Raw genomic sequence first — 57,671 nt, forward strand, 5'->3', positions numbered from 1 at the left:
TCAGGATCGAGATGGCCAAGGCGGCCGGCCAGGGTGGCCGGCCCCTTGAACGCCCATTCCATTGGGACCTGCTGGTCCAGAAGCATGCCGATAAGCAGGGCCAACGGGTTGGTGTTGAGCAGACGGTCGGCGGCCTCGTCGCCGGTGATGGCCAGCGTGCCCGGCGGGTTGCCCTTAGAACGTGCTGGTGGGGAAGTCATGCGCTGAACCTACCGGTCGGCTCGCCGGGTCAGGAGACCGGATCAGGTGCTGCGAGCACCATCGTCCCCGTCGCTATGCCCCACGCCCTGGCCGGGTTCGGGCACCGTGTCAGCTCGTCCAGGATCGGCGATCTCGGTGTCCAGCCCGTGGTGGGCAATGGCCTCGGCGACCACGGCCGGGTCGATGGTGCCCTCACGGGCCAAGGCGTGCAGCACGGCTACCACCACATGACCGGTGTCCACCTCGAAGAAGCGGCGCAGCGCCTCGCGAGTGTCGCTGCGGCCAAAACCGTCGGTACCGAGGGTGTGGTACGGGCGAGGGATCCAACGGGCCACCTGGCCGGGAACCAGCTTCTGGTAGTCCGATACAGCGACCACCGGCCCCTCGCCGTCGGACAGCAGCCGGGTCACCAGCGGAACCTCGGCGGGATCCATCGGGTGGAGCCGGTTGCGGCGCTCAACGGCGAGGGCTTCCTCTCGGAGCCGCTTGTAGGAGGTGGCACTCCAGAGATCCACGGCGACGTCCCACCGTTCGGAGAGTTCGGCGGTGGCGGCCCGGGCCGCTCCCTGTGCTGAACCGGAAAACATCAGCGTCGCCCGAGCGCGAGCCGAGTTCGGACTAGCCCCTATAGAACCGGACCCATCGGGAGCATCCGCCCAGAGGTAGAGCCCTCGGACGACGTCCTCGGCGGTGACATGGTCGGGCCGGGGAGGCATCTCGTAGGCCTCGTTGTAGAGCGTCACGTAGTAGAAGACGTCCTCGTTCCCATGGGGCTCGTCGCTTCCGTACATCCGGGTCAAGCCGTCCTCGATGATGGCGCCCACCTCGTAGGCGAACGCCGGGTCGAAGGCCTGACACGCTGGGACGGTCGCGGCCAGGAGGAGACTGTGGCCGTCCTGGTGCTGGAGGCCTTCGCCGGCCAGCGTGGTCCGTCCAGCCGTGGCCCCCAGGAGGAAGCCTCGAGCCCTTGAATCGGCAGCCGACCAGATTGAGTCACCGACCCGTTGGAAGCCGAACATCGAATAGAAGGTGTAGAAGGGCACCATCGGCACGCCGAGGTTGGCGTAGGTCGTACCGGCGGCGATGAAGCTGGACATCGACCCACATTCGGTGATGCCCTCTTCGATGAGCTGCCCATCGGTGCTCTCGCTGTACGACAACAGCAGCTCGTGGTCGACCGGTTCGTAGAGCTGGCCGAACGGGGCGTAGATGCCGAACTCCCGGAACAGCGAGTCCATGCCGAACGTGCGGGCCTCGTCGGGAACGATGGGCACCACGCGTGGACCGAACGCCTCGTCGCGCATGAGGTCGCGCAACAAATTGGTCATGGCCATCGTGGTCGACACGGCCCGACCCTCGGATCCCTTGGAGAGCCCGGCGAACACCGACGGGTCGGGCATGGTGAGTGGGCGCCGATTACGGATCCGACGCTTGGGGATCGAACCACCGAGTGCCCGACGGCGTTGCACCATGTACTCGTTCTCGGGACTGTCCTCGGCAGGCCGGTAGTAGGGCGCCCGGTCGCCGGCCAGGGCCGACTCGGGGATCTCGTCCTCCAGGTGGAGGCGCTCTCGCAGGGCCAGCAGTTCGTTGGCCGTCATTTTCTTGATCTGGTGGGTGGCGTTGCGGGCTTCGAAGCCCGGGCCGAGCGTCCAGCCCTTGATGGTCTTGGCCAGGATCACCGTGGGGGCGTCGTTCTCCTCGGTGGCATTGCGGTAGGCGGCGTAGACCTTCTGGTAGTCGTGACCGCCCCGAGGTAGGTCGGCCAACTGCTGGTCCGACAGGTGTTCGACCATCGCCCTGAGGCGGGGATCGGGGCCGAAGAAGTGTTCCCGGACGTAGTCCCCGCCCTCGACGGCCAGGCGCTGGTACTCACCGTCGACGGTGGAGTTGAACTTGTTGAGGAGGACCCCGTCGACGTCAGCGTGGATCAGCTCGTCCCATTCCGAACCCCAGATGACCTTGAGGACGTTCCAGCCGGCGCCCCGGAACACACCCTCCAGTTCCTGGATTATCTGGCCGTTGCCCCGGACCGGGCCGTCGAGTCGCTGCAGGTTGCAGTTGACGATCCAGATGAGGTTGCCCAGGCCCGACCGGCCGGCCAGGGAGATGGCGCCCAGGGTTTCGGGTTCGTCGCACTCGCCGTCGCCCAGAAAGCTGAACACCCGGCTCTCCGACGTGTCGTCGATCCGGCGGTTCTGGACGTACTTGTTGAAGCGGGCGTGGTAAATGGAGTTGATCGGTCCGAGCCCCATCGAGACGGTGGGGAACTCCCAGAAGTCGGGCATGAGGCGGGGGTGGGGGTAACTGGACAGGCCGTCGCCGCCGATCTCCATGCGGAACCGGTCCAGATGGCGTTCCTCCAGCCGGCGTTCCAGGAAGGCCCGGGCGTACACGCCGGGAGCGGCGTGGCCCTGGAAGTAGACGTGGTCGCCGGGGCGGCCGTCGTCCTTGCCCCGGAAGAACCAGTTGTAGCCCACCTCGTAGAGGGAGGCCGACGAGGCGAACGTCGAGAGGTGGCCGCCGATCCCGTCAGCGGTCTTGTTGGCGTTGATGACCATGGCAGCGGCGTTCCAACGGATGAAGGCCCTGATGCGTCGTTCGATGTGCTCATCACCCGGGAACCACGGCTGGTCTTCGGTAGCGATGGTGTTGACGTACGGAGTCCATGTAGGTGGCGCATGGCCGACGTTGAGTTCGCCGGCGCGTTCCAGGAGTTTGGCCAGCATGAATCGACCGCGACGTCGGCCCGACTGGTCGACAAGTGAGTCAAAGGAGTCGATCCACTCCCGGGTCTCGCCGGGGTCGCCATCCGGGAGTTGGTTGATGAATCCGTCGATCACGTCGGCAGTCTCCCATGCCGAGTCGGTTCGCTAGGTAATGACGGCTGTGTGGGTAGGGTCGCTGACCGTGCCCAACTCCGACCGACTGTTCGATCCGTCCGCAGCCGATGAGCCGGCCCGGGTGGGAAATAATTCTGCGTCGGTGGACGGCGAGTCGGCCGGCGAGCAGGTGGTCGCCTACACGGATGGTGCGTGCTCGGGAAACCCCGGCCCTGGAGGTTGGGCGTGGGTGGTGCCCGACGGTCCGTACGCCGCCGGGTGCGCCGTTGAGACGACCAATCAACGAATGGAGCTGACGGCCACGTTGGAAGCGGTGCGGGCCTTCGCTGGCCCACTGCTGGTGGTCAGTGACTCGACGTACGTCGTGCACTGCTTCCGGGATGGCTGGTGGGAGAAGTGGCTCCGCAAGGGCTGGGTCAACGCCAAGAAGGAACCAGTAGCCAACCGGGATTTGTGGGAGCCGCTGATTGAGGCGGTCCAGGCACGGGGGAATGTCGAGTTCCGCTGGGTGAAGGGCCACTCGGGTGATCGGTGGAACGACGAAGCCGATCGCCTCGCTGTCGAGGCAGGCACCCGACAGGTGGGTCTGAAGGGCTAGGGACTCGGTTCCGCGGTCTGCCTCACGTGTGGGTCGGCCAGATCAGTCGAGCAGGTTCAGCCACTTCACGAGGGCGGCCCGGGGAGTACCGGGCAGGGCGATGGCCACCACGGCGTCGTCGCCACCGTCCCACGGTCCGTCGACGGTGACCGTGGAGGACGACCCACAGACCTGAAGCACGGTGCGATCATCCGGTCGGTCGTTGACGCGGATGAGGCCCTTTGCTCGGACGACTCCGCTGGGTCGGGCTCGTGTCCAGGTGTCGATCGAGGCGCGGGTGACCGGCCCGGCCAGACGACGGGAAATGGTCACGTGCTCAGGATCGGACACCCTGGTCGGGCCCGATCTGCTGGCCGGAGTCGTCGCGGCGCCGGTTACTGGCCCCCGGCTCGATGACGGGCCATTCCCGGCGACAGATCGAAGAAGAGGCCCGAGGAGCACACCGGTCGGAACTGGCGCCCGAAGCACCGTGGCATCGGTGGCGCTGCTCAGCCATATCTCGGTGGCTTCCAACTCGGTAGCACCGGCTACGTCGGTCCGGCTGATGACCACAAGATCGGCCTCGGATACCTGGGCCAAGATGGTCTCACCGACGTACCGGTCGCTGGCCCGGTCGCGAACGGACAGGGGGTCGACGAGGACGACGGTCCCGTCGGGACTGAACCCGGGGGAGTGCCCCCACTGGGCGACCTTGTGGGGTTGGCCGACGCCGCTCACCTCGACGACCACCCGGTCGATCCGGTTGGCAAAGCCACGCACGATGTCGAGTGTTTCGGCGAATCCATCGGCCATGGTGCAGCAGATGCATCCGTTGGCTAGTCGGAGTACGTCGTCGGTCGCCGAGTCGAGTAGTCGGCCGTCGATGTCAATCTCTCCGAAGTCGTTGACCAGCACGGCGATGCGTTGGCCGTCGGGGTCGGCCAACAGGCGGTTCAGCAGGGTGGTCTTACCAGCCCCTAGGTAGCCCCCGATGACGGTGAGGGGCAGGCGCATGTCCTTGGTGGCCATGATCGTAAGTCTCGCGCCGGTCGGTAGGGAACGGGTCGGTAGGGGTCGGCAGAGCAGGAGCCGAAGGGTCGACTGGCCAGCAATGGGCTGGGCGGAACCGGTTCGGTTAGGCGGTCTGGGGCGAGCCCTCGTGGAGCACGCCACCGCTCATGGTGCCCCAGACTGGAACGTCTCGCAGTTCGCCAGGATCGACTTCGAACGGGTCGGCCTCGAGCACCGCACAGTCGGCGAACTTCTGCGGGGTGATGGATCCGATCTCGTCTTCCATTCGGAGTTGCCAGGCGGCACCCATGGTGATGGCGTGTAGGGCTTCGGCCACGGTGATCCGTTCGTCGACGCCCAGCACCTGCCCTGAAGGGGTGAGTCGGTTGACGGCCGCCCACGCCACGTGCAGGGACCCGAGAGGAGAAACCGGCGAGTCAGAGTGGATGGACAACGGCACGCCAAGGTCAAGGGCCGTGCGGGCGGCGTTCATGCGGGCCGCACGGTCGGGACCGACGGTGATGTCGCGATGCTGGTCACCCCAGAACCACGTGTGGTTGGCGAACACGTTGGCGCACATGCCCAGTGCCCGCATCCGGCGGTACTGGCCGGGGGTGGTGAGCTGGCAGTGCTGGACGGTGTGACGGTGGTCGGGCCTCGGATGGGCGAGCTGAACCTGCTCGAGGCCGTCGAGGAGTACGTCGACTGCCTCATCGCCATTGGCGTGAGTGTGGACCTGGAGTCCCGCTCGGTGGTACGGCGCCAGGCGTTCGGCGAACTGATCGGGGGCTATCAGCCAGATGCCGTTGGGGCCTCCGTGGTGGTAGCCGGGCCACCTGAGGCGGGCGGTACCGCCCTGGATGGAGCCGTCGAGCAGCAACTTCACATTGCCGAACCGGATGCGATCAGTGGACCTGTCTTTCAGGTCGACCATGGCCGCTGCGCAGGCCTCGTCGCCGTCGGGGGCATTGGCGAGGGCGCCGTGGAACATAGCGACTCGCAGCGGGAAGGAGTCGTCGGCCAGGCTGGTCCACTGGCGGACGATTGCCTCGTCGAGCAGGTTGGAGGTGCCGAGGTCGGTGAGGGTGGTGACCCCTACGTTGCGGGCGGCGTTCCCGAAGAGGCGGACCGAGTCGTCGGAACGTTGCCGTCCGAAGAACGAGCGGAAGGCCGGACCGGCCAGTGCCATGGCCGGGAACTCTTGGAGTTCACCGGTCGGCCAACCTGAGCCGTCCTTGGGCACTCCAGCGGCTGCGGTGTCGGGGTTGATGGCCTCGGCTTCCATGAGCGCCGAGTTCACGGTGGCGAGGTGCATGTTGGAGTGGCACACGAAGATCCGACGGGTAGTCGACACGGCGTCGAGGTGACGACGGTCAAGCCGGTCACCGGGCCAGAAGATGGGGTCGAGGCCCCAGCCCAGAAGGGGTTCGTCGGGATCTTCGAGCAGGCGTTCGGCTTCGCGGAGGCGCTCGATCACGGCATCGAAGGTGGTGCAACCGGGCCAGAGGCGGCCGTTTGGTCCCCGTCGAGCCTCGTAGCCCACGTAGGTGAACTGCCAGATGCCGCCGGTGTCACGGTGGCTGTGGGCCTCCACGAAGCCGGGGAGGAGGACCTTGTCGGCCAGGGTGTCATCGATGGTGCCTCCGTAGGTGGCCACCAGTTGGTCCGTGTCGCCCACGGCTAGGAATCGGCTGTCACGTACGGCGACCGCCGAGGCGATGGGACGGGCCGGGTCGAGTGTGTGAACGATTCGGCCCGGAAAGATCGTGGTGCGCGAGGTGCCTCCTCCCGCTTTGGTCTCGGACATGTCGGCAATGGTACTCCGACAGTACGAATCCGTACTGTCGGAACAAATGTTGGGCACGTGGTGACCGTGGGGCATAGGTTCGCGATTACCGACGAGAGGAGGTGGTCCAGATCAGTAGTGATTCTTCCAGTAAACGATGTGGGACTTCGGAGGTGGGCGGCCGCTGAGCGGCGCTGGGCCATTCGGCGAAATCCACGCCGACCCACCCTCGGGACCCGACCGCCGGCACTGGTCCCCGCCGGCACGAACGGTCGCTCCCGTGAATCCCAGATGAAACTGAAGTCAAGAGTTCCGGCGTGGGGGCGTGTCCGACTGGACACGTCCTCCGTCGCGTTCCGGGGGTTCCTCAATCAACCCCCGGGGGTAACGTCGGTGGCATGGATCGACCGTCGGCATTCGCCCATCACCGCTTCATCGGCGACAAACGGACCCAGCAGGTCTACGACCTGGACGAGGTGGCCGACGAGGACGCCATGGCGGTGGTTCTCGACGAGTTGATGGCCAGCGAACGCTTTCTGTGCTTTGGACCGGATTCGCTGGCCGAGGCCCGCAACCGGGGCTACCGACTCCGCAGAGTCTGACCGGCGACTTGTCTCGAGACCCGGTCGGTGCCCTGCGCCGAGACCTAGTGGTCGCCCTAGTCGGCTTCTACAACGGCCATCCGGATGCCGAGCGCTTTCCGATGTTGGCTGAGGTAGGCGGGCACCTCACCGATGCCCTGGAGGGCGGAGGCCTGGCTAGTCCCGACCCGGTCCGGCTTCCAGTGGCGCATCTGCTCGACGAGGTTGACCCTCGGAGCGACGTGCTAGGTGTCGAGTCGGTGCTACGGGCCTTTGCCGCGGCGGCGCCGATCCTGCGCTGGGTCCAGACACCTGCGTACCGGGCGACCCTCTCGCAGCACTACCTCGACAACTACGGCTATGTGCGGGTCATCGGCCGCGGCGGCCTGGTGGAGTCGTCACTGGTGAGCGCTGGCCTCGGCATCTGGGGTGCCGGACTGCACTACCCCCGCCACGAGCATCCGGCCGAGGAGACGTACCACGTGCTCCACGGGGCGGCGAGATTCCAACGAGGAGACGGCCCGTTCGAGACCAAGAGGGTGGGGGAGTCGGTTCACCACCAGCCCTGGGAACGTCACGCTCAGAGGTTTGGCGACGAGACGTGTGTGCTGCTCTGGGCGTGGACGGGCGATGTGACCGTTGACGCCCGCCTCATTCCCGACGAGGACTGAACCCCCGGTCAGGTTGGGTAGTGGGCTCCAATAGATTCGATCAGCGTTGGCCGGTCAAGGACGCGTGGATCGTCCGCTAACCGGGAGTTCACCGGATGGATACCTGCGAAACAGGCCTTCACATCGGACAACTCGCCCTACTGCCCGTCGTCTCCGACCCGCTTTGGACTGCCACACGGCGCCCAGATCGCCTCGCATTCGCCCGGAAATCGTTCATGGCTTATGTGCTTCAATTGGGTGATGGACCGTAGGCGCCCTATCGGCCATGTCCAATCGAACCGGATCGTTTGGGACAACTGGGCTGACGAGTACGTGGCGGCGGGCCGGCGGGCCTGGGGTGATGCTCAGCCCAGATGGGGGATTTACGGCAGCCCAGAGTCTGCGGTTGGATTAGTCGACACCTTCGATGGTGGCGATGTGATCGAGTTGGGGTGCGGAACGGCTTATGTTTCGGCGTGGCTGGCACGACGCGGCGGACAACCGGTCGGGCTCGACAATTCGGAGGCGCAACTAGCGACTGCGGCGAGTTTCCAGAAAGAGTTCGACCTGCGGTTTCCGCTCATTCACGGCGATGCGGAGAGGTTGCCGTTCGCCGACGAGAGCTTCGACTTTGCGATCTCCGAGTACGGAGCGGCCATCTGGTGTGATCCGTACCGGTGGCTCCCCGAGGCGGCGAGAGTGCTGCGCCCCGGAGGCCGCCTGGCGTTTCTAGGAAACTCCGTGTTGATGACACTTTGTGTGTTCGACGACAACGAGCCAGCTAGTGACCGATTGCAGCGCCCGCAATTCGGCATGCACCGGTTTGAGTGGCCAGATGATCCAGGGGTCGAGTTCCACATCTCCCACGGTGACCGCATCCGACTCTTGCGTGATTGCGGGTTCGAAGTCGAAAACCTCATCGAACTTCAACCACCTGTCGAAGCCGAAGAAACTCGCTATCCGTTCGTGCAACTCGACTGGGCAAGGCAATGGCCGGTCGAGGAAGCGTGGATCGTCCGCAAGACGGGCTGACCAAGGTGGCCGGAGCTCGTGCGCCGGCTTCGCTGCACTGGCTGGTCTGAACCTGAGCGAAGACCACCCCGTGGGGATCAGGACGTTGTCTAGGCGGTGGCCAGAGCCCGTTCGAGGTCCGCCACCAGGTCTTCGACGGACTCGATACCCACCGAGATCCGAATCAGGTCGTCCGGTACCTCGAGGGCCGACCCTGCAGCCGAAGCATGGGTCATCACGCCGGGGTGCTCGATGAGCGATTCCACGGCACCGAGCGACTCGGCGAGGGTGAACACTTCGGTGCTGACCGCCACTTTCTCGGCGGCTTCCCGTCCTCCAGCGAGACGAAACGACACCATGCCTCCAAAGCCGTCCATCTGTCGTCCGGCGATCTCATGACCTGGGTGTCCCTCGAGCCCCGGGTAGAGCACGTGGGACACTCGGGGGTGTTGGACTAGAACCTCGACGATGGTCGACGCGTTGGTGCAGTGCCGGTCCATGCGCACAGCCAGGGTCTTCATGCCCCGTAGCACCAGGTAGCAGTCAAATGGCCCAGGGACGGCACCCACCGCGTTCTGAACGAAGCCCAGATGGTCGGCGATCCGGTTGTCTGAGGTGGCGACGAAGCCGCCGACTACGTCGCTGTGGCCCCCGAGGTACTTGGTCGCCGAGTGCACTACGGCGTCAGCACCAAGGGAGATCGGGCGTTGAAGGTAGGGCGTGGCAAAGGTGTTGTCGACCACCACGGTTCCTCCGAGCTCGTGGACAACGTCGGCAACTCGGTCGATGTCGATCACGGTAAGCAGCGGGTTGGTGGGGGTTTCAAGCCATACCATTCGGGTCTCGGGTGTCCAAGAATCCCGAATGGCGTCCGGATTTGTCAGGTCGACCGCAGTGTGTCGGATTCCCGTGGCTCCATGGACCTTCGAGATCAGACGGAACGTTCCGCCGTATGCATCGTCTCCCAGTAAGACCTGATCTCCGGGCTCGAGCATTCGCAACAGGGCGTCCTCGGCGGCCAGCCCACTTGCGAAGGCGAAGCCGTGCGATGCCCCCTCCAAGCTGGCTAGGCACTCTTCATAGGCGTGCCGGGTTGGGTTTCCGGTCCGTGCGTATTCGTAGCCAAACTTTGGTTCTCCCACGGCATCCTGGGCGAACGTGGTCGACAGGGCTATCGGAGTGACTACTCCTCCGGTTCGGGGATCATGTGGCTGCCCAGCGCGGACAGCCCGCGTCTCAAATCCGTAGTCGTCCGGGTTCTCGAATCCCGAAAGCAAGGGGTCACCTCCCATGGCAGGCCCAGTCACTTCAGGTCCTCTCGTCGTGGGGGGACAAGAAGCCCAGGAGGTCGGTTCGCGACACGATCGTTCTGGGTCTCCCACCCTCGAGGACCAGCAGCGCCGGGGCATGCTCAAGCAGTTCGGCGGCCCTGTCGATTGGCTCACCGGCCCCGATGGTTGGTAGGGCGGTCTGCATGACGTCCTCAACCGGCTTGTCCAGAATCTCGTCGGACTGGTAACTCTGGGTCATCAGCCAGAGTTCGGATACCGAACCAATCACTTCGGCGGCCGACAGCGGCATCTCGCCCTTGGCCACTGCGATCTGGGACACCCCGTACTTGCGCATAGTCAGCGCTGCGTCGCGCACAGTGTCTTCCGGACTGACATAGATGAGCTCTGGCAGATCACCGACGCGGGTTTCAAGGAGGTCGGAGATCACCGTGCCGTCCACTCGGTCGAATCCCATGGTGGCCATCCACCCGTCGTCGAACACCTTGGTCAGGTAGCCGCGCCCAGAATCAGGGACCAGTACGACCACCAGATCATCTGCGGTCAACCCGGCAGCCACCTCGAGCGCTGCGGCGACTGCAGTGCCCCCCGACCCGCCGATCAGCAGCCCTTCCTCTCGGGTGACGCGGTGGGCCATGGCGAACGAATCGGCATCGCTCACCGGCACCGTCGCGTCGACCACGTCAGGGTGGTAGGTATCGGGCCAGAAGTCCTCACCCACCCCCTCTACCAGGTACGGGCGTCCCGATCCCCCGGAGTAGACCGAACCTTCAGGGTCGCCGACCACGATGGTCACGTTCGGGTTCTGCTCCTTTAGGTAACGGCCGACGCCGCTGATCGTTCCACCGGTTCCGGCTCCGGCCACGAAGTGTGTAATGCGGCCCTTCGTTTGTTCCCAGATCTCGGGTCCGGTGGTCTCGTAGTGGGCCTGGGGGTTAGCCGGGTTGAAGTACTGGTTTGGCTGGAAGGCACCGGGGGTTTCATTCATGAGCCGCTCGGCTGTCGAGTAGTAGGACTGCGGGTCCTCGGGTGGAACGGCGACGGAGCACACGACAACCTCGGCTCCGTAGGCCCGTAGTAGTGAGACCTTTTCGGTGCTGACCTTGTCGGTCATAACGAACACGCACTTGTAGCCGCGTTGAGCGGCAACGATGGCTAGACCGACCCCGGTGTTGCCTGATGTGGGTTCGATGATTGTCCCACCGGGCGCAAGGAGGCCAGCCTTTTCGGCAGCGTCGATCATTGCAACGGCTGGTCGGTCCTTGCTGCTGCCGCCTGGATTGGTGGTTTCAAGTTTGATGACCACCGGGCAGGCCAGGCCGGCACCCATGCGTGACAGGCGGACCATCGGCGTCTTGCCAATTAGTTCAAGGACGGAATCGGCGATGTCAAGGTCGGTGAGGTCCATAGGAAAATCTGAGTGAATTGGGTGGCGCTTGGTCAGCGGTCGTTGCTTTAGACGGCGCACGCCATGTCGGCGCCACAGCACATCGGGGACTTGATCTTCCCGTGGCCATTGGGACACTTTGAGACCTCAACGGTAGAGCCGTCGTCCTTGTCCAAAATCGCGTCAACTAGGGGTTCATCGCATGCGCCACAAGTGGCGTTTACGGACATTCCGCACGAGCTGCAGGTATAGGTAGCCACAGGGGTCCTTACTCTTTAGACGACGGTCGATACTTGTTCGGTGTCTGCGGGTGAGAATCCCGCTTCTAGGAACAGTACAGCCCTTCACTGGAAGAGCTCATGGTGAACCACGTCATTTCAGTGAGCTTTGGTGCTGACGAATCGGTGGTGGCCACTGGTGTTTGCGGACAGCCGACACGCCATCGGTAGTGCGAGCAGTCTGTCTGCCTGGAACGCTTCTCGTGCGAGGTGATTGATGGGGTCTGGTGCACGGTCGGCAATGGCCGGTCGAATCAGGCTTTCGTTGGGGCTCCGACAGGCTGGTTGTAATCGACTTTGGTGGGCCAGTCGAACAAAGGGTCGGTGGGTGAGAGACCGCCGTGGCTCCGGTCAGGAGACGGAGCGTGCCCGGATGAGGTTCAGCGCACTACCGGCCTTGAACCATTCGATCTGGTCGGCCGAGTAGGTGTGCCGGCAGCTAATCCGGGTCTCGGTGCCGTCAGGAGCGGCGACCACCACGGCTACCGGTACGTTGGGTGCCAGGTCAGCCACCCCGACCACCGATATGCGGTCCTCGGGCCCAATCAGGTCGTAGTCGGCGGGGTCGGCGAAGGTCAGCGGTAGGACGCCCTGCTTCTTCAGGTTCGTTTCGTGGATTCGCGCGAACGAGCGGGCAATGACCACCTTGGCGCCACGGAAGCGGGGCTCCATGGCTGCGTGCTCACGCGACGACCCCTCGCCCATGTTCTCGTCGCCGATGGCCGCCCAGGCCACGCCGGCCTCGTGGTAGCGGCGGGCGATCTCCGGATAGGTCCGGGTTTCACCATCGGTGACGTCCCAGCCGGTGCCCACTTCGCCAGTGAAGGCGTTGACGGCTCCCATGTAGACGTTGCCCGAGATGTTCTCGAGATGGCCCCGGTACTTCAGCCACGGGCCGGCCATCGAGATGTGGTCGGTGGTGCACTTGCCCTGCGCCTTGACCAGAACGGTTAGGTCGGTCAGGTCACCACCGTCCCATGCCGCGAACGGTGTCAGTAGTTGCAGGCGGTCACTCGTCGGTGACACTTCGACCTGGATGTCCGAACCGTCGGCCGGCGGGGCCTGGAAGGTCTCTTCCCCCGGGTCGAAGCCGTCGGCGGGCAGTTCCTCGCCGTCGCCCACCGTGAGGCGGACCTCGTCGCCGGCCTCGTTCAGCAGTGTGTCGTTGGCCGGATCGAAGTCGAGTCGGCCGGCGATGGTCAGGGCGATCACCGTCTCAGGGGAGGTCACGAACGCGTGGGTCGTGGCGTAGCCGTCGTTGCGCTTGGGGAAGTTCCGGTTGTAGCTGGTGACTATGGAGTTGGGGATCCCGTCGTCGAGGTCCTGACGGTCCCACTGGCCGATACAGGGCCCACAAGCGTTGGCCAGCACCTGGGCGCCCAGCGCCTCGAAGTCGGCCAGCAGGCCGTCTCGCTCGATGGTGGCCCGGACCTGCTCGGAGCCAGGGGTGATGAGTAGTGGTGCTTTGGCGGTCAGGCCCTTGGCTACGGCGTCACGGGCGATGCTGGCCGCCCGTGTGATGTCCTCGTAGCTGGAGTTGGTGCACGAACCGATGAGCCCGGCACTGACCTCCAGCGGCCAGCCCTCGCGCTTGGCCTCGGCCCCAAGGTCTGCGACCGGACGGGCCAAGTCGGGGGTGTGGGGGCCGTTGATGTGCGGCGACAGGGTTGACAGGTCGATCTCGATGACCTCGTCGAAGTAGGAGCCGGGGTCGGCCTCAACCTCGTCGTCGGCTCGCAGATGTTGGGCCACGGCGTTGGCGGCGTCGGCCACGGCCTCACGACCCGTCGACTTGAGGTAGCGGCCAATGGCGTCGTCATAGGCGAACATCGAGGTCGTGGCGCCGATCTCTGCTCCCATGTTGCAGATGGTGGCCTTCCCGGTGGCCGACATGCTCCGTGCACCTGATCCGAAGTATTCGACAATGGCACCGGTTCCGCCCTTCACGGTGAGGATGTCGGCGACTTTCAGGATCACGTCTTTCGGGGCTGTCCATCCGTTCAATTCGCCGGTCAACTTCACGCCGATCAACTTGGGCCAACGCACGTTCCACGGGAATCCCGTCATGACGTCGACGGCATCTGCGCCACCTACGCCAACCGCAACCATTCCGAGTCCACCGGCGTTGGGGGTGTGGCTGTCGGTCCCGATCATCATCCCGCCGGGGAAGGCGTACTGCTCGAGGACGACCTGGTGAATGATCCCTGAGCCGGGCTTCCAAAAACCGGCGCCGTAGCGGGCGCAGACCGAAGCCAGGAAGTCGTAGACCTCGCGGTTGCCGTCGAGGGCGGTGGCCAGGTCCAACTTGCCGTCATCGCGAGCTTCGATGAGGTGATCGCAGTGGGTGGTCGTGGGGACCCGGACCTCATCGAGGCCAGCGGTCATGAACTGCAGCCAGGCCATCTGGGCCGTCGCGTCCTGCATGGCAACCCGGTCCGGTCGTAGGTCGACGTAGGAGACGCCGCGCTCGAGGCCGGAGGCCTCCGGATCGTCAAGGTGGTTGACAAGCACCTTCTCAGCCAGGGTGAGAGCACGGCCCAGACGGCGACGGCCGGTGGCTACCCGCTCGTCGAGAGTCGCGTAGACGCCCTGGATCAATTGGATGGGGGTGGATGCTGCGACTGTCATAGGGGTGGATTCCTCTAGGTGGGACGGCGGGGTGCGGTGCGCATCTCGCAGAGGCTGGGCGGTGGATTTCGAAGAATGCAGGTGATCCTGGTCGGATTATTTATCAATGTTCGAAGATTATCTATGTGGTTGGTTGGCTAGGGGAGTCGAGTACCCAAATAAAGCCAGTAGTTGGGTTAAAAGTGAAGTGCGAGCGAAATGACGCTAGTCAGAGCGCCGGCCAGCGACGTCGGCGACGTTGTGAACTGCGGTCACGGTCGCCAAGGGCCCAGGCTCGACGCCATGCCCCCACGTCGGGTCCGGTTAGGCCGGGCGAGGTGCCGGCGTGGGCACGAATGCGGGCCTGGTACCAGTCCGACGTCGCCTCGTCGCCGAGAGCGGCCACTGCGGCCTGCAGGCGGACGGCGAATGCCCGGGCGCTCTCATCGTGGTCGGCCGTCAACGGGTCACCGAACGTGACCGTTGTGCGTGACGGACGGGGCAGGGTTCGTCCCTTACGCAGAATCCGACCGGTGCCCTGCAGGTGGATGGGTACGACAGGTACACCACAGCGGATGGCCAGGTAGGCGGCTCCGCCCCGGAACTCCTGGCCCCACCCGTCGGGGCTTCGACCGCCCTCCGGGTACAGGAGGATCGACCACCCGTCGTCGATCAACCCACGGGCCATGTCGGCCGACTTGCGCCCGACCTTGCTGCGTTCGATGGGCACGGCGCCGATAGCCAACGCTGAGACCGCGCCGGACATCCGGTTGCTGAAGAAGTAGTCGGCGGCCGCTCCGACCACGATGCGGTGGCGCCACGGCTCGGGGATCGACGTCAGCAGCAGCGGCGTGTCAGCGTGACTGTGGTGGTTGGCCACGAAAACCACGGAACCGTCTAGGCAGTCGAGCCGGTCGAGGCCTCGTCGGGCGGGCGACGCCAGAACTGCCATGGCCGGGCGCATCACCGATTCGAGGATGGCGGCTCTGGCCACCCGGGCTGGATACCGACGTGCCCACCCGGTGTCGTAGTCGGCCCCCAAGCCGTGGTCGGGCGACGGTGGCTCGATACCGGTGGGCACGGGCGCTGCACGCCACGGGAAGCCGAGGCCGCCCGCCATCGAGCGAGCCTTCGCCACAGATCGGGCCGCAAAACTCATTGGGCGGTTCCCACGACTCAGGTCACGTCTGCCATCAGGATGGGTGGGTTCTTCATATGGGTGATGGTCGGCTGAGGACCCACCACGTCAGATGCCATCTCCAGGGCGTCCTGCAGTGTCGACGCCGACTGGAAGCCCATGCGGCGGACGGCCGCCGGGTCCCCACCGACGATGATGACCCGCCCGAGGTGCTGCAGGGCATGGCTGCCCCAGTACCACATGTAGAACGGGTGCACACCGTGGTAGGCGTATGAATTGCGGTACAGGTGGATGTACCACTCGTCCTCGGCGAACTGCTTTTCGTACTTGCGCTCGATCTCTATCGGATCGGTGGTATCGGCCAGCACCTGCTCGAAGAAGTCGATGTAGCTCGGGTGGTGGATCGGGTTGAACTCCCAAGGGGTGGGGTGGCTCATGATGAGCACACCACCTTCCCGCACCAGCGGCTTCCCCTTGTAGAGGTTGAAGAAGTACCCGAGCCCGAGACACATGACGAGAATCGGGTTCATGATCGAGTTGACGTTGTACGGACAGATATAGGGAAGGCCCATGGTCAGGATGTCGGTTTGGCCTTCGACGGGTACCAGTTGCTGGCGGTACACGTTGGCTGTGGTGACCTCGTGGACGGCCTCAACCTCACCGGCCTGCACCGAGGTGAGGGCGTAGGGCGCCTGCCACGACGAGAAGACCTTTCGCTTGGTCTTGGTCGGCATGATCTCCAGGCCGGCCTTCATGCCGAGGAACTGCATGCGGTCACGGGCCGACCACTCCCATTCGCGTTTCTGGAGGAGAGCGAGCGGGCCTTCCCGGCCGAACGTGTTGTTGTTGACCGTCGTCTCGATCTGGAAGATCTTCACGCCAGCGTCCCGAACAACTTTGCCCATCCGCCAGTTGGAGGCGTGCAGTTCAGAGTTCTCGCGGTCCATGAACGATTTCGAGTTTTGCATGGTCTTGACGTTGTGGTGGTGGCGCAGGCCGGTGTAGCCCGATAGGCCGGTGGCCGTGCTCTTGTGGCCGCCGTCCATGGCCACCAGGTTGATGTTGACGTAGACGAGAAGGTCGCTTTCGGCGGCCCGCTTGCTGAACTGGACGTCCTCGCCGTGGGGGGTCTCGCCGAGCACCACCATGCCGTCGGGATCCTCGGCATCGTGGTTGTAGAGGCGACCATCGGGGGCGAAGGCGTCGTACACCCGGTCGCCCACCGCGTGGCGCAGCTCGTCTTCGGTCATCCGCCGGTGGATGGCCAGGGCGGCGATGAGGTGTACGTCGTCGACACCGGCCTCGGCGGCCAGGTCCAGTACAGCTTCGATGATCCGCTGGCGGATGTCAGGCCGCCGCATCGGCGGCAGGGGCAGGGAGATGTCGTCGAAGGCAATGGTCAGCTTCATGCCCGCGGTCAGTAGGGCCGGCAACGGGTCCGAATCGCCGATCGGGTTGAGGAGGGCGTGGCGGATGGCGCCGTCCGGGTCGGGGAGGCCCTCCAACGGTTCGGCCGGATAGATGACACGGGAGCGGTCGGACGGCAACCTCTCAAGTCGGAAGCCCTCGCCGTGGTGGAACACGATAGGCGGGCTGTTGCGGTCGACGTCGAGCACGAAACCCGGTCGGGGTGCGAGATGTCCGGTCATGGGAGGTATCCAGTCACAGGAGGCGTTCCTTCTCGTCGCGGAGGTCAAAGGCGATCTTGGTGGCGCCCCGGCGCCCGGCCGAGGCCGCATGCTCAAGGGCGTCGCGGTAGCGGGCAAGGGGATAGGTGGCCGACACGAGCGAACCAAGGCTGGCAGCACCGACAAGGTCGGCGGCCAGGTCGAAGGTGCGGCGCTCGGTACCGTCAGGAAGCGTCTCGGTGCCGTACGTGTAGGCGCCCACAAGGGTGATCTCGCGGTGCCAGAGGGGAGTCAGCTCGAGGGAGACCTCAGCGGGCATGCCGACGAGCACGATGCGACCCCTTGGGCGGACGATGGCCAGCGCGTCGGTGAGGCTGGAAGAGGATCCGACGCAGTCGATGACCACGTCAGCGCCACCGGTGAGTCGATCCACCAACCCTTCGGTAGGGGTCTCGCCGAGCCCGGGTGCGCCGATGGCCCGGCTTCCGGTGATCCGACGGACGGCCCGACGGATCTCATCGGGAGCGACCACTTGGTCTGCGCCCAGGGCGGCGGCCTGTCGACGCTGCTCGGGGTAGCGGGCGGTAGCCACCACGGTGCCGGGCGTCGCGTGCGCCCGGAGGGCGGCCAGGGTGACCAAGCCGAGGGTGCCGGCTCCCAGCACGGCTACCACGCCGCCTTCGGGTACCTCGGCCATCAGTGCGGCATGCACCCCGCAGGCCGTGGGCTCAACCATGACGGCCGCTTCGTCGTCGAGGGTCTCGGGAACGGGATGCAACTGGCTGGGGTGGGCGTTGAATGCCGTGGACCAGCCGCCCCCAGTGTCGTGGCAGGAACCGATCTGGATCCCCGGTCCGAGGTCGCCGAACGAAGTGTGTTCGCAGTTACCGAGGTGCCCCTCCGCGCACGGGGTGCACGTCGGATCGAGGTTTCGGCTGACGCAGCCCAGAACCGGTTCCAGGACGACCCGGGAGCCATTGTCAAGGTCGCCGACCACCTCATGGCCGGGGACGAACGGGAACGACACGAGGGGTTCGAAGTAGCGGGCCGAGCGGCCGTCAACGGTGGCCAGATCTGAGCCGCAGATGCCTGATAGACGAGGGCGGACCCGCACCCAGTCGGGGCCGGGCGTCCGAGAGGTGTCGAGGTCGACGAGCTTGAGGGGTCCGGCGGACGCTCCCCGCCCGGGCGTGATGCTGCCGGCCACGCGGGCAGCCGCGTAGCGGGGCAGGTTCCGGCGGAACTGCAGGGCCTTCATCTGGTAGTGCCCACGGTTCGCATCGGGGCCAGTGGTAAAGGACTGCGGTACATGCCGGGCGACTTCTGGAAGTCCTCGACGAGCCAACCCCGCTTCCGGGCGATGCCGGCCAGACGGGTCTCCGGGTTGACGGCGACTGGGAAGCCAACGGCCTCGAGCATCGGAAGGTCGCTGGCCGAATCCGCATAGGCCACCGACTCGCTTAGGTCCAGACCATGGGCTGCGGAGTAGTCGACGAGGGCCTGGTAGCGAGCCTCGCCAGTCGGTGGCACGGAGGTGAGTTGGCCGTCGTATTTGCCATCCACCACGCCCAACTCGGCACAGACGATGTCGTCGAAGAGCGGGCGGAACGGCTCGACGACGAAGTCCAGGGCACCGGTGATGAGTAGTGTGCGGTGGCCCAGAGCCCGGTGCTCGCGTACCCGACGGATGGCCGCCGGAAATGACTTGGCCAGAATCATCTCGCTGAACTTCTCGGTGGCGTCGATAGTGATCTGATCGACGGGGGCCCCGTCGTACCGGCGGTAGAAGTGACGTAGGAAGTCGCTGCGATCCTTCTTGTCGAGCGACAGCAGGGCAGGCGCCTCGGCTACCAGCCCGGCCACGAAGCGGACCCGGTCGCGACCACGTAGACGTCGGCTACCCAGCCACGCATAGCTGGCAACCACGTTGGACGCGATGAGAGTGTTCTCCAGATCGAAGGCGGCCAGGTGGCGTTCTGGGGCCAGGGCCTGGCGGCGTAGGCGGGCCGATCGGCTCTCGCCGCCCCGGGACGGTGGCTTCATGGGGACCCGGCCGGCCTTGACGACCGATGGGAGGTGGACGTCGGGGACGTAGGCCTCCCAGTCGATGATCCTGGGGTCGAAAGCGAAGGCCGCCTGGTCGGCGTCGTCGAGCGAATCCCAGAGGGCTAGTAGCCGGTCCAGTCCGTATTCGGCCTCGCACTCGGCGTAGGCGCCGTACAGGTCGACGTAGCCCTCAGCCCGCTGGATCAGCTCTCGCTGCTCCTCGAGGCGGGTGCCCACCAGAGCTTGGCGACCCCGTACCGGTAGGACGTCGAACACCTTCTGGGCATGGTCGAGCATCGTGGCGGCCCGTTGCAACTGCTTCTTGACCCGTCCCCGGCCAGGGAACGACCACTCGGGCACCGGGATGGGCTGGCCCATGTCGTCGTAGATGGGGTGTTCGGTGAACCACTCGCGCACCTGGTCGACCAAGGTGCCGTAGCGAAGCGGATTGACCGAACCAGAGGCCACCTGGACGATGTCGGGCCCACCGTCCGCTGCCAGGGGCCCGCGGGCAGCTACCGCGCAGATGGCGGCCACCACGAAGTCGACCGGGATGACGTCGATGGTTCCTTCGGGAACGCCGGGGAACTCCTTCAGGAGGCCACGGGCGTACGAGATGATGACCGGCTCGGCCATTCGGAAGCCACGGATCCAGCCGGGTGATGGGTCGGCAACGGCCGATTCGATGATCGCCGGACGGACCACGCTGACGGGTACGGCGCCTCGGGACTCGGCGGTGGCGATCTCGCCGAGGGCCTTGGTGTAGGCGTAGGCGTCGGGGAAGCCAAGCGACGAGGCACGGGCGACACCGGATTCGGCCATGCGGTCGTCGACCCATCGGGATCGCAGTTGCTCGGTCTTGGCGGCAAGGTTGGGCGTCCCGGCAGCACCGAGTTCGCCGCGAGCCTTGGAGCGGAACTCGGCGAGGCTTTCCGGGGTGCGGCTGGTCGTCTCGGTTTCGCGACGTATGCGACGTGCGGCGTCGACCTCGGTGCGCCAGTCGACGTCGACGAAGAACGGGCTAGCGTCGACCGGCTCCTCAGGGGCGGCACCGCGACGGCTGCCAGCCACATAACAGGTGGACACGGTCACCACGTGTGGGGTCACACCCAGCTCGGACAGTGCCTCGACGACTCGGACTGGTCCCAGCAGGTTGACCTCGATGGCCTGGTCGAGTGGCGAGTCGAAGCTCACCGCAGCGGCCGAATGGATGACGATGTCGCATGCGGCGAGAGCGGCCCGGCCATTGTCGTCCAGGCCGAGTCCGTCGACGGTGACGTCGCCAGCCAATGCCGTGATCCGTCGGGCGGCCATTTCGGCGAAGCCATCGGGACCGAGGGAATCACGCAGTGAGTCAAAGGCGTCGTTGCGAAGAATGTCGCGTTCTACCCGTCGCTCCGCGCCTCGTCGACCTGGCCGGACGATCAGGACGAGTTCGCAGTTGGGGGCCGAACGAAGGAGGCGTTCGACGAGCGCGGTTCCGAGGAAGCCGGTGCTTCCGGTGATGGCGATACGCCGCCCAGCGAGGGATTCGGGGATCACGGGGTCGTTTCTACCAGAAGGTTGGCCTCCTTACCATCTGGTAGAGAAGGGGGCTACGGTTGCGATGTGGCGACCACCGGGGAGCGGGGCAATACCAGAGAGCTGGTGTTGGACGCTGCCCTCGCCTCTTTCGGTACTACCGGCTACGACGGGACCTCGCTGGATGACCTGGCAGCCGGTCTGGGGATCCGAAAGCAGACGATCCTCTACCACTTCGTCTCCAAACGCCGGCTGTTGGACTCGGTGGTCGACCACTGCGCCGGCGAGCTGACCATGGCATTGGAAGGGGTCTTGGTCGAGTCCAGATCCGCCGGGAGAAGCGACTGGGAGCGTGTTGAGGGAATGGTTCGCGAGGTGTTTCGCCTGGCGCTGGACCAGCCGGTCCTGTTGGGCCTGCTGCGTGAGGTCAGTCGCCCCAACTCGCCGGGCGCTGTTCGGGTTCGGACTCACCTAGAGCCCCTGATGGCCAGGGCCCGCCGGTGGATGGAGGACGAGATGGCGGCGGGACGCATGCGACGAACTGACGCCCAGTTGCTCCTCTTGAGTGCGTACTCGACCGTGGTGGGGGTAGCCACCGAGATCGAGGTGTTGCGGGCTGCGGGCGTGGGGCCGACTCTGCGTCCAGTGGTGCAGCGACGTGGCGAACTGCTGCGGTTCCTACGTCGGTCGCTGGATCCCGCCGCCGGTAGCTAGTTGTCCGCTCCCGACGGTTGGTTATCAGCGGCCGGTGTGGCGACGGCGCCGGGTGTGGCGGGTAACGGCCAGGTCGACCAGACGGTCGATGAGCGCCGAGTAAGAGAGGCCGGCGGCCTGCCAGAGCCGCGGATACATCGAGATCGGGGTGAAGCCGGGGATCGTGTTGATCTCGTTACACAGCATCCGGCCGTCGTCGGCAATGAAGAAGTCCACCCGGGCCATGCCGGTGCAACGCAGGGCAAGGTAGGCACGGGCGGCCATCTCTTGGAAGCCAACGACCACCTCTGGAGAGAGGTCCGGGTCGATGAGGAGCTCGGCGGCGTCGCTCTCGTACTTGTCGGCGTAGCTGTAGAAGGTGTCACCCGGTCGGATCTCGCCGGGTCCCGATACCTGCGGGTTCCGGTCCCCTAGGACGGCGAACTCGATTTCCCGGCCGGCAATGGCTTCCTCGACGACCACCCACTCGTCGTAGAGGGCGGCGGTGGCGAGGGCCTCGGCGAGGGAGTCCTCGTCGGTGGCCCGCGACACGCCCACCGAAGAACCCATGTTGGCCGGCTTTACAAATAGCGTCGGTCCAAGGTCAGCCAGCAGGTCGACCAACAGGGCTCGGTGCCCGTCGGAGTTGGCGTCGGTTCCCAGGTTGACCAGTCGGTCGGCGTGGATAGCCCGGTATCGCGCCTGGGCGATGTTGTGGTGGGCCAGGACGTCCTTGGTGGCCAGCTTGTCCATGGCTAGGGCGGAACCGAGCACGCCGGACCCCACGTAGGGCACGTCGGCCAGCTCAAGGAGGCCTTGAAGCGTGCCGTCCTCACCGAGTGGTCCGTGGACGAGGGGAAAGACGACCAGGGACCCGGGCTCGGCATCAGGTCCTGCTTGGGCTGCGAGTTCGGCGAGGCGGGGGAGTGGATCCCAGGCCGTGCCCGTCGGATCGAGGTGGCCGGGGAGGTTGCCAGCTTCCAGGGCATCGGCCGCCTCGTCGGCGTAGGCCCAGCGGCCCTCCCGGTCGATCCCGATAGGGATGAGCTCGTAGCGGTCGGGGTTCGCGGCAGCCAGCACGTGGCGGGCCGAGACGCACGAGACATCGTGCTCGGCACTCCGACCCCCGAACAGGACGACAAGACGACGGCGGCTAGACACCTGAGCATCGTAGGGTCGCGTTCCGTGAGGTATCGGGCACCGTGAGGATGTGGACGTCAGAGGTCGCGAGAGCGACCGGTGGCCAACTGGTCGGTGAGGACGTGTTGGTCGACGGAGCGACCCAGGATTCCCGCATGGCCACGCCGGGATGCCTCTTCGTGCCACTGGTGGCCGAACGCGATGGGCACGAGTTCATCGAGGCGGCCATTGCCGCTGGAGCGGCGGCTCACCTGACAGATCGCAACGAGATCTCACGGGCCACGACGGCGATACGGGTCGTTGACACGTCGGTCGCGCTAAGGGCGCTTGGTGCGGCTGCTCGCCGGTCAGTGGGTGCCGGTGGCGGCCGTGTGGTGGGCATTACTGGGAGTGTGGGAAAGACTTCCACCAAGGACCTGGTCGCAGCGGTGCTGGCCCGTAGCGCCACGACGCACGCCAGTGACCGGTCGTTCAACAACGAGATCGGCGTGCCGCTGACCCTGCTGGGTGCGCCGGTCGACGCCGCGCATGTGGTGGTCGAGATGGGGGCTCGCAGCGAGGGCGACATTGCCGACCTTGCTGGGCTGGCCCGTCCCGACGTCGGGGTACTGACCACCGTGGCGCATGCCCACACCGGGAGCTTCGGTTTCCTGGAGGCCGTTGCCCGTACCAAGGGTGAACTGTTCGACGGATTGCCGCCCGATGGGTGTGCTGTGGTCCACGCCGACGTCCCCGAGGCTCTGGCCCAGGCGGAACGGGCCCGATGCCCGGTCCTGACATTCGGTGACCTGGGCGAGGTAAGGGCCCGGGATGTACGGCTCGATGACGTACTCCGACCGACCTTCCGACTGGAATCTCCGTGGGGGCGGATCGAGGTGAAACTCGACGCCCGGGGTGCCCACATGGTGGCCAATGCGTTGGCGGCTGCCGCGGTCGGCTTGGTGGAGGGAGTCGGGCTGGACGATGTGGCGACCGGTCTGGCCGAAGCTCGGCTCACCCCGTGGCGAATGGAGGTGATGACCGGCTCGTCGGGATGCACCGTGGTAAACGACGCCTACAACGCCAATCCGACCTCGACAATGGCTGCCCTCGATGCGCTTGTCGCCCTCCCGGAGGACGGACGGCGGATAGCTGTGCTCGGCGTGATGGCCGAACTGGGAGACGACGGACCGGCGGCACACGCGGAGGTGGCTGAACACGCTGCCGATCTCGGCGTGGAGCTCCTTGCCGCAGGTACCGATCTCTACGGGGTGGATGGACTAAAAGACACGGACGCTGCGATCGCCGTGCTGGGGGAGCGTGCGCTGGGTCAAGGCGACGCCGTTCTGGTGAAGGGGAGCCGTGTGGCCGGACTTGAAGCGGTGGTCGAAGGCTTGGTGGGCGGGTAGTCGAAGGTCTTCTGCGACGGGCAGACCCGTCAGTCGACGTCGTGGGGGAGTTCGGAGGGTCGCAGCGGCGAGTTGGTCTTGTTCCAGTCGGCCAGGCGTTCGGGGTCGCACGTCGGGCACAGGTACACGACCCGCATCGACTGGATGGACAGCTGGGTTCCACGGGACTTGTCGACAATGGACTGCAACGCGGTCCGGACCTCGGCGCTGCCACACGTCGGGCAGGTGGGTTTCAGGTCCCGGACCCACGAGAGGGCACACGATCCGCAGGTCACGGTGATCGTCTGCTGGCCGGGGTTGCCATCACGATGCCCCGACAGGTCGTCGTCTTCGCCGCAGCCCGGGCAGATCAGGTCGTCCACGCTGTTCACGTTAGGTCCGGCGTCGGGTGCCCCGGTCACGATTGCTGACTCGACCGTAGGGTGAGCCGGTGACCGGTCCCGTCGACCACTACCGCACGCTCGGGGTACCGATTGATGCCGCACCCGAAGTCGTGCGCGACGCCTATCGGGATCTGGCCCGACGACTCCACCCTGATTGGGTGGTCGACCCGACCAAGCGAACCGGGTCAGCCGAACGGATGGCTGAAGTTAACGAGGCTTGGCGGGTGTTGGGCGACGTGGGTCGACGGGCGGCCTATGACCGGTCTCGTCGGCAGGCCCCGGCACCTCGCCGCCCCTCGACGGGACCTCCGGTGGATGACCGTCCTAATGGACGACAGGGCGATTCATTCGACGGGGTCGAGGTATCGACGGCTGCCGGGTGTGCACTGCGGGTCGGGCCGGTGGTGCTGGCCCTCGCGGTGATGCTGGGAATTCTCATCGCCACCGCGGTCCTGGGGCCGGAGGGAGAGGTGCCGTCGAGAATGGAGGCGGGCCGCTGCGTTGAACTGTCCACGACGGTCCAGGTGGTGCCGTGCACCGTCGAGACGCCGGTGATCGTGGCTCGGGGCGTGGCTGGGACCACCTGTCCGATGGTTGGTGCATCGGCGGCAGTGGCCGTGCTACTCCCATCGAGGACCGAACAGGTTTGCGTGGCACCACCGGGGACCCCGGTGCCCTGACCGGTCATCCGACGCCGCCGGTACCCTCTTCGCCCAGCGGACCGTTAGCTCAGTTGGCTAGAGCGCTCGCCTCACACGCGAGAGGTCACTGGTTCGAGTCCAGTACGGTCCACGCTTCGACCTGGGGTTTTGCGGCTGTACGTATCTACACGTAGGGGATGAACTACTAAAGCAGAACCCCTGCTGCTGTTGAGGCAGAGGCTAGGTGGCCAACTCGCTGGCCACCGTTACCTGTGTGCGGTACGACACCGGAGCCCCCTGGTGTAAATACGCGTAGGCGTCTTGCTGGAACGCGGTCCGTGCTTAAGCGGGGTCCCAGGCGGCGTAGACGGCTTCGGGCGCACGCAGGGTTGTCGATACCGGTTCGATTCCGGTGGGGTCGTCGAGGCGGAGGCCGGGAAGTCTCTCGAGGAGCACGTCGAGACCCGTCAGGAGTTCTCGACGGGCCAAATGTGAACCCGGACAGAAGTGCGGACCCGAGCCGAAACTGATGAGGCCAACCGGGTCGCGATCCGGGTCGAACTCGTCCGGATGATCGTGGACTGTGGGATCCCGGTTGGCCGCGGCGATCCCGAACAGCAGCAACGAACCGGCAGGAATCCCGGTGCCCTGCCACTCGGCGTTTCGAGTAGCGATCCTGGGCAGGGCACCCAACGGTGGCTCCCAGCGCAGTAACTCCTCGATGATCGCCGGACGCCGCTGCGGATCGTCGAACGCTGTAACCAGCACGGACTCCCGGGTAAGAAGCACGTAGAGCAGGTTTCCGAGCGCGTGGTAGGTGGTGGCAGCGCCGGCGGCGAAGAACATCCGAATGTGGGCGACGACCTCCTCGTCGTCAAGTCGTCGACCGTCCACCTCATGGTGGAGCATGGCCGAGAGCACGTCATCGGTCGGCTGCCTTCGCCGCTCCCCGATCACCGGGCCGAGATGCTCGTCGAATTCGTCGCGAGCCGTCCGAGCGGCCTCCGGGTCACGCATGAAGCCCAGCAGGTCGAACGACCAGCGTCGGAGGCTCTCGTCACCGGCCGGGGGGAGGCCCAACTTGCGTCGGAGCACCCGGAACGGGAAGACGGCGCAGAACTCGGCCATGAGGTCGGCCCGGCCCCGCCCAATGAAGTCGTCTACGACCTCGTTCGCAACGGCCGCCAGGCCCCCGGCGTCGAAGCGTTCGATAGCACGAGACCGGAATGCCGGCTGCGCCAGTTGCCGATAGAGGTTGTGCTCGTCGCCGTCCATGCTTTCGAAGGTGCGCCCCTGGACCGGTTCGATGACGATCTCGTAGTGGGCACCCGCGGGAAACCGCTCGTTGTCCCGGAAGGCTCCGACCACGTCCTCGCTGCGGGTCAGGAACAGGGCGGACCCGCCGTGGAAGGGAACCTCAACCACCGGGCCCATCTCGCGCACGGTGGCACACGCCCGGTGAAACGACTCGCCGGGCAGCGGGTCGCTCCCAAAGTCGGGCAGTGGGTCCGGGGGCACGGCCCACTATCCCATGGTGTAGATACGCGCACCGGGCCAGGGAGGCGCATGGCCTCCCGTTCGGGGGTTCTGCTTAAGTCGCTTGTCCCAGGGTGTCAGAGACCCCCACCGCCCCTCACCGGTTCAGACATCGGGCCGTTACCTCCAACATTCGTTCGGATAACTCGCCGGTAAGCAAAAGTTTGTTCTCTTCGTATTCGAAGTCGCTCTGAGTGAGTCGCTCTTCGATGCACTCCAGTGCGCTGGCACAAACCGACGGAGACGAGCCCGCGTACTCGCAGTTCGTCAGAAATGCGTCGCGCACTTCCTCGTCATAGTCCCGATTCCCTGAACACCCGATGGCCGTAGATAGTGAGAGCACAACCAATACGGCCAGTGCAGGAAATCGACCGGTAAGACCCATCACGATTTCAGTCTCCCAGAAATCGAAGGGGGTCACCTCTACACCGAGGGCGTCAGAGGCACCCCCGCCCCCCAGGGGAGGGGGTGACAGACTCAGGCTGTGAAGAAGTACGCGGTTGTTCTGACGTTCTTCTTGGTCGTCTCGGGGTGTGGTGGGAGTTCAGACACAACAGCACCAACCTCAACCACTGCGGCGACACCGACCGCGACGATCAGGGTGGCTCCCACCGCGACAGCCGTGTCTACGACGATCAGGGTGGCTCCCACCGCGACAGCCGTGTCCACGACGATCAGCGTGGCTCCCACCGCGACAGCCGTGTCCACGACGACCACCGTCGCCCCCACCATAACTACGGCACCGCCGCCAACGACTGCTGCGACAACTACGACTACACCGCCGCCAGCGACCTCCGTTGCGTCTACGACAACGACGACCGCGAACATCAACTGGATCTCAGAACTGCTTGCCCCTCTTGTGGTCAGTAGTGCCTCCGCACCTATCAACTACGACCGCGACGACTGGGGCTCAGGGTGGTCAGATGACGACAGCGACTGCATAAACACACGCCACGAAGTCCTCATCCTCGAATCACTAACTGAGACAGGTTTCAGTTCTTCAGGATGCTCAGTCGTCAGCGGGCAGTGGTACGCCGCGTTCACTGGCACGTACGTCACCAACCCCAGTTCGTTGGACGTCGACCACTTCGTGCCACTCGCCAATGCCCACGATTCGGGCGGATGGGCTTGGTCGTCAGCGACTAAGAGGTCCTATTACAACGACCTTGTTGATCCGCAGCACCTGATCGCAGTTACTGCCTCGGCCAACCGGTCAAAGGGATCACGCGGCCCGGAGGAGTGGAAGCCCCCTGATTCCAGTTATTGGTGCCAGTACGCCGACTCTTGGGTGGACATCAAGGTGCGTTGGGGTCTCACAGTGACCTCCGCAGAACTGTCCACGCTCCAATCGATGCTCGGTACCTGTGGCGGTCCGCCAACCGGTGTCTACGTCCCACCTGCGGCCCCATCGACCACGACTAGTACCACTACTAGCACCACGACCACGACCACCACGACTACGACGGTTGCGCCAACGACCACAACCTCTGGAGTACCTGACAACCCGGGTAACACGAAGAACTGCTCCGACTTCTCCAGCTACCCGGCGGCGAAGGCATGGTTTGACACCTACTTCCCGTACTACGGCGACGTGGCGCGTCTAGATGGGGACAATGACGGTGAGCCATGCGAGTCCCTGCCCGGAGGCCCATAAACCACCTGCATGTATCTACACCTTGGGGCCCCAGCAGTCGCCCCACTCCCGGGGGAGGGGGCGACAGACTGGGTAGACGAAGAAGAGCCCGACGGCGTTGGTCACTCAGTTGCCGGTCGTGGTGCTGGGAGTTGGTCGAATCAGTCGGTGCTTCCGCCCGGGGCGATGACGACGATGGCACCCGACCCGACGGTTACCTCGGCTGCCGTGCCGATCATCCGATTCGAGAGGCCCAGGCCAACGCCGGGTTCGAGCGTCGCTTCGTTGAGCGACCAGACCAGTCCGGTCGTCGTCACGCCGGTGGCCGCACCGCCGACGGCCATCAGGCTGACCAGGTCATCGGTACTGCCGTCGATCCGGACCTGATCCCAGACCACCCAGGCCCGCGCCTCATCGATCCGAACGTCGACCCGGAGAGCCGACCACCGATCACCGGCCAGAATCAGCAGATTTCCGAGGGCGTGATCGGCCCGCCCGCCCGCGGTGACCACCACCGTCACCGACGTCGCCCCGGCACGCAGCGCCGCCGCCAGGGCCAACTCGAGGTCGCTTTCGTCCTTGTCGACCGGGTGGCGTTCCACGACCCGGGCAATCACTTCGGCGCCGTCGCTGGCCGAATCCATGTCGCCGACGAGCAGGTCGACGGTTAATCCGAGTCGGAGAGCGTTATCGATGCCCTCGTCGGCGGCGATCACCAGATCGGCGTCCGGTAGCGGTGCCAGTCTCCGGGGAAGCGGCCCGCCGGTCACGATCAGTGCGTGTCCACCTGCGGACCCGACAGTGGACGGGTCGATGGTCACCTGCCTACCCCGTTGACCCGCACTGTCCAACGGCCCTCCTGACACGTGAGCGACAGGTCAAGCCCGTAGCAGTCCGAGAGGGCTCGGGCAGTCAGGACGTCAGCCAGCGGCCCAACCGCCACGATCCGGCCGCCCTCCATGAGTAGCCCGTGGGTGAACCCGGGCGGGATCTCCTCAACGTGGTGGGTTACCTGGACCATGGGCGGCATCGCCGGGTCGGTCGCCAGGTCGGCCAGCGTCGACACCAGTTCCTCCCGGCCGCCGAGGTCCAGCCCTGCTGTTGGCTCATCCAACAGCAGGAGATCGGGGTCGACCATCAGGGTCCGGGCCAAGAGCACCCGCTGGCGCTCACCGGACGACAATGTGCCGAACCGGTGGTCGGCCCGGTGACCACAGCCGATCCTCTTCAAAAGGTCGCGGGCCCGGTCGCGATCCTCGTCGTCGTAGTCGTCCCACCAGGGCTCCAACGCACCGTGCCGGGCGGTCATCACCACGTCGGTGGCTGCCAGGTCGGGCCGGAAGGCGTCGGCCAAAGTCGCCGAGGCGTAGCCGATCTGGCGTCGGAGCGACCGCACATCGGTTCGTCCCAGTGTCCGGCCCAGCACGGAAACCGTCCCGGTGGTCGGGTGTAGTTGCAGGGCGGCGATCCGAAGCAGGGTGCTCTTGCCTGACCCGTTGGGCCCCAGGACCACCCAATGCTGGCCGCCCCTGACCTGCCAGTCGATGCTCTCCAGCAGTTGGGTTCCCTCGGTTCGGCGGCTCACGTCGGCTAGTTCGAGTACGGGGTCCGTGGCTGGCTCCAACACGCTGATGACCCTAGGCCGACCCGTTGCGACGGGCGCTGGTCAGAACAGTGAACGGAGCAGGAGGAGCACGGCGAAGGAACCGGACAGGACGTACACCGCTGGGGCCAGCCACCCGTGGTCGAGCAAGGGGCGAAGACGGCTACTGAGTGCCACGCCGACCAGCACCGAGGGGAGCAGGGAGAGCGCCAGGAGGAGGTCCGACGTACCGAACTCACCGGCCAGGGTCAACACGACCAACGAGATGGTCGTCCCTACGAAGAAGAAGGCGTTGAGGGTGGCCCGTAGTTCCGGGCCCGAGGAACCGTCCAGCACCAGGGCGATCGGAGGGCCGCCGACGGCCACCGAGGTGCCCATGAATCCGCTCAGGCCGCCGGCCCCCATGAGCGTCCACGGGGTCTTGGTGGCGTGCACTCCGGAGACCTTTAGACCCACGCCGACCAGCAACAGGGTGCCGAAGAGCAGGCCGATTCCGTCCTCGGACACCGCGGTGAGCGCCCAGGCGCCGAGCAGCACACCAGGAACCCGCCCGATTAGGGCCCACCGGAGGCCCGCCCGATCAATGGCGCCGTGCTCGCGCCAGGCGTAGAGGGCACAGAGCAACGGGTTGGCCAGCAGTACCGGACCGGGCACGAAGTCCGGGGCGATGAGGGCGAGTATGGGCACGGCGAACAGACCGGCACCAAAGCCCAGCACACCCTGAATGGTGCAACCGACGGTGAACACGAGCAGACCGAGTACGAACTCGAGCGTGCTCAACGGAGGCTCCCTCCGTCGCTGTGCCTATCCCCGATCGGACCGCCTGAGGCGTGCCGCTGCCACGTTTCGACCATGGCCGCATACTGCCCACCGAGGGCTATCAACTCGGCATGGGTCCCGTGCTCAACGATCCGTCCGTCATCGACGACAGCCACCCGGTCGGCTCGCATGGCGGTGGCCAGACGGTGGGCGATGAGGATGGCCGTGCGCCCCTCGAGCACCTGATCCAACGCCCGTTCGATGACCGACTCGGACTGCAGATCCAGGTTGGACGTGGCCTCGTCGAGCACCAGCACTCGGGGGCGAGCCAGGAACGCCCGGGCCAGAGCGACCAACTGGCGCTCGCCGGCAGACAGCGAGGCCCCCCTTTCGTGGATGGGGGTGTGGATACCGTCGGGCATCCGATCGAGCAGTGGTCCCAGACCGACTACCCGACACGCTTCGGCCACTTCGTCGTGGGGGGCATCGGGTCGAGCGAACGACACATTGTCGGCGATCGTTCCGTTGAACAGAAACGCTTCCTGGGGGACCACGCCCAGCTGACGCCGCAGCGAAGTGATACCGACGTTCCGAAGGTCGTGCCCGTCGATGGTGATGTGGCCGAACGTCGGGTCGTGGAATCGGGTGACCAGCTTGGCGATGGTCGACTTGCCGGCCCCAGTCGGCCCGACCACGGCCAAGACCTCACCTGGTTCGAGGACCAGATTGATGTCTCGCAGCACCAAGTGGTCGGAGTCGTACCCGAAGGTCACCGCGTCGAAATGGATCCGTCCGTCGATGGGGGGAAGGTCGACGGCGTCAACCAGTTCGACCACGGTTGGCTCGGTGCCGAGGAGGCCACGCAGCTTGAGCACCGCGGCATTGCCCTGCTGGTACTGGTTGTAGAGCTGTACCAGAGTCTGGACCGGAGCAAAGAAGGAGGTGAGGAACAGGAGGAAGGCGGTAAGTTCGCCGATCGTCACCTCGCCCCGGAGCGCCATTCGCCCACCGACGAGAAGGACCACAGCCTGGGCGATGATCCCGATGGACTCGGTGCCGGGTCCGAACAGGGCTTGAGCCCGGCCCATGTAGAGGTTGGCCTCCAGGTGGGCGTCGATGATGCGCTGGTGGCGGGCCACGTCGTGATCGCGACGGCCGAAGGCGGTGATGACCCGGATGCCGGCCAGGCTCTCGGCCAGGTTGGACAGGACGTCGGCGATGCGGTCCCGCACCCGGAGGTAACCGATGTGAGATACCCGTCGGAACCAGAGGGTCAGCACCACGTTGATCGGGACGACGGTGAGCAGACAGACAAGGGCCAGGCCGGGGTGGAGCACCAATAGGTAGGCAGTGATGACGATCAACGTCATGCCCTGGACTACGAAGCTGACCAGGCCCTCCTGGAGCAGGGTGGTGAGGGCCTCGATGTCGCTGGTCATCCGGGTCATCAGCACGCCCGACTTCTCGCCTGTGAAGAAGTCCAGCGACTGGCGCTGGAAATGGCTGAACACCCGGACGCGGAGGTCGTAGACGAGACGCTCGCCCAGTCGACCGGTGAAGCGGGTCCGTAGGAACGATGCGCCGGTGGAAAGCACCACGGCACCCAGGTAGGCCGACGCAACAGCCATCAGAACGCCGATCTCGCCGGCCAAAACGCCCTGGTCGATGCCGATCTGGGTAAGCAACGGACCCACGTGGAGAAGACCGGTCTCGGCGATGACCAGGAGAAGGGCCACGAACAGGCCGCCGGCGTGTGGGATCAGGAAGGTGCGAAGCCCGAACGGTCGCCGATCCCAGCGGGAATGCGAGAACGATACGTCCGGCTCGGGGTGGTCGGGTTCGTGGCGGAGGACGTCCTCGATCCGGGTTCGAAGCTCGTCGGGCACGTCGGCGTAGGGGAGACCGGCCTGGGCGTTGGCTTGGACCGACGAAGGTCCGGCGAAGAAACCGTGGCCGCCCATCAGTCGGCGCTCCGTGTTGCATCGGCGCCGACTCCGTCGGTCTGGGTGAGGATTGCCGCGTAGCGGGGCTCGGTGGCCAGGAGGCTGGCGTGCGTACCGTCGGCCACCACCCGTCCGCCCTCCATGAGGACCACCCGATCCGCGAGGCTGATGGTGGACAGGCGGTGGGCAATCACGATGGTCGTGCGGTCGGCCATGAGATCAACCAGCCCCTGGTGGATGTCTTCCTCGGTCTGGACGTCGATGGCGCTCGTCGCGTCGTCAAGGATCAGTATGCGGGGATCGGTCAGGATGGTGCGGGCAAGCGCGATCCGTTGGCGTTGCCCGCCCGACAGGGTGTAACCCCGCTCGCCGACCACTTCGTCGTAGCCGTCGGACAGACCGACGATGAACTCGTCGGCCCGGGCGATGTGAGCCGCTGCCTCAACGTCCGGGCGGGAGGCATCGGGTCGACCGAAGGCCACGTTGTCGTGGAGTCGCTCGGAGAACAGGAACGACTCGTCGGGCACCTGGCTCACTGTGTGGCGCAGCCCGTCCAGTCGGCGGTCACGGACGTCAATGCCGTCGACGAGCACCGCACCGGAGGTCACGTCGTAGAAGCGGGGGAGGAGTCGGGCCACCGTCGACTTCCCGCAGCCCGTCCTACCGACGATGGCCACCGTCTCGCCGGGCTCAATCACCAGGTCGAAGCCGTCTAGGACCGGGCGGGGGTCTCCCTCGTGTTCCGGGTCGGCCGTGGGATAGGAGAACACCACAGAGCGGAACTCCACCCGACCCAGTTCGGGGGAAGCCGTTGCCGGCTCACGGGCGCCGGGTCGGTCGACGATGGCCGGCTCCTCGTCGAGGATCTCGTAGATCCGCATCGACGAGGCGGCCGCCCGTTGTGCCTGGATGAGGACGAAGCCGAACATTCGGAACGGCATGGCGATCATGGTCACGTATCCGCTGAAGGCCAGGAGTGAGCCGACCCCCACCTGACCGTCGATGGCCAGGTGGCCGCCGTAGAGCAGCACGAGGGCCATGCCGAGGCGGGGGAGGGCTTCAATCATTGGATTGAATCGGGCGCGGGCTTCAATCAGGGCGGTGGCCGACCAGCGGAGACGGTCGGCGGCCCGTGCCAATAGGGCGATCTGGTCGAATTCGGCGGCAAACGACTTGACGACCCGGGTCCCGTTGACGTTCTCGTCGACCACCATGGCCACTTCGGCCATACGACCCTGGGTGACCCACGACAGGGGAAAGACCCGGTCGCGGAGTTTCTGGCCTAGTACGAAGACGAACGGCATGGTGGAGACGGTGACCAACGTGAGTGGTACGTGGATGCTGAGCATGAATCCGAAGGCCATGAGAAAGCTGACTGCCGAGAGGCCGGCCAGCGGACCGAAGGCCAGCAGGAGTTGAATGGAGCGGATGTCGGAGTTGGCTCGGGAGATCACCTCACCAGCCGCCACCCGGTCGTAGAAGGAGAACGAGAGCCGGGTTAGGTGCTGGTAGACGGTGTCCCGCAGGTCGGTTTCGATCCGACATGCCGTGCCAAAGAGGAGGTATCGGTAGGTGAACCGGAGCCCAAACGACGCGGTAGCCATGACGACCAGGAGGATGGCGTGGCGCTCCAGGTCGGCGAAGGCCGCGGAACCGTCGAGGCCGCCTAGTGACCGGTCGACGGCCTGCCGCAGGACCATAGGGACAGAGACCTGGAGGGCGAGGCCCACAAGTCCGGTAACCAGGACAACGGTGAAGGCGGCCCGTCGGGCGACGATCATCGGGAGGAGCCGACGGAACCAGCCCTTAGAGGTGTCGGGATCGATCTGGGGCGTCGCCTTCTTCGCTCCCATCAGGTCAGGCGGTGCCGGCGGCACGGGCAGCACGGATGGCGTCGCCGAACTTACTGAGGTTCTCGATAAGCGGCGTGGGGTCGCCGGCGTTCACGTGTGCTCCGAGCGCCATGAGGCGGTCGGCCACCGCACGGTCGGCGATCTCGAGGATCCGTCGGCCGCTTTCGGTCAGGTGGTGGACAACCCGTCGTCCGTCGTCGGGGTCGTCGTGGCGCTCGACGAGGTCCCGCTCTCCTAGCCCGTCCATCAGTGCGGTGATCGACGGGCGGCTGACCGAGAGCCGGTCGGCCAAGTCGGAGGGCGCGGCGCCGCCCTCGTCAAGGAAGACGAGGACCCGGTACTGGGAGAGGCTGAGCTGGTGTTCGGTCAGGGGAATGGTGATCTGGCGGGCCAGCTTGGCTGCGGCCCGGGCGGCGTCGACCTCCCTGGTGGGATGCCCCTCCTTGGCGGGAGGCGAGTCGTCAGGAGGGTTGGTCATGATGGTTAACGTATCGAACTATTTCTGAGGGCTCGCATCGGCCGTTACCGGTTGACGGGCATCGGTAGCCTTAGACCAGATGTCCACCTCCACGGGTTTGATGGCTATCGCCGCGCTGTTGATCATCAACGCGTTCTTCGTGGCGGCCGAGTTCAGCCTGGTGGCCGTGGACCGGGCCCGAATCGAGGCGGCTGCCACTGACGGCGACCCGGGGGCCCGGCGGGTCCGTGCTCTCCTGCACCGCTTGACTTCGCATCTTTCCGGAGCCCAGTTCGGGATCACCCTGTCAGCGCTGCTACTGGGGTTCGTGGCCGAGCCAACGGTGGCGCGCATCTTGACCGGCGATGACCACCCGACCGGGGCGTCGGTGGTGGTGGCCATTCTCGTGGCGACTTGTCTACACCTCGTGGTGGGCGAACAGGTGCCCAAATACCTGGCCTTGGCTGCGCCCGAGCCCCTCGCTCGCGGCTTGGCTCCCGCGGTGACGGTGATCGGTGTGATTGGTCGCCCGTTGGTGGCGGTGCTCGACGGAGCCGCCAACGCCGTGGTACGTCGCCTGGGAGTGATCCCGCGGACCGACCTCGACCCGTCGCGGACGCTCGACGAAATCGGGGACCTGATTCGAACCTCGGCCGACGAGACGCTGGATCCCGACGACGTGGCCTTGCTGACGCGCTCGGTTCGGCTGGCCGACAAGGTGGCCGCCGAAGTACTTGTGCCGCGACTCGACGTCCACTCGCTGGACGTCTCAGCGGTGGGCGCCGACCTGTTGGCCGAGGCGGAACGAACGGGCTGTTCCAGGTTCCCGGTGATCGACGGCGATCTCGACCATGTGGTGGGCATCGTCCACGTGAAGGCGCTGTTGACCATTGCCCGCGACTCGCGAGATCGGGTGCCGGTCGCCGAACTGATGGCACCGGCGCTGGCTGTCCCAGAGACTCGGGCGCTCGATGGCCTCATGGACGACTTCCGGGCGGCGCGCAGCGCCCTGGCTGTCGTGGTCGACGAGCATGGAGGAACCGCTGGCCTGGTGACCGAGGAAGATGTGGTCGAGGAACTCATCGGTGAGATCGACGATGACCTGCTGGACCTCACCGGAAAGTCGGCGCCACTTCCGCGAACCCAGGTAGACGGCCCCGGCAACATCGTGGTCTCAGGACGGCTGGGCCCCGACGACGTATACGAGGCCACGGGATTCGCCATCCCCGATGGCCCGTACGAAACTTTGGCCGGGTACGTCCTCCATCGGCTGGGGCGGATCCCCGAGCCCACGGCGAGGATCGACCACGAGGGTTGGCGCATCGAGGTCCTGGCTGTCGACGGTCGCCGGATCGAAACGCTCAGAATGGTGGCCCCCGCGCCGTCGCCGCCCGAGACTGAGGCCGAACCGGGGAGTCACCGATGGTGACCGCGCTGGCGTTGTGCAGTGTCCTGCTCCTCGTCGCCGTCAACGCTCTCTTCGTGGCGACGGAGTTCGCGCTGGTGGCTGCTCGACCGACGGTGTTGGCCGACGCGGCAGAGGGCGGATCGCGAGCGGCATCCCGGGCGCTCCGGGCCCGGCGGGACCTCCGTCTGCAGATGTCGGGTGCCCAGTTGGGAATCACGGCCAGCAGCATCGCCCTCGGGGTGCTCGCCGAGCCGGCGATCGGCGGCCTGCTGGAAAATCTGTTCTCAGCGGTCGCGGTCCCCGAGGAAGCGGCCGACACGGCGTCTTGGGTGGCAGCGATCGGCCTGGCAGCCGTGATCCAGATGTTGTTCGGCGAGTTGGTACCCAAGAACCTGGCCATTGCGGCTCCCGAACGCACGCTCCGGTGGACGGTGACCCTGCATGCAGCATTTGTCTCTCTGGCCAAACCTGCGGTAGTGGCCCTCGATCGGATGTCGGCGCTACTCATCCGCCCATTCGGCCTGACGGCCGTCGACGAGGTCCACCGTGCGGTAGGGGCCCCGGAGCTCACGTCAATGCTGGATGCGTCACGGCGCGAGGGCCTCATCGACGGGTTCGAACACGATCTCCTGTCGGGAGCGTTGGACCTAGGGCAGCGGACAGTGGCATCGGTGATGGTGCCCCGGTCCGAAGTAGCGACGGTCGACCGTTGGGCCCCGGTCCACGAGGTAGAACGCGTATTGGCCTCCTCGGGCCACAGTCGGCTGCCGTTAACCGGCCCAGATGGTGGCTTGGTGGGCCTGGTGCACGCCCGATCGGTGCTACGCCTACCGGTCGGAGCGGCCGACGACACCCTGACCACCGAGGAGGTCAGGACGATGGCCGTCCTGTCGCCCGACCAACCGCTGGACGAGGTACTCCATCTTCTGCAGCGAGAACGGATCCGTCTTGCTGCCGTGATCGGCACGGAGGGCTGGATTGGGATCGTGTCCCTGGAGGACGTCTTGGAGGAACTCGTCGGAGACATCCGCGATGAGACCGACGGGTATTCGGCTGGTGAAATCGATCCCAGCACGATGAGCACGTGAGTAGCCACGGTCGGTGGTCACCGGTCCATCAGGCATCGGAAGCCCGCCGGTAGGATTTCGGGGTGCATCGCCGCCTTGGCATGACCGTCGTGCTCGCCGGGCTGGTCACCGCCCTCCTTTCGACCGCTGTTCAGGCCGCGCCCCCCGCGGGCCGATCGGATCCCGCCGGTTCGGGTAGTGCCTCGAAATCGGTGGCTTTCACCAGCGACCCATCCCAGGATCTGGTCATCGACCGAGCCACCGGCCTGCTACCGCTTATCTCGGCAGCATCCGATGTGCTTCCCCTCGCCTTGGACGGCATCGCCGCCGCCGAACGACGACTCCGAGCCATGATCGATCTGCTGGTCAGCGCCCGGCAACGCCACCGTTCGGCGGTCCGGGCGTTCGCGGACGCCAACCGACTGGTCGCCGACAACGTGCGGGATGCGGCTCAGTTGCAGTCGGGTTATGGCGACGTCCTCGCCGGCATCTCCGCCACCGAACGTGCCCGCCTCGAACGCGACGCCAAAGGCCGACGCAACCGCTCGTCAGTGGTTCGTCAGGCGACGTCGTCGGACTGGGTTTGCCCGGTCGAAGGTCGCGTCAAATTTTATGATTCTTGGGGCGAGCGAAGGTCGGGAAACCGTCGCCATGAGGGCGTGGACCTAGTGAGCTTCAGGAACGCCCCGATCCTTGCACCGGTGGATGGTGTGGTCACCCACCGGTGGGACACCATCGGTGGCTGGTCCTTTGACCTGGTGGCCGGGGATGGCGACTACTACTTCGGAACCCACATGTCGGGATTTGGAAAAGTCGGTGAGGTCCGGGCCGGAGAGGTGATCGGATTTATGGGAGACACCGGCAACGCCGAGGGCGTGCACCTGCATTTTGAATACCACCCGGGTGGTCGTGAAAACGCCGTGAATGCCTACCCGATCGTGGATTCCCGCTGCAGCAACCGGACGCCCATGGACACGTCTCTCTACGACTGAGGCCCTACGAACTCAGGCGCCGATGGCGTGGTAACCGCCATCCACGTGGACTATCGACCCGGTAGTCGCCGGGAACCAGTCCGACAGGAGCGCCACGCACGCCCGAGCGACGGGTTCGGTGTCGTTCACGTCCCACCCCAGCGGCGCCCGCTTCTCCCAGGACTCCTCGAACTCGGAGAAACCCGGGATGCTCTTGGCGGCGATGGTGCGGATGGGGCCGGCGGCCACCATGTTCACCCGGACGCCATCGGGTCCGAGCCCCCGCGCCAGGTAGCGCGACGCAGACTCGAGAGCCGCCTTGGCCACGCCCATCCAGTTGTAGGCAGGCCACGCAAACCGGGCGTCGAAGTCCAGCCCAACGATCGAACCCCCGTTGGTCATGAGCGGTGCGACAACCTCAGCCACCGTCTTGAGCGAGTACGCAGAGATCTCCATGGCGACCGCCACGTCCGACCACTGGGCGGCCATGAAGTCCTCCCCAAGGCACACCTCGGGGGCGAATCCGATGGCATGCAGCGCTCCGTCCACCCGGCCCCACCGATCAGCCAGATGCCGCCGGAGGGACTCGGCCTGTTCGGCCGACGTGACGTCGAACTCCAGGACCTCGGCCTCTAAGGGCAACTTACGTGCCGTGCGTTCAGTGAGGCGAAGGCCCCGTCCAGCGCCGGTCAGGATCACCTCGGCGCCCTGCTCCTGGGCCAAACGGGCTACGGAGAAGGCCAGCGAAGCGTCGGTAAGTACGCCGGTGATCAGCAACTTCTTGTCGTCCAGGATGCCCACGTGGAATCCGTCCTTGTCTGTTGGGAAACCGACGCACTCGTCGGGGAACCGATTCGGAGGCTACCGGACGACCCCGGTAGCCTCGCCGGATGGAGATCGGACTGCTCGGAGCAACAGGCCCCGCCGGACAGGCCCTCGCTGCACGGCTGGCCGGAGTGGGACACGACGTGGTGGTCGGGTCACGCTCGAAGTACCGAGCCATGGAGGTACGGGACGCGATCCTCGACAAGTGGCCCGACCGGTCGCTCTCGATCCGATCAGCCGACAACTCGGGTGCCGCGGACGCCGAGGTAGTGGTGATCGCCACCCCATGGGACGCCGCTGCTGCCACCGCCCGGTCGGTGGCCGATCACCTTCACCGCAAGGTGGTGATCTGCATGTCCAACGCCATTGCCCAGGTGGCCGGAGAGTTTCAGCCGCTAGTGCCGCCGCGCGGGTCGGTATCGGCCAGCGTCCAGGCCGAGGTGCCCGATGCCTACGTGGCGGCCGCCTTGCACCATGTGGCAGCAACCGAGCTAGGCAACCTGGACACCGCATTAGCCAGCGACGTACTGGTCTGTTCTGACCACCAGCGGGCTACCGAAACGGCCTCAGAGATCATTGCCAAGATCCCGGGAGCCCGACCGTTGGACGCCGGCGGCCTATCCAACGCCATGGCCATAGAGGCCTTCACCGCCGTACTGTTGCAGCTCAACAGCCGGTACCGGACCCGGGTGGCCGTTCGGCTGACCGGCATCGACGACTGAGACCCTTTCGTGCCCGATCTCACCATCACCCTTCCCGACGGTTCGCAGCGCACTCTGCCCGAAGGTGCCACGGGCGCCGATCTGGCGGCAGACATCGGCCCCGGCCTGGCCAAAGCGGCGGTCATCGTCAGCGTCGACGGCGAGGGCCGTGACCTCGGTCGACCGTTGGCTGATGGTGACGCCGTCTCGGTGGTGACCGCCGACAGTGATGAGGGCCTCCACACGCTGCGTCATTCCACCGCCCACGTGCTGGCCCAGGCCGTCTTGGATCTCTGGCCGGGCGCCACCCACGCGATCGGCCCGCCCATAGAGGATGGCTTCTACTACGACTTCGAACTTCCGGACGGTGCTTCCTTCACCGCGGACGACCTGGCGGCAATTGATGCCCGGATGCGGGAGATCATCGACGCCGACCAACCCTTCGAGCGATTCGAAGCGGGAGCCACCGAGGCACTCGAGCTCTTTGCCGATCACCGCTACAAGCGGGAGATCATCGAGAAGGTCACGGCCGGTGGAGCGGACCCAGAGATGGCCGGCGAAGCATCGAACGACGGATCGGTCTCCTGGTATCGCAACGGAGAGGGTTTCGTTGACCTCTGCACCGGGCCCCACGTGGCGTCCACCGGGCGACTGGGCCACTTCGCGTTGCAGAAGGTGGCCGGCGCCTACTGGCGGGGTGACGAGAAGCAGCCCATGTTGCAGCGCATCTACGGCACTGCTTGGGCTGACAAGAAGGCACTCAAGGGGTACCTGCATCGTCTCGCCGAAGCGGAGAAACGCGACCACCGCCGGCTGGCCGCCGAACTGGACCTGGTGTCCTGGCCGGATTCGCTCGGACCCGGACTGGCTGTGTGGCACCCCAAAGGTGCTCTGGTGCGAAAGATCATCGAGGACTACAGCCGGGCCCGTCACGAGACGGGCGGCTACGACTTCGTCTTCAGTCCCCACATCGCCAAGTCAGTGCTGTGGGAGACCAGTGGGCACCTCGACTTCTACGCCGACGGCATGTACCCGCCCATGGAGCTGGACGGGGCGAGCTACTACCCGAAGCCCATGAACTGTCCATTCCACGTGGCCGTCTACCAGAGCTCCCAACGCAGCTACCGGGACCTTCCCCGCCGGTTTTTCGAGTTGGGAGCCGTGTACCGCTACGAACTTTCGGGGGCCATCCACGGCCTGCTTCGGAGCCGCGGATTCACTCAGGACGACAGCCACATCTTCTGCACGCCCGACCAGATTCCCGACGAGCTGGCCTCGCTGTTGGAGTTCACCCTGAGCGTGCTGCGGGCCTTCGGCTTCGAGGACTTCCAGGCCAAGTTGTCGACCCGCCCCGATGAGAAGTCGGTGGGTGACGACGCCCTGTGGGACATGGCCACCGACGGGCTCCGGCAGGCGTTGGAGTCGGCAGGCCTCGACTACGTGGTCGAAGAGGGTGGCGGTGCGTTCTACGGGCCAAAGATCGACGTGGACGTCACCGACGCCATCGGGCGACCCTGGCAATTATCGACCATCCAGCTGGACTTCAACCTCCCGGAACGTTTCGACCTGGAATACGTGGGCGACGATGGCGGTCGGCACCGTCCGGTGATGATCCACCGTGCGCTGATGGGGTCGATCGAACGGTTCTTCGGCGTGCTGCTGGAGCACTACGCGGGCGCGTTCCCGCTGTGGCTGGCTCCCGAGCAGGTGCGGGTGCTGCCGGTGGCCGATGAGCATCAGGCCTACGCCGAGTCGGTACGCGACCGTCTGGTGGCTGCTGGACGACGGGCCACCGTGGACCCGGCAGATGAGCCGCTGGGCAAGCGAGTACGGGCCGGCAAGGTCGGGAAGATCCCCCACGTGCTCGTGGTGGGTGACGACGACGCGGCCCACGGCACGGTGGGCGACAACGCCCGGGGTGCCGCTGCTCCCGAGCGTGACCTTTCGCTGGACGTGTTCCTGGTCCGGCTGGCCGATGCAGTGGAGTCCGGTGCGCTGGTGGCTTCGGGGCCAGCGGGGGAGACCAAGCCCTGACCGGTCTGGATCGCCTGTGGGCCGGCTGGCGACACGCCTATGTGTCGGGACTGAACGAGGAGTCCGACGCGCCCCTTGATGACGGCGAGGGCCGCACACTGTTCGAGGTGCTGGCCGATGGCGACCATCCCGACGACGAGACCCTGGTGCTGCAACGGGGGCCGACGTGCTTCGCGGTGATGAACGCCTATCCGTACACCAGCGGACACCTGATGGTGCTGCCCCGGCGGGCCGTGGGCGAGTTGGCTGAACTAACCGACGACGAGCACGCCGAACTGTGGGCGACGGTCCGGGATGCGGTGGCGGCCGTGAACTCGGCCCTAGATCCCGGTGGGGTCAACGTGGGCGTGAACCTCGGCCGGGCGGCTGGTGCCGGGATCCCGGGACACCTGCACGTTCACGTGGTGCCTCGCTGGTCTGGCGACACCAACTTCACCACCACGGTGGCCAACGTCCGGGTACTACCCGAGGCGCTGGGCGAGTCTTGGCGACGCCTCCGGGAGGCCTGGCCGGCGTGACCGGAGCCGGATGGGCTCCCGATTATGCACGGGACCTGACCCGATGATTCGTTCGGTACTGCTCGGACCAGCCATGGTCAGCATGGCCCTGATGGCTACGGCTACAGCCTGCGGCGAGACCGCCGAGTCGGGGGTCAAAGGATTCGCCCCCGAGCCGCTGATCTGGGAGACCTGCGGATACACCGAATGCGCCACCCTCATCGTTCCGATGGACCACGCTGTTCCGGAAGGACCGACCATTGAGGTGGCCGTGGCCCTGAAGCGGGCCGTCGCCGAGCCTCGGATCGGGGTGCTGGTGATGAATCCCGGCGGTCCGGGCGGGTCGGGTATCGAGATGCTGGAGTGGATGGGTCCAGCAATAGCCCATACGGACTTTCTGGGACGCTTCGACCTCGTCGGATTCGACCCTCGGGGATCGGGGTCCAGCACGACCGTCTCGTGCGTCGACGACTTCGACGACGAGATCATGGTGCTGGGACCCGAAACTGGTCTTCAGGAGGCAGTGGCTGAAGCCGAGGACCTGGTCGCCGACTGCCTGGAACGCAGCGGAGACCTCGCCCATCATGTGGGGACCAATGCCGTGGCCCGCGACATCGACATGCTGCGCCGGGCCATGGGCGAAGAACAGATCTCGTACCTGGGATATTCCTATGGGACCCGCCTGGGTGCCGTGTACGCCGCCCTGTTCGGAGACCGGGTCCGGGCCATGGTTCTGGATGGGCCGGTGGATCCGGCTGAACGGGCGAGTCGTCCCAGCCGAAACCAGGCCGACGGGTTCGAGGCTTCCTGGTCGGCCTTCGCCGCGGCGTGCGACGCTGAGCCGGACTGCCCACTGGGAGTCGTGGGGGGCGCTGAGCAAGCGTTCGCCGACGCGGTGGCCGCAGTGGCGGCGTCTCCGGTTCCGGCGGGCGATCGACAGGTGACCCATGGCGAGTTCTACCTGGGAGTGGCCGCCGCCCTGTATTCGCCCGAGACCTGGCCGATACTGGGAGAGGGCCTAGCCGAAGTGGTGGTCTCCGGTTCAGCCGTGATCCTCCAGGACCTTGGCGACATACTCCTGGGGCGCCGGGATGATGGCTCGTACGACGGTTCGATGGACGCCATGTTCCTGGTGGACTGTGCGGACGACCCCGAACGGCCGCCGCCCAGCGAGGTTTTCAGCGCCTCGTTGGCGATTGCCGATTCGCTGACCCACTTCGGTCCGGCATTCGCCGGTTCAACCGGCTGTCATCCGCTGCCGGCGGCAGTGGATCCACTTCACGTGGGGCCAGCGGACCTCGTGGTGCCAGCGTTGGTGGTGTACCTCGAAGGGGATCCGGCGACCCCGCCGATATGGGCAGGTGCGCTGATCGCGTCTCTGGGCGACGCCGTGGGGATCTCGTCGGATGCCGAGGGACATGGCGGCTACCTGGCAAACTCGTGGTGTCTGACCGAACCGGTCACCCGGTACCTGGTGGATCTCGAGGTACCCGCCGATGGGTGGTCATGTCGGGAACCAGGACGAGAGCATTGACGGCCCGGGTTCCAGGATCCTGATCGGGTAGTCCGTGGGCCAACCAGTCGGCCAGCCGTCTAGCTGGCCAGATCGCCGGCCTGATCGGACGTCAGGTGGCCGGCGGTATACATCCAGCGGATGGTGTCAGTCAGCGTCTCTACGGTCGTCCGCGCGGGGAAACCGAAGGCCTCGGTCGCACTGGTCTGGTCCACGTTCCGAAGGCCGCCGGCCCTGGCGTTGCCTACCGTGATCCGAGCCGTTTCGCCGGTCAGGGGCATCTGATTGCCGGTGGTCCGGCTGACCAGATCACAGACGATTCCACCCAGAGTGATGGTCCACAGGGGGCTGCCCATGACCCGGACCTTCCGGCCCGTGAGTTTTGCGGCCATGCCCAACATGTCGACCATTGTGTTGATGTGTCCGGCCAGCAAGTGGCGGGCAGGTGCCTCACCACCGGTGAGCGAACCGACACAGACCGCTGCCACGTCACGGACGTCGACGAAGCCGAATCGGATGGTCCGGGGAATAGCCGTGGTTCGCATCCGAATCCAGTCGCGCATGGTGGCCATTGAGTCGCTCAACTCCGGGCTGGGATCCAGCGGTCCGAGGATGCCGCCCGGGCAGACGACGACCACTGGGTGGCCGGCATCCTGATGAGCCACGGCCACGGCGTCGGCGGCGATCTTGGAGGCGGTGTAGGCACCGGACTCGGGCCCTACCGGACTGTCGGGGTTGATGTCGATCAGGGACGCGGCATAGACGCCCATGGACGAGACGTGAACGATCCGCTGGAGGCCCCGGACGACAGCCTCGTCGAGGATGGCGGCTGTCGAGGCGGGGTTGACCGCCCGCATGACGCCGGCCTGACGGGGGTCAAGACTGAACACCGCTCCAGCATGAATCAGGCCGTCAACGTCGACCAGCGAGGCGCGTAGGCGATCGTGGTCGGTCAGGTCGGCCTCGAAGACCTCGGCGGCATCGTGGGCCAGGCCGTGAACGGCAAGTGCCGACCGGGCCTTGTCGGGATTACGGACGACCATCCGGACGTCATGCCCGGCGGCCAATGCCGCGGCCGTGCAGTGCGAACCGACCAGACCCGTCGCTCCCGTGACCGCCACCTTCATGGCATTCCCTCCGATCCACTCGCCGACACTGACCTGTCCCCGGTGACGATCCTAGGTTCGGCCGAACCGCCTGACGGTCTGCCAACATGTTGCGATGAACCGCCTACCGAGGCTTCCCCTCATTGCTGCCCTGAGCCTGCTGATCGCCGCGGCGGCCGGGGTGGTAGCAGTCAGTGCCGTGGTGTTCCTCCTGGTTCTGGCGGGCTTCACCGGAGCCATGGCGCTGTTGGCCGACCGCTACCAGAAGCGCTGACTGCTGGGACACGGAGGACGAATCGGCCCACCCTGCTACTGTCCTGCGGCCATCCAGACCTCGACGTCCGATGGGCGTCAAACCGATCGCAGGGAGCAGTCGATGCCGCACAGCGTCCGGGCCGTGGTGGCCCGATCCAAGGGACAACCGGTCACCATCGAAACCATCGAGGTGCCCGATCCGGGGCCCGGTGAAGTCCTCGTGGCCGTGAAGGCCTGTGGGGTCTGCCACACCGACCTCCACTATCGGGAGGGTGCCATTAACGACGAGTTCCCGTTCCTCCTCGGCCACGAGGCGGCGGGGATCGTCGAGGAGGTGGGCCTCGACGTGACCGAGGTGGCCGTTGGCGACTTCGTGGTACTGAACTGGCGAGCCGTCTGCGGTCAGTGTCGATCCTGTCGCCGGGGACGCCCCTGGTACTGCTTTTCCACCCACAACGCCTCGCAGAAGATGACGTTGGACGGCCAGGAACTCTCACCGGCTCTGGGCATCGGGGCGTTCGCTGAGAAAACACTGGTCGCTGCCGGTCAGGCCACCAAGGTCGACCCGGCGGCGCCCGCCGAGGTGGCGGGACTGATCGGCTGCGGGGTCATGGCGGGGCTCGGTGCTGCCATGAACACCGGCGACGTGGGTCGAGGCGATTCGGTCGCCGTCTTCGGCTGCGGCGGCGTCGGCGACGCGGCGATCGCCGGGGCCCGACTCGCCGGCGCACACACCATCGTGGCCGTCGACCTCGACGACCGGAAGCTCGAGATGGCGAAGGAGTTCGGCGCCACCCACACGGTCAACTCTTCCAACGAGGATCCGGTAGAGGCCATCCGGGCCGTCACCGGCGGCAACGGCGTTGACGTGGCCATCGACGCGGTCGGCCTCCCGATCACCTACCAGCAGGCGTTCAACGCCCGGGACCTGGCCGGCACCGTGGTCCTCGTCGGAGTGCCCAATCCGGAAGCCGCCTTGGAGTTACCGATGATCGATGTCTTCGGTCGAGGTGGGACGTTGAAGTCCTCGTGGTACGGCGACTGCCTGCCCAGCCGGGACTTCCCGATGCTCATCGACCTCTACCTGCAGGGGCGACTCGACCTGGACCGGTTCGTGTCCGAGACGATTGCCCTGGACGAGGTCGAGGAGGCCTTCCACAAAATGGAACGTGGTGAGGTGCTGCGTTCGGTCGTGGTGCTCTGAGACGACGATGGGTCTGCGTATTGATCACGTGGTGACCAGCGGGATCTTCTCACTGGATGGCGAAGACTTCGAGGTCGACAACAACATCTGGTTGATCGGTGACGACCATGAGGTGGTGGTTGTCGACGCCGCCCACGACCACCGACCCATTGCTGAAGCGGTCCGAGGTCGGAGGGTCCGGGGTGTGCTGTGCACCCACGGCCACAACGACCACATCAACGCGGCCGTGGAGTTAGCCGAAGCGACCGATGCCCCGATCTGGTTGCACCCCGACGACGGAATGCTGTGGGACGTCGTCCATCCCGACCGACGCATCGACGACCCGTTGAGAGATGGCCTGACCATTGGAGTGGGTGGCGATGAACTGACGATCCTGCACACGCCCGGTCACTCGCCGGGTGGCTGTTGCATCCATGTGCCCGCCCTCGGCGTGGTGTTCTCCGGAGACACGCTCTTCAATGGGGGCCCCGGAGCCACCGGCAGGTCGTTTTCGGACCAGGGCGTCCTCGTTGAGAGCATCCGTTCGAGGCTGTTCGTGCTGGACCGGGTGACCACCGTCCACACGGGGCACGGTGACTCGACGTCGATCGGGGCCGAAGTCGACCGGTTGGATGCTTCTGACGACTGACCTCAGGGGGTCGCGTCCGGTAAGGGCTAGTTGATGACGGGGACGTTTTCCATCGCCTCGGCAATGGCTGCTTCCGGGAACTCGTAGTCGACGAGTTCTCCAGCGAGGTACTTCTCGTACGCGGCCATGTCCATATGGCCGTGCCCACACAAGGCAGTGAGGATGACCTTCTCTTCGCCGGTTTCCTTGCAGCGAAGAGCTTCTCGGATAGCGGCGGCAATGGCATGGGTGGGCTCGGGCGCGGGAACGATGCCCTCGCTCCGGGCGAACTGCAGCGCTGCCGCGAAGCACTCTGTTTGGTGGATTGCCTCCGCCTCGACGAGGCCGAGGTCGTAGACGTGGGACACCAGGGGTGCCATGCCGTGGTATCGGAGCCCTCCCGCGTGGATCGGGTCCGGGATGAACGTGTGGCCGAGGGTGTGCATCTTGACCAGTGGGGTCAGCTGGCCGGTATCACCGAAGTCGTACCGGTACTCGCCGCGGCTGAGAGACGGGCATGCTGCCGGCTCCACGCATCGGATCACTGGGTCCATCCGGCCAGCGAGCTTCTCGCGGAGGAACGGAAATGAGAGGCCGCCGAAATTGGAGCCACCGCCGGTACACCCGACCAGGAGATCAGGGGTCTCGTCGACCTTGGCCAACTGCAGAAGCGCCTCTTCTCCAATGATGGTCTGGTGGAGCAGCACGTGGTTGAGGACGCTCCCAAGGGCGTAACGGGTCTCCTCGCTCTGTGCGGCCTGCTCGACGGCTTCGGAAATGGCGATACCGAGACTCCCCGGACTGTCGGGGTCGGTTGCCAGGATGGCGCGACCTGCCTCGGTCAGGTTCGAAGGACTGGCGTGGAGTGTCGCGCCCCACAGTTCCATCATCGTCTTGCGATACGGCTTCTGGTCGTAGGACGCCCGAACTTGCCAGACTTCACAGTCCAGCCCGAACTGGGCCGTAGCGAAGGCGAGAGCGGAGCCCCACTGGCCCGCTCCAGTCTCGGTCGTCAGTCGCTTTACGCCTTCCTGGGCGTTGTAGAACGCCTGGGGGACAGCGGTGTTGGGCTTGTGGGAGCCAGCGGGGCTGACGCCTTCGTACTTGAGGAAGATCTTTGCCGGGGTGTCCAGGGCCTTCTCGAGGCGGCGAGCCCGCAGGAGTGGACTCGGACGCCAGAGTCGGTAGACGTCAAGTACCTCGCCGGGAATGTCGATGTACGAGTCCGTGGAAACCTCCTGCATGATGAGGGCCATCGGGAAGAGCGGGGCCAGGTCATCGGGGCCAATCGGCTCGAGGGTGCCGGGGTGTAGCGGCGGCGGTGGCGGCGTCGGTAGGTCCGGAATGACGTTGTACCACTGTGTTGGCATCTCGGATTCTTCGAGCAGCACCTTGGAGTAGTCGTCGGACATGGCTGTTTCTCATCTCTGGATTGGAGGAAATGGATCTGCCGGGAGGCCAGCACAGGCCGACAATGGTTTCGTCGGAATGTTTTGTCAACCTGTGTCGTCACAGGTCTGGGAACCGACGAGACTGCCGGGATGACCAGGGGCGGGCCGGAGAGCGGACTGGAGATCGGCGCTGTCGAAGCCAGCCTCTCGCCCTGGCGGACGTATGCCCTGTTGGCCGGCTCGGTGGTGGCCGCGTCGATGAACTACTCGGTGACCTTCGTGTCGTTTGGCGAGATCGAGCGAACTTTCGATGCCGGTCCGGCGGCCACCTCGTGGGTCCTCAACGCTTTTGCCATCACCCTCTGTGCCCTCCTGATTCCGTGCGGCTGGCTTTCGGACCGGTTCGGGCGGCGCCGGATGTTCCTGTCGGGAGTGACCCTTCTGGCTGTGGGGTCAGTGTTGGTTGCCGTGTCGCCCACGCTTCCGTTCCTGGTGGCGGCCCGGGTGGTCCAGGCAGCAGGGTTGGCCCTTGAGGGTCCAGCGGCCATGGCCATCCTGTTGAACGCCTTCCCCGCGGACCGCCGAAGCACCGCGGTGGGAGCCTTCGGTGGACTCGGCGGGATCTCCCTCGTGCTTGGCCCGGTGGTTGGGGGCCTGGTCATCGGTGCCGTGGGGTGGCGCTGGACGTTCGGGTTCAACACGCCAATAGCCCTGGTCACCGTGCTTCTCGGACTCCGGTTCCTGCCCGTGGATCGACCGGCGACCACTGAGTCGAGCCGGCTCAGACCTGATCTATGGGGAGTCCTGCTGCTGGTGGCCGGGTTGGCCGCGTTGGCCACCGGGATCGTGCAGGCCGAGTCGTGGGGCTGGACTGGAGTGGGGACAGTGGTCGCCCTCGTGGCGGCGCCGGTGGCCATGGTGGGGGTGGTGGTGCGATCCTCGAAGCGGGACGACGCCATACTCGACATGTCGCTGTACCGGATCCGGTACTACCCGCGTGGTAACGCACTTGCTTTTCTCATCGCCGGGAACTTCGCCGGAACGTACCTGGCGTTCATCACCCTGCTGGTCGGGCCGTGGGGGATGGCACCGGCGGCCGCCGGAGCGACGCTGGCCATCGTGCCCCTAATCGGCGGGCCAATGAGCTTCCTGAGCGGACGCATGGCCGACCGGTTTGGTCACCGACGTCTCATCGTGCCCGGAGGCCTGTGCATGGTGGTCGGCGCCCTGTGGTTTCGATCCGGGGTTGGGGAGACCACCGACCTCTCGTTGTGGTTTCCGGCGGTAGGGCTTTACGCGCTGGGCATCGGGCTGGCCCATGCCAACAGTGCGTCGCTGGCTATGCGGTACGTACCGGTCAAGTCTCTGGGCCAGGCCGGGGCCACCAATCGGATCATGTCCGAATTTGGCAGCGTGGCCAGCGTGGCCGTCACCGTGGCCCTGCTGATCGGTACCGACGACCCCGTCCAGGGGGCCCGCCGGGTGATGCTGATGTTGGCCGTCGTCGGGGTGGCTGGTGTGCTTGTGGCCCTCGGCGTCGACACACGCCCAGACCGGGAGATCGCCACCTCAGGCATCAGCTGAACTTCAACCGGCCTGGTGTCTCGGCGATGAAGTTCAGGACGGTGCTGGCCCGTTCAGGATCAGGGCCACGGCCCACGTCTCGAAAGTCGCGGACGAGGATCATCCGATCCACGCCGAGATCCTCGTAACGGGAGACCAGGTCACGGTCGACGGGTTCGGACGGCGAGACCGATATGGCGACCTCGCCGAGGCCCTCTGGTCGATCGAACTCGCGCTGGAGGTTCTGGATGTTGGCCACGGCTTTGGCTGTGAAGTCCAGCGTGGTTAGGAAGCCGTACCAGCCGTGGGCCTTGTGCACCGCCCGGCGAAAGGTGGCCGGTGAGCCACCGCCCACGTGTATGGGTGGGCCGCCCGACTGGATGGGTCGGGGTGAGGCCTCCACGCCGGACCACGACGTGAATCGGCCATCGAACGTCGGGTCACCGCGCCACAGGGAAGCCATGGCATCTAGGTGGTCGTCGGTCCTAGCCCCCCGCTCGGTGAACGGCACGCCGATGGCCTCGAACTCCGCGGGCACGTAGCCCACGCCGAACCCGGCTTCCAGACGACCGCCGGAAAGCACGTCGACCGAGGCCAGTTCCTTGGCCAGGACCACCGGGTTTCGTTGGGGGAGGATCACGATGCCGGTGCCGAGACGGATAGTCGACGTGTGGGCGGCCAGGAAGGACAACGAGGCGATCTGGTCGACGAAGTGGGTTCCGGGAGCGACGGGAGACGGGGGCCGCTGGGGGTCAGCCACCACCACGTGCTCGCCGGTCCAGATGGATTCCCAGCCGGCGTCCTCGGCGGTTCGGGCCGCCGAGGCCATGGTTTCCGGGTCGGCCAGTACACCGCTGTTGACGCCGAAGAATCCGAACTTCACGAGGGTCCCCCTTCAGTGGGTCGACCGACGGTAGTGCGGAAGGCACGGACCAGGTCGGCGAGCATGTACTCAGCGGCCGAGCGGTCCCCGGGAAGGGGGAGGGCTATTCGGCAGTCGGTCACGCCGGCTTCAACCAATGGGGCGACGCTCTCCATCGTGCGGTCGAGGTCCACCACGCCATCGTCGCTGCGAACCACTGGGAGTGATCCCTGGACCTCGAAGGCAGATGCGTCCAGTCCGAGCTCCTCCTGAAGGTTCCGCATCCGCGCGATCCCGCCAATCACGTCGGCCCGGTCTGCGCCCCACGGAATCCATCCGTCACCAAAGGTGGCGAGGCGTCGTGCGGTCCGGCGGTTCACGGTTCCGCTGATCCAGATTGGCACGGCGTTTCCATGTACGGGCGACGGCATGGACTGGACGTTGCCGAAGCCCAGTTCGTTGCTGGCATAGGAGGCTGGCTCCCCGGCCCACAAAATTCTGCACACCTCCAGGCTGTGGTCCAGGAGACGGCCCCGGTCGGCAAAATCCAGACCAGCGGCCTCGTATTCGGCAGCCTGCCAGCCCACTCCGACGCCGAGGTCGAGGCGGCCGTTGGACAGCACATCAAGCGTGGCCGCGGTCTTTGCCAACACGACTGGGCGTCGTAACGCGGCCAGGAGGATTCCGGTCTGGAGACGGATTCGATCGGTTCGGGCTGCCAGCCACGTAAGAGTGGTGAGGGGCTCCAACCACGCTCCGCCCGGACCGGTCGGTTGGCGACCACCCACCGTCCCCCCCTTGGACGGATCGCCGTAGTCGTCGAGGTTGTCGCCGAACACCACGTGATCGGCCACCGCCAGTCGGTCCACGCCGGCCCGGTCTGCGGCCACCGCATGATCTGACAACCGCGCCCAGTCCCCAGGTGGTTCGTCGGCGAAGTTCACCACCTGGATCGAAAGTTGGGGGTGCGTCATGGCGGTCATCGTCGGAACCTCCGGAGGGCGGCGCGGCGCCGATCGCGGAGCACCACGGCACGTTGTTCGCGGCTGATGGGAGCCCAGCGGTCGTCGAAGTGCTCGGCGATCGAGGCGACGGGTATCAGGGTGCAGGTCGGAACGGGTTGGCGGTCGGCCTGATTCCATCGGTAGGTAATACAGCCCTGGGTGGATCCCGTGGTGTCCAGCCAATTGGCGATGCCAGGGTCCTGATGGGCGACGACGGCCCGAAACACCCCATCGGCGGACACCACGGCCTGGTGTCCGTTGAGGCTGGACTGGTGGTCCCACCAGTCCAGCGATTGGTACCAGACGTCACCCAACTGGATCCCCCAATAGACGCAGTCGGGAATCTCGACCTCCAGAAGGAGGGCCTCGTCGTCGGCGATCCGATACCAGGTCTGGCCGTAGCCCTGGTCGACACTTCCACCGAGGTTCGAGACCGAGCCCTGGGCGGCCTGGACGTGGTCGAAGGAGTTGACCTCGGCACGGGCCACGTGTGCGTAGCCGAAGTCGGCCCAGAAGGCCGTCATGTCGAGCACTTGGTCGGCCGCTGTGGCCAGATGTCGGATCATCGACTCGCCAGTCATGCGACTGGCGCCCGGTTCCGGGTTGACGCATTCCAGATGCAGATCGGCGGGGATCTCCGAAGCCCAGTCGGAGAAGAACTGGCGGATGATGAGAGTGCAGTGCTCCGGTGGAAGTTCGAACCAGCTGGCGTCAGCCACTCCATCGGGAGATGGACCGGCACCAAAGGCCACCTCGAATCGACCATCGGCATCGGTAGGCAGGTCGCTGCCATTGAGCGTCAGGAACTGTTCGATTCCCCGCTCGGCGAAGTTGGTGGTCATCGCTGTGATGCCGAGGTAGCAGACCGTCCCGATGGTCCCCGAGAGTCGATAGGTGCGGGCCAGGTCGATCTCAGCTGCCTGGTACAGGCCATCGGGATTGTCCTGCCCGTTCTTGAACGGATGGAACCACGCGAGTTGTGGATGCTCGAGGTCGCCGCCCTCCAGAACCCGGCTGGTATCGCTGGCAAGTCGACGAAGAAGTGCCCGAATGCCCTCGGCGCGATCCATGTCGTCCATCGGGCGATCGGACTCGAGGACTATTGCTGCGCCGTCCTTTAGGCGGTCACAGAAGTCGCACCAAGCGCTCCGTAAGTCGTTCTGATTCGTTGACTCCTGCATGGACCGACCCTAACGAGGAGCGTCTCTGGGAGCCGGGTCGGACCGTTGGGCCTCCAGTCAGCAGCCAGGGCACGTAGGCGGTTGAAGTCGGGCCGGGCCGCTACCGTTTGGCCATGGCACGGTTTCAGTTCCTAGAGCGGTGGCGGCGCCCCGTGGAGCCCGTTGATGACCGGGACCACATCGTGTTTGTCCTGTCCGGCGGGTCGGTTCGTGGCGCTGCTCAGGCGGGGATGATCCGGGTGCTTCTCGATCATGGGATCGTTCCCGACGAGGTGGTCGGGGTGTCAGCGGGGGCGCTCAACGGCACCTTTCTGGCGGCGAACCCGACTGTTGAACAGGCCCGGCTTCTTGAAGGTGTGTGGCGTGACGTGGCTGACCGGAAGCCCATCCGGGGCAGCTTCATCCGCAATGTGGCGGCCATCGTGCGCGGGCGACCGAGTTTCGACAACGGCGACCGGCTACGGGCCCTTATTGCCGATCACGCACCGATGGAGGATCTAGCCCAGGCTTCAGTGCCGTGCCATGTCGGTACCACGGATGCCTCGACCGGCCAGTTGAGCTGGTGGACGAGCGGGCCGTTGGTCGACCTGTTGTGCGCGACCACCGCGGTGCCCGGCGTGCTGCCTGCCGTGGATTTGGGCGACGGGACACTCCACATCGACGGTGGAGTGGTATCCAACATCCCGTTGCGTCGTGCGCTATCCCTCGCGCCGACGCGGCTCGTGGTGTTGGACGTAGCGGCCAAGTTCACGCCGGCCACCAAGCAGACGGCGTTGTCGTTGATGCTGGTGGGCTTCCGGGCGGCTGCCGCCGAGCTCACCCGACAGCAGTGGTTGGACGTGCCGGCCGATCTAGACGTCCTGCACATTGAGCTGCCGACCGTGGACGATGCTCCGGACTTCGAGTTCGAATTGGTGCCCGACCTGTTGGTGCAGGGCGCACAGGTTGCCGAGGAGGCGCTGGCCACAGTGGCCACGGCTGGCTGACCACAGAAGGGTCAACTGCGGCGGCGGCGTCGGCCGACACGTTCGGTCCGCTCGGCGGCTCCGACGGTGGCGGTGGGTGTTGGCGGAGCGATGTCGGGCACCGGAAGGGTTCCGTCGAGAACGCCGCGGATGAAGGCAATGTGTTCTGGGTCGGTGCCGCAGCAGCCTCCAATCACCGAGATTCCCGCCTCCCGCAGGCGATAGGCGTGGGCAGCCAGAACCTCGGGACCAGCGTCGTACTCGAGCTCGTTGCCCCTCCAAACCGGGATCCCGGCATTGGCCTTGGAGATCACCGGAATATCGCCACAGACCGAGCGAATGGCGACCACCGCTGCTTCGGTGTCGGCCAGATTGGCGCCGCAGTTAGCGCCGATGCCGGCCACGCCGAGTTCAGTCAGGCGGGTTCCGGCTTGTTCACCGGTGACACCCATCATGGTTCGGCCCGCCGTGTCGAAGCTGAGGGTGGCCACGATCGGAAGATCGGATGTCGAACGGGCGCCCCGAATCCCTGCCTCGATCTCCGGAAGGGCGCTCATGGTCTCGAGCCACAACACGTCGGCGCCACCGTCGGTCAGGCCGGCTGCCTGTTCGGCGAAAGCCTCGGCGACTTCATCCTCGGTGAGTTCACCTAGCGGCTCGATGAGTTCACCGGTGGGGCCCATGGAACCGGCGACGACAATGGGTCGCCCCGCCTCGTCGGCCACGGCACGTGCCGCAGCGGCTGCAGCGGCATTGAGTTCATGGCCCCGACCCTCGAGGGAGTGCAACTTCAGCCGGTGACGACCGCCTCCGAATGAGTTGGTGAGCACCATGTCGCAACCGGCATCGACGTATTCCCGGTGGATGGCCTGGATGCGATCAGGGTGATCGACGTTCCAGATCTCCGGCGGATCACCAGCCGTCAGCCCGGCGGCAAAGAGCTGGGTTCCCATGGCCCCATCGAGGACGAGATACCCGTTCGCTGCGATTAGTTCCCCGAAGTCGGCCACGTCGCTGACCGTACCGGCCTCCGTCTGGGCTGGATGCATGGGTTGGAGGAGAGGGGTGTCGAGACGGCCATTTGGATTACAAGCACCTGTCTTGAAATGGGCCGGCTCTTGCCGTGGAGGAGATCTGGTGCGAACATTGGAGGGACGGAGCGACTGGGTGCAGGTGTTCGACGGAAACTCGAACAGCACCGTAGGGAGTGGTTCCGTTCGGGACATCCCGGGATGCACCCGCCTCGAGTTGGAGGCGGGTGTTCCGCGTGGCAGGCCCGATTCGAGACCTTGCCCCTTGAGAGGACATACGCTGCCGCCGTGTCGTTGATTCCTCCGACGAGTGCAGATGCGTTGCAGGCCGAGTTAGCGACCCGCTCCGGGCGTATTCGGCCAGCGGCCTACGTGATGCGACCCGATGTGCTGGGTGCCGCACGTCTCAGCCGCTACAGCTTCAGCCGGACCATGCTCCGCCGGGCGGTGGCTGATGGTTGGACGGCAGGTCGGGTTCATCAGGACCTTGATGCTGAGGGTCGTGGGGAAACGATTTACTTCGTGGATGCCGGTACGAAGCGGTTCAGTTTCGTGGTGTTCACGACAACGATCGACGAGTCCGCCCACACCGATCGGGTGATTGCCGATCGGTGGGAGGTGGCTGGGGCCCTCGTGGAGGGGGACGTCGACGACGATCTGCTGGCCCGACTTCGCATCGAGGTTCCCGAACAGGAATCCGGTCGCATGGACCCGCGGGTCCTGAGTCTGACTAGGGGCAATCGCAGTGTCCGGTTCTTCGGCTACCTGGTCGACGAGCTGGCCGCCGGCCGTCAGCCCGACCCCGACCGGGTGGGTGATGCCGGCTACATCCTCCGAAGCACAGCGTTCTACGCCAACGGCAAATTCGGAATGCGCTCGTTCGCTGGCTACCCGGGCGACCACCCGTTCCGGGTCCCGTATCGGGCCCAGTTCGTGGCCGCCTGGATGTTTCGGGAACTCGGCTACGACATGGTGGAGCACTGCGCCCGCGCTAAGGGTGGTGACACAGCGGTCGGGTTCGATGGCCAATGGCGCCGCTACTTTGGGCTCGGAAATGCCACGGGTCTCGGTCTCGTGCCGTATGCCTTCAAGCACCCGCGGGTGCTCGATGCCTGGGTCGGGGTGCGGGAGATAGCGTTGGCTGACGTGCGTGAGCGGGTGGCCGCACCGACAGACGGGGCGGTGCTCCGGGGATGGATCGCCAAGGCCCGGGAACACTTCGCGTCGGGATCCAATGACGACTGCACGCCGTTCCTGAACTCGCAGGCTCTGGTCCCGCTTCTGGATGACGTCGCCGAGGCGTGGGGCCGTGTGGCCGCTGGAGCGGACCCCTATGACGCCCTCTACCGATGGGCTGAGGACCAGGGCCCGGAAATGTCGGAGATGGTGGTATCGCTTCTTTTGGAACTTCATGACGGTGACGACGACCTGTTCGACCTGCTCTTCCTCGTCGACGAGCACTCCTCGGCTGACCCGACGGCCACGGTGGCAGAGGTCCGGGCGAAGCTCGATGAACGGTTTGGATGGTTGGGTGAACTCAACCTCGACGAGTCGCCGGCTGACGCCTTCTGGTGGGTGGTCAGCGACAACACCGAGGAGCCTCGACGAGCCCGACGTGACCGACTGGCCCCTGAGGGGCGGGACGTAGCCGTCGACGTGGCGCTACGTCTCTGGAGGTTTGGGAAAACGTTGGAGGACCGACATGCCGACGAGCCGGTGGCCGTTGTTCTGGCCGACCACCCGGAACACCGGATGGCGTTGGAACGCCTGGTGGCGAGTGACCGACGTTACGGCGAGCCTCGGGACAACACGTGTGCGACCAGCTACCTGCCGTTGCAGATCCAACGCTTTCAGTTGGCGCAGTACGGGATGGACGAGTTCAAGCCGAAGGACACCGACTGGCTCCGAGTGACGCTGTTCCAGGGGGCGCCACGACTAGCCGAACTGGGACCCGACACGACCGACGACTGGGTGCTGCCAGCCCGGCCCACCTCACGAAAGGAATGACGATGATTATCGACGGACTGCAGATCAACGACTGGTCACGTGAGGTGATCGCCGAGGTGCGGTCCGGTGGGGTCGACGTGGTGCACGCCACGGTCGGCGTATGGGAGGACCTCGCCGGAGCCATGACCCGGATCGGTGCCTTTCGGCACCTCTGTCGGCACAACGCCGACATGATCCGAATCGTCCGAACCGTTGATGAGATCCATTTGGCGGCGGCCGACGACGTACTGGCGGTTGTCCTGGGCTTTCAGAACAGCTCCATGCTGGGTGATGACCCGGAGATGGCGGGGATCTTCGCCGACGTCGGTATCCGGGTCGTCCAAGTGACCTACAACATTGCCAACCATCTCGGGTCCAGCTGTTGGGAGCCTCGAGACGGCGGTCTGACCCGTGCCGGCTACAGAATGGTCGCGGCGCTCAACGAGGCCGGCGTGCTGGTTGACATCTCCCACGTCGGCAACGTCACAGGCCGCGACACCGTGGATGCCTCGTCCCAGCCCATCGCCATCACCCACGGCAACCCGGCTGCGTTCTGTGATTCGCCTCGCAACAAACCTGATGACCTGGTCGCAGCGGTGGCCGCACGGGGAGGCGTCATCGGTTGCACCCTCTATCCGCTCTTCATGGGCGGGGCCGACGTGACCCGAACGGAGTACTGCTCGATGGTTGCTTCGTTGGCAGAGTCGGTCGGCGTGGAGCATGTGGCCATTGGGTCCGATGCAGTCCTCGGTTGGAGCCCCGACTCGCTCGGCTGGATGCGAAACGGGCGTTGGGACCGGGCGACCGCCCCGTCCCAGGCGCCGTCGTTTCCTCCGTGGCCGACATGGTTCGACGGTCCGAAGGACTTCGGGAGTCTGTCCGACGGTCTCGATGAGGCCGGCTTCACGCCCGATGAG

At 65.8% G+C, this 57,671-nt stretch carries 51 protein-coding genes and 1 tRNA gene (2 of these 52 cut by a window edge); 23 read left to right on the forward strand and 29 right to left on the reverse strand.

Features of this window, described 5'->3' with window-relative positions; genetic code table 11:
• Positions 1 to 200, reverse strand: the start of a protein-coding gene (locus QF777_04445; protein ID MDP6910797.1) for an HhH-GPD-type base excision DNA repair protein. It extends 409 nt beyond the left edge of the window; only the first 200 of its 609 coding nucleotides appear in the window; it begins with the start codon at positions 198 to 200; its stop codon lies beyond the left edge, outside the window.
• Positions 201 to 242: 42 nt separating this feature from the next.
• Positions 243 to 3,044 carry a pyruvate dehydrogenase (acetyl-transferring), homodimeric type gene (aceE, locus tag QF777_04450; protein MDP6910798.1) on the reverse strand — a complete coding sequence of 934 codons (2,802 nt, stop codon included), beginning with the start codon at positions 3,042 to 3,044 and terminating at the stop codon, positions 243 to 245.
• Positions 3,045 to 3,111: 67 nt separating this feature from the next.
• Between aceE and QF777_04455 the strand changes: the two genes are divergently transcribed.
• Positions 3,112 to 3,642 carry a ribonuclease H gene (locus tag QF777_04455; GenBank protein MDP6910799.1) on the forward strand — a complete coding sequence of 177 codons (531 nt, stop codon included), beginning with the start codon at positions 3,112 to 3,114 and terminating at the stop codon, positions 3,640 to 3,642.
• Positions 3,643 to 3,684: 42 nt separating this feature from the next.
• On the opposite strand, the gene QF777_04460 is transcribed toward QF777_04455, so the two are convergent.
• Together QF777_04460 and QF777_04465 are read right to left on the reverse strand one after the other, a co-directional pair.
• Positions 3,685 to 4,650: a GTP-binding protein gene (locus tag QF777_04460; GenBank protein MDP6910800.1), complete on the reverse strand. Its 966-nt coding sequence runs from the start codon at positions 4,648 to 4,650 to the stop codon at positions 3,685 to 3,687.
• A gap of 106 nt (positions 4,651 to 4,756) precedes the next feature.
• Positions 4,757 to 6,439, reverse strand: coding sequence for an amidohydrolase (locus tag QF777_04465; protein MDP6910801.1), 1,683 nt, complete (start codon positions 6,437 to 6,439; stop codon positions 4,757 to 4,759).
• A gap of 377 nt (positions 6,440 to 6,816) precedes the next feature.
• Between QF777_04465 and QF777_04470 the strand changes: the two genes are divergently transcribed.
• From QF777_04470 to QF777_04480, 3 genes are all read left to right on the forward strand, one after another.
• Positions 6,817 to 7,020 (forward strand): hypothetical protein, encoded by a 204-nt coding sequence (locus tag QF777_04470; protein MDP6910802.1) that lies wholly within the window; start codon positions 6,817 to 6,819, stop codon positions 7,018 to 7,020.
• An 8-nt stretch (positions 7,021 to 7,028) separates the two neighbouring features.
• Positions 7,029 to 7,670 carry a dimethylsulfonioproprionate lyase family protein gene (locus QF777_04475; GenBank protein MDP6910803.1) on the forward strand — a complete coding sequence of 214 codons (642 nt, stop codon included), beginning with the start codon at positions 7,029 to 7,031 and terminating at the stop codon, positions 7,668 to 7,670.
• 240 nt (positions 7,671 to 7,910) lie between these two features.
• The gene (locus tag QF777_04480; GenBank protein MDP6910804.1) at positions 7,911 to 8,681 is read left to right on the forward strand and encodes a class I SAM-dependent methyltransferase; all 771 of its coding nucleotides are present in this window, start codon (positions 7,911 to 7,913) and stop codon (positions 8,679 to 8,681) included.
• 89 nt (positions 8,682 to 8,770) lie between these two features.
• Here the strand turns inward: QF777_04480 and QF777_04485 are convergent, their stop codons facing one another.
• From QF777_04485 to QF777_04515, 7 genes are all read right to left on the reverse strand, one after another.
• Complete coding sequence (locus tag QF777_04485) at positions 8,771 to 9,952, reverse strand: cystathionine gamma-synthase (GenBank protein ID MDP6910805.1); 1,182 nt, start codon at positions 9,950 to 9,952, stop codon at positions 8,771 to 8,773.
• Between the two features lie 16 nt (positions 9,953 to 9,968).
• Positions 9,969 to 11,357: a cystathionine beta-synthase gene (locus QF777_04490; GenBank protein MDP6910806.1), complete on the reverse strand. Its 1,389-nt coding sequence runs from the start codon at positions 11,355 to 11,357 to the stop codon at positions 9,969 to 9,971.
• Positions 11,358 to 11,965: 608 nt separating this feature from the next.
• Positions 11,966 to 14,242 (reverse strand): aconitate hydratase, encoded by a 2,277-nt coding sequence (locus QF777_04495; GenBank protein MDP6910807.1) that lies wholly within the window; start codon positions 14,240 to 14,242, stop codon positions 11,966 to 11,968.
• A gap of 208 nt (positions 14,243 to 14,450) precedes the next feature.
• Positions 14,451 to 15,341 carry a lysophospholipid acyltransferase family protein gene (locus QF777_04500; protein ID MDP6910808.1) on the reverse strand — a complete coding sequence of 297 codons (891 nt, stop codon included), beginning with the start codon at positions 15,339 to 15,341 and terminating at the stop codon, positions 14,451 to 14,453.
• A 56-nt stretch (positions 15,342 to 15,397) separates the two neighbouring features.
• On the reverse strand, positions 15,398 to 17,008 hold the full coding sequence (locus tag QF777_04505; protein ID MDP6910809.1) for a lactate racemase domain-containing protein: 1,611 nt from the start codon (positions 17,006 to 17,008) through the stop codon (positions 15,398 to 15,400).
• A 13-nt stretch (positions 17,009 to 17,021) separates the two neighbouring features.
• A complete protein-coding gene (locus QF777_04510) occupies positions 17,022 to 18,245 on the reverse strand; it encodes a zinc-binding dehydrogenase (GenBank protein MDP6910810.1) in 1,224 nt (407 codons plus the stop codon).
• Positions 18,242 to 20,575 carry an HAD-IB family hydrolase gene (locus tag QF777_04515; GenBank protein ID MDP6910811.1) on the reverse strand — a complete coding sequence of 778 codons (2,334 nt, stop codon included), beginning with the start codon at positions 20,573 to 20,575 and terminating at the stop codon, positions 18,242 to 18,244. The genes QF777_04510 and QF777_04515 overlap by 4 nt, the downstream gene beginning before the upstream one ends.
• A gap of 66 nt (positions 20,576 to 20,641) precedes the next feature.
• Between QF777_04515 and QF777_04520 the strand changes: the two genes are divergently transcribed.
• Positions 20,642 to 21,268 (forward strand): TetR/AcrR family transcriptional regulator, encoded by a 627-nt coding sequence (locus QF777_04520; protein ID MDP6910812.1) that lies wholly within the window; start codon positions 20,642 to 20,644, stop codon positions 21,266 to 21,268.
• A 24-nt stretch (positions 21,269 to 21,292) separates the two neighbouring features.
• Here the strand turns inward: QF777_04520 and QF777_04525 are convergent, their stop codons facing one another.
• Complete coding sequence (locus QF777_04525) at positions 21,293 to 22,408, reverse strand: D-alanine--D-alanine ligase family protein (GenBank protein MDP6910813.1); 1,116 nt, start codon at positions 22,406 to 22,408, stop codon at positions 21,293 to 21,295.
• A gap of 134 nt (positions 22,409 to 22,542) precedes the next feature.
• On the opposite strand from QF777_04525, the gene murF reads away from it, so the two are divergent.
• A complete protein-coding gene (gene murF, locus QF777_04530; GenBank protein MDP6910814.1) occupies positions 22,543 to 23,775 on the forward strand; it encodes a UDP-N-acetylmuramoyl-tripeptide--D-alanyl-D-alanine ligase in 1,233 nt (410 codons plus the stop codon).
• A 29-nt stretch (positions 23,776 to 23,804) separates the two neighbouring features.
• Here murF and QF777_04535 read toward each other — a convergent pair whose 3' ends face one another.
• Positions 23,805 to 24,176 carry a hypothetical protein gene (locus QF777_04535; GenBank protein MDP6910815.1) on the reverse strand — a complete coding sequence of 124 codons (372 nt, stop codon included), beginning with the start codon at positions 24,174 to 24,176 and terminating at the stop codon, positions 23,805 to 23,807.
• A gap of 29 nt (positions 24,177 to 24,205) precedes the next feature.
• Between QF777_04535 and QF777_04540 the strand changes: the two genes are divergently transcribed.
• Together QF777_04540 and QF777_04545 are read left to right on the forward strand one after the other, a co-directional pair.
• Positions 24,206 to 24,838, forward strand: coding sequence for a DnaJ domain-containing protein (locus tag QF777_04540; GenBank protein MDP6910816.1), 633 nt, complete (start codon positions 24,206 to 24,208; stop codon positions 24,836 to 24,838).
• 38 nt (positions 24,839 to 24,876) lie between these two features.
• Positions 24,877 to 24,950 (forward strand) — tRNA-Val (locus QF777_04545).
• 191 nt (positions 24,951 to 25,141) lie between these two features.
• Here QF777_04545 and QF777_04550 read toward each other — a convergent pair.
• The 3 genes from QF777_04550 to QF777_04560 all read right to left on the reverse strand — a co-directional run bounded on the left by QF777_04550 (position 25,142) and on the right by QF777_04560 (position 27,163).
• Entirely contained in the window at positions 25,142 to 26,317 is a 1,176-nt protein-coding gene (locus QF777_04550; GenBank protein ID MDP6910817.1) for a cytochrome P450, read from the reverse strand.
• Positions 26,318 to 26,432: 115 nt separating this feature from the next.
• Entirely contained in the window at positions 26,433 to 26,756 is a 324-nt protein-coding gene (locus QF777_04555; protein ID MDP6910818.1) for a hypothetical protein, read from the reverse strand.
• A 56-nt stretch (positions 26,757 to 26,812) separates the two neighbouring features.
• Entirely contained in the window at positions 26,813 to 27,163 is a 351-nt protein-coding gene (locus QF777_04560) for a hypothetical protein (GenBank protein ID MDP6910819.1), read from the reverse strand.
• A gap of 31 nt (positions 27,164 to 27,194) precedes the next feature.
• Between QF777_04560 and QF777_04565 the strand changes: the two genes are divergently transcribed.
• Positions 27,195 to 27,989 carry an excalibur calcium-binding domain-containing protein gene (locus QF777_04565; protein MDP6910820.1) on the forward strand — a complete coding sequence of 265 codons (795 nt, stop codon included), beginning with the start codon at positions 27,195 to 27,197 and terminating at the stop codon, positions 27,987 to 27,989.
• 140 nt (positions 27,990 to 28,129) lie between these two features.
• Here QF777_04565 and QF777_04570 read toward each other — a convergent pair whose 3' ends face one another.
• From QF777_04570 to QF777_04595, 6 genes are read right to left on the reverse strand one after another with little or no spacing between them, the layout of a single operon-like run.
• Positions 28,130 to 28,789, reverse strand: coding sequence for a thiamine diphosphokinase (locus tag QF777_04570; protein MDP6910821.1), 660 nt, complete (start codon positions 28,787 to 28,789; stop codon positions 28,130 to 28,132).
• Positions 28,786 to 29,595 carry an ATP-binding cassette domain-containing protein gene (locus QF777_04575; GenBank protein MDP6910822.1) on the reverse strand — a complete coding sequence of 270 codons (810 nt, stop codon included), beginning with the start codon at positions 29,593 to 29,595 and terminating at the stop codon, positions 28,786 to 28,788. Before QF777_04575 ends, QF777_04570 begins: the two co-directional genes overlap by 4 nt.
• Positions 29,596 to 29,634: 39 nt before the next feature.
• Positions 29,635 to 30,351 (reverse strand): sulfite exporter TauE/SafE family protein, encoded by a 717-nt coding sequence (locus QF777_04580; protein MDP6910823.1) that lies wholly within the window; start codon positions 30,349 to 30,351, stop codon positions 29,635 to 29,637.
• The gene (locus tag QF777_04585) at positions 30,348 to 32,291 is read right to left on the reverse strand and encodes an ABC transporter ATP-binding protein (GenBank protein MDP6910824.1); all 1,944 of its coding nucleotides are present in this window, start codon (positions 32,289 to 32,291) and stop codon (positions 30,348 to 30,350) included. The genes QF777_04580 and QF777_04585 overlap by 4 nt, the downstream gene beginning before the upstream one ends.
• On the reverse strand, positions 32,291 to 34,126 hold the full coding sequence (locus tag QF777_04590; protein ID MDP6910825.1) for an ABC transporter ATP-binding protein: 1,836 nt from the start codon (positions 34,124 to 34,126) through the stop codon (positions 32,291 to 32,293). The genes QF777_04585 and QF777_04590 overlap by 1 nt, the downstream gene beginning before the upstream one ends.
• Positions 34,127 to 34,130: 4 nt before the next feature.
• Entirely contained in the window at positions 34,131 to 34,604 is a 474-nt protein-coding gene (locus tag QF777_04595) for a MarR family transcriptional regulator (protein ID MDP6910826.1), read from the reverse strand.
• Positions 34,605 to 34,683: 79 nt separating this feature from the next.
• Between QF777_04595 and QF777_04600 the strand changes: the two genes are divergently transcribed.
• The 3 genes from QF777_04600 to QF777_04610 all read left to right on the forward strand — a co-directional run bounded on the left by QF777_04600 (position 34,684) and on the right by QF777_04610 (position 38,050).
• Positions 34,684 to 36,012, forward strand: a complete 1,329-nt coding sequence (locus QF777_04600) for a hemolysin family protein (GenBank protein MDP6910827.1) — start codon at positions 34,684 to 34,686, stop codon at positions 36,010 to 36,012.
• Positions 36,006 to 37,079, forward strand: coding sequence for a hemolysin family protein (locus QF777_04605; GenBank protein MDP6910828.1), 1,074 nt, complete (start codon positions 36,006 to 36,008; stop codon positions 37,077 to 37,079). Before QF777_04600 ends, QF777_04605 begins: the two co-directional genes overlap by 7 nt.
• Before the next feature lie 62 nt (positions 37,080 to 37,141).
• Positions 37,142 to 38,050 carry a M23 family metallopeptidase gene (locus QF777_04610; protein ID MDP6910829.1) on the forward strand — a complete coding sequence of 303 codons (909 nt, stop codon included), beginning with the start codon at positions 37,142 to 37,144 and terminating at the stop codon, positions 38,048 to 38,050.
• A 12-nt stretch (positions 38,051 to 38,062) separates the two neighbouring features.
• Here QF777_04610 and fabI read toward each other — a convergent pair whose 3' ends face one another.
• Positions 38,063 to 38,830 carry an enoyl-ACP reductase FabI gene (fabI, locus tag QF777_04615; protein ID MDP6910830.1) on the reverse strand — a complete coding sequence of 256 codons (768 nt, stop codon included), beginning with the start codon at positions 38,828 to 38,830 and terminating at the stop codon, positions 38,063 to 38,065.
• Positions 38,831 to 38,919: 89 nt separating this feature from the next.
• Between fabI and npdG the strand changes: the two genes are divergently transcribed.
• The 4 genes from npdG to QF777_04635 are packed head-to-tail and all read left to right on the forward strand — an operon-like array spanning position 38,920 to position 43,620.
• Positions 38,920 to 39,576, forward strand: coding sequence for an NADPH-dependent F420 reductase (gene npdG / locus QF777_04620; protein MDP6910831.1), 657 nt, complete (start codon positions 38,920 to 38,922; stop codon positions 39,574 to 39,576).
• A 9-nt stretch (positions 39,577 to 39,585) separates the two neighbouring features.
• Positions 39,586 to 41,589 (forward strand): threonine--tRNA ligase, encoded by a 2,004-nt coding sequence (gene thrS, locus QF777_04625; GenBank protein MDP6910832.1) that lies wholly within the window; start codon positions 39,586 to 39,588, stop codon positions 41,587 to 41,589.
• A gap of 41 nt (positions 41,590 to 41,630) precedes the next feature.
• Positions 41,631 to 42,107: an HIT domain-containing protein gene (locus QF777_04630; GenBank protein ID MDP6910833.1), complete on the forward strand. Its 477-nt coding sequence runs from the start codon at positions 41,631 to 41,633 to the stop codon at positions 42,105 to 42,107.
• A gap of 43 nt (positions 42,108 to 42,150) precedes the next feature.
• Positions 42,151 to 43,620, forward strand: a complete 1,470-nt coding sequence (locus QF777_04635; GenBank protein ID MDP6910834.1) for an alpha/beta hydrolase — start codon at positions 42,151 to 42,153, stop codon at positions 43,618 to 43,620.
• A gap of 59 nt (positions 43,621 to 43,679) precedes the next feature.
• Here the strand turns inward: QF777_04635 and QF777_04640 are convergent, their stop codons facing one another.
• A complete protein-coding gene (locus QF777_04640) occupies positions 43,680 to 44,726 on the reverse strand; it encodes an NAD-dependent epimerase/dehydratase family protein (protein ID MDP6910835.1) in 1,047 nt (348 codons plus the stop codon).
• A gap of 94 nt (positions 44,727 to 44,820) precedes the next feature.
• Here QF777_04640 and QF777_04645 point away from each other — a divergent pair, with 94 nt between their 5' ends.
• The 3 genes from QF777_04645 to QF777_04655 all read left to right on the forward strand — a co-directional run bounded on the left by QF777_04645 (position 44,821) and on the right by QF777_04655 (position 46,792).
• On the forward strand, positions 44,821 to 44,979 hold the full coding sequence (locus QF777_04645; protein MDP6910836.1) for a hypothetical protein: 159 nt from the start codon (positions 44,821 to 44,823) through the stop codon (positions 44,977 to 44,979).
• Positions 44,980 to 45,081: 102 nt separating this feature from the next.
• The gene (locus tag QF777_04650) at positions 45,082 to 46,164 is read left to right on the forward strand and encodes an S-(hydroxymethyl)mycothiol dehydrogenase (protein MDP6910837.1); all 1,083 of its coding nucleotides are present in this window, start codon (positions 45,082 to 45,084) and stop codon (positions 46,162 to 46,164) included.
• Positions 46,165 to 46,171: 7 nt separating this feature from the next.
• A complete protein-coding gene (locus tag QF777_04655; protein MDP6910838.1) occupies positions 46,172 to 46,792 on the forward strand; it encodes an MBL fold metallo-hydrolase in 621 nt (206 codons plus the stop codon).
• 26 nt (positions 46,793 to 46,818) lie between these two features.
• On the opposite strand, the gene QF777_04660 is transcribed toward QF777_04655, so the two are convergent.
• The gene (locus QF777_04660) at positions 46,819 to 48,183 is read right to left on the reverse strand and encodes a TrpB-like pyridoxal phosphate-dependent enzyme (protein MDP6910839.1); all 1,365 of its coding nucleotides are present in this window, start codon (positions 48,181 to 48,183) and stop codon (positions 46,819 to 46,821) included.
• Between the two features lie 129 nt (positions 48,184 to 48,312).
• On the opposite strand from QF777_04660, the gene QF777_04665 reads away from it, so the two are divergent.
• Positions 48,313 to 49,746, forward strand: coding sequence for an MFS transporter (locus tag QF777_04665; GenBank protein MDP6910840.1), 1,434 nt, complete (start codon positions 48,313 to 48,315; stop codon positions 49,744 to 49,746).
• On the opposite strand, the gene QF777_04670 is transcribed toward QF777_04665, so the two are convergent.
• The 3 genes from QF777_04670 to QF777_04680 are packed head-to-tail and all read right to left on the reverse strand — an operon-like array spanning position 49,739 to position 52,772.
• Entirely contained in the window at positions 49,739 to 50,608 is an 870-nt protein-coding gene (locus QF777_04670) for an LLM class F420-dependent oxidoreductase (protein ID MDP6910841.1), read from the reverse strand. The genes QF777_04665 and QF777_04670 overlap by 8 nt on opposite strands.
• The gene (locus QF777_04675; protein ID MDP6910842.1) at positions 50,605 to 51,570 is read right to left on the reverse strand and encodes a TIGR03619 family F420-dependent LLM class oxidoreductase; all 966 of its coding nucleotides are present in this window, start codon (positions 51,568 to 51,570) and stop codon (positions 50,605 to 50,607) included. Before QF777_04675 ends, QF777_04670 begins: the two co-directional genes overlap by 4 nt.
• Positions 51,567 to 52,772 carry a hypothetical protein gene (locus QF777_04680; GenBank protein ID MDP6910843.1) on the reverse strand — a complete coding sequence of 402 codons (1,206 nt, stop codon included), beginning with the start codon at positions 52,770 to 52,772 and terminating at the stop codon, positions 51,567 to 51,569. Before QF777_04680 ends, QF777_04675 begins: the two co-directional genes overlap by 4 nt.
• Before the next feature lie 113 nt (positions 52,773 to 52,885).
• On the opposite strand from QF777_04680, the gene QF777_04685 reads away from it, so the two are divergent.
• A complete protein-coding gene (locus QF777_04685; protein MDP6910844.1) occupies positions 52,886 to 53,758 on the forward strand; it encodes a patatin-like phospholipase family protein in 873 nt (290 codons plus the stop codon).
• Positions 53,759 to 53,769: 11 nt separating this feature from the next.
• Here the strand turns inward: QF777_04685 and bmt are convergent, their stop codons facing one another.
• On the reverse strand, positions 53,770 to 54,786 hold the full coding sequence (gene bmt, locus QF777_04690) for a betaine--homocysteine S-methyltransferase (GenBank protein MDP6910845.1): 1,017 nt from the start codon (positions 54,784 to 54,786) through the stop codon (positions 53,770 to 53,772).
• A gap of 270 nt (positions 54,787 to 55,056) precedes the next feature.
• On the opposite strand from bmt, the gene QF777_04695 reads away from it, so the two are divergent.
• Both QF777_04695 and QF777_04700 read left to right on the forward strand, forming a co-directional pair.
• On the forward strand, positions 55,057 to 56,775 hold the full coding sequence (locus QF777_04695; protein MDP6910846.1) for a hypothetical protein: 1,719 nt from the start codon (positions 55,057 to 55,059) through the stop codon (positions 56,773 to 56,775).
• A gap of 2 nt (positions 56,776 to 56,777) precedes the next feature.
• Positions 56,778 to 57,671, forward strand: partial view of a membrane dipeptidase gene (locus tag QF777_04700; protein MDP6910847.1) — the 5' portion only. Its footprint extends 60 nt past the window's final position; only the first 894 of its 954 coding nucleotides appear in the window; its start codon is at positions 56,778 to 56,780; the stop codon falls past the right edge of the window.

This window comes from Acidimicrobiales bacterium, from assembly GCA_030747595.1.
Lineage (GTDB): Bacteria > Actinomycetota > Acidimicrobiia > Acidimicrobiales > MedAcidi-G1 > UBA9410.

Excerpts from the sequence above, each read along its gene's own strand:
- murF (MDP6910814.1), top strand. The coding sequence starts at position 22,543 with ATGGCCACGCCGGGATGCCTCTTCGTGCCACTGGTGGCCGAACGCGAT.
- QF777_04655 (MDP6910838.1), top strand. The coding sequence starts at position 46,172 with ATGGGTCTGCGTATTGATCACGTGGTGACCAGCGGGATCTTCTCACTG.
- QF777_04505 (MDP6910809.1), bottom strand. The coding sequence starts at position 17,008 with ATGACCGGACATCTCGCACCCCGACCGGGTTTCGTGCTCGACGTCGAC.
- QF777_04480 (MDP6910804.1), top strand. The coding sequence starts at position 7,911 with ATGGACCGTAGGCGCCCTATCGGCCATGTCCAATCGAACCGGATCGTT.
- QF777_04645 (MDP6910836.1), top strand. The coding sequence starts at position 44,821 with ATGAACCGCCTACCGAGGCTTCCCCTCATTGCTGCCCTGAGCCTGCTG.
- QF777_04460 (MDP6910800.1), bottom strand. The coding sequence starts at position 4,650 with ATGGCCACCAAGGACATGCGCCTGCCCCTCACCGTCATCGGGGGCTAC.
- QF777_04590 (MDP6910825.1), bottom strand. The coding sequence starts at position 34,126 with ATGGGAGCGAAGAAGGCGACGCCCCAGATCGATCCCGACACCTCTAAG.
- QF777_04600 (MDP6910827.1), top strand. The coding sequence starts at position 34,684 with ATGTCCACCTCCACGGGTTTGATGGCTATCGCCGCGCTGTTGATCATC.
- QF777_04490 (MDP6910806.1), bottom strand. The coding sequence starts at position 11,357 with ATGGACCTCACCGACCTTGACATCGCCGATTCCGTCCTTGAACTAATT.
- QF777_04595 (MDP6910826.1), bottom strand. The coding sequence starts at position 34,604 with ATGACCAACCCTCCTGACGACTCGCCTCCCGCCAAGGAGGGGCATCCC.
- QF777_04465 (MDP6910801.1), bottom strand. The coding sequence starts at position 6,439 with ATGTCCGAGACCAAAGCGGGAGGAGGCACCTCGCGCACCACGATCTTT.
- QF777_04640 (MDP6910835.1), bottom strand. The coding sequence starts at position 44,726 with ATGAAGGTGGCGGTCACGGGAGCGACGGGTCTGGTCGGTTCGCACTGC.
- QF777_04635 (MDP6910834.1), top strand. The coding sequence starts at position 42,151 with ATGATTCGTTCGGTACTGCTCGGACCAGCCATGGTCAGCATGGCCCTG.
- QF777_04470 (MDP6910802.1), top strand. The coding sequence starts at position 6,817 with ATGGATCGACCGTCGGCATTCGCCCATCACCGCTTCATCGGCGACAAA.
- QF777_04650 (MDP6910837.1), top strand. The coding sequence starts at position 45,082 with ATGCCGCACAGCGTCCGGGCCGTGGTGGCCCGATCCAAGGGACAACCG.
- QF777_04660 (MDP6910839.1), bottom strand. The coding sequence starts at position 48,183 with ATGTCCGACGACTACTCCAAGGTGCTGCTCGAAGAATCCGAGATGCCA.
- QF777_04680 (MDP6910843.1), bottom strand. The coding sequence starts at position 52,772 with ATGCAGGAGTCAACGAATCAGAACGACTTACGGAGCGCTTGGTGCGAC.
- QF777_04675 (MDP6910842.1), bottom strand. The coding sequence starts at position 51,570 with ATGACCGCCATGACGCACCCCCAACTTTCGATCCAGGTGGTGAACTTC.
- QF777_04605 (MDP6910828.1), top strand. The coding sequence starts at position 36,006 with ATGGTGACCGCGCTGGCGTTGTGCAGTGTCCTGCTCCTCGTCGCCGTC.
- QF777_04665 (MDP6910840.1), top strand. The coding sequence starts at position 48,313 with ATGACCAGGGGCGGGCCGGAGAGCGGACTGGAGATCGGCGCTGTCGAA.
- QF777_04510 (MDP6910810.1), bottom strand. The coding sequence starts at position 18,245 with ATGAAGGCCCTGCAGTTCCGCCGGAACCTGCCCCGCTACGCGGCTGCC.
- QF777_04585 (MDP6910824.1), bottom strand. The coding sequence starts at position 32,291 with ATGGGCGGCCACGGTTTCTTCGCCGGACCTTCGTCGGTCCAAGCCAAC.
- bmt (MDP6910845.1), bottom strand. The coding sequence starts at position 54,786 with ATGCATCCAGCCCAGACGGAGGCCGGTACGGTCAGCGACGTGGCCGAC.
- QF777_04685 (MDP6910844.1), top strand. The coding sequence starts at position 52,886 with ATGGCACGGTTTCAGTTCCTAGAGCGGTGGCGGCGCCCCGTGGAGCCC.
- QF777_04485 (MDP6910805.1), bottom strand. The coding sequence starts at position 9,952 with ATGGGAGGTGACCCCTTGCTTTCGGGATTCGAGAACCCGGACGACTAC.
- QF777_04560 (MDP6910819.1), bottom strand. The coding sequence starts at position 27,163 with ATGTTCGCGGTCGTCGTTGTCGTAGACGCAACGGAGGTCGCTGGCGGC.
- npdG (MDP6910831.1), top strand. The coding sequence starts at position 38,920 with ATGGAGATCGGACTGCTCGGAGCAACAGGCCCCGCCGGACAGGCCCTC.
- QF777_04500 (MDP6910808.1), bottom strand. The coding sequence starts at position 15,341 with ATGGCGGGCGGCCTCGGCTTCCCGTGGCGTGCAGCGCCCGTGCCCACC.
- QF777_04495 (MDP6910807.1), bottom strand. The coding sequence starts at position 14,242 with ATGACAGTCGCAGCATCCACCCCCATCCAATTGATCCAGGGCGTCTAC.